Origin of the sequence: Citrobacter sp. XT1-2-2, assembly GCF_023516235.1 — a bacterium.
GTDB classification, from domain to species: Bacteria; Pseudomonadota; Gammaproteobacteria; order Enterobacterales; family Enterobacteriaceae; genus Citrobacter; species Citrobacter werkmanii.
The window spans coordinates 4,886,952-4,944,622 of sequence record NZ_CP097324.1 but is presented as its reverse complement, the minus strand read 5'-3'; the positions used below and the strand labels follow the sequence as shown (position 1 = coordinate 4,944,622).

The 57,671-nt window shown below is 52.8% G+C and carries 52 protein-coding genes, 2 tRNA genes, 3 rRNA genes and 1 pseudogene (2 of these 58 cut by a window edge); 45 read left to right on the top strand and 13 right to left on the bottom strand.

Translation table 11 applies throughout. The features are described from left to right. Positions 1–503 carry the final stretch of a class I adenylate cyclase gene (gene cyaA, locus M4I31_RS23555; RefSeq protein WP_038634518.1) on the top strand. It extends 2,044 nt beyond the left edge of the window, so the window shows 503 of its 2,547 coding nt (coding positions 2,045–2,547); the start codon falls outside the window, past its left edge; the stop codon is at positions 501–503. A gap of 76 nt (positions 504–579) precedes the next feature. Here cyaA and cyaY read toward each other — a convergent pair whose 3' ends face one another. Further along, positions 580–900: an iron donor protein CyaY gene (gene cyaY, locus M4I31_RS23550; protein WP_038634515.1), complete on the bottom strand. Its 321-nt coding sequence runs from the start codon at positions 898–900 to the stop codon at positions 580–582. Between the two features lie 138 nt (positions 901–1,038). Here cyaY and M4I31_RS23545 point away from each other — a divergent pair, with 138 nt between their 5' ends. From M4I31_RS23545 to corA, 8 genes are all read left to right on the top strand, one after another. After that, positions 1,039–1,242 carry a lipoprotein gene (locus tag M4I31_RS23545; RefSeq protein WP_032940199.1) on the top strand — a complete coding sequence of 68 codons (204 nt, stop codon included), beginning with the start codon at positions 1,039–1,041 and terminating at the stop codon, positions 1,240–1,242. A gap of 48 nt (positions 1,243–1,290) precedes the next feature. Then, complete coding sequence (dapF, locus tag M4I31_RS23540; protein WP_038634512.1) at positions 1,291–2,115, top strand: diaminopimelate epimerase; 825 nt, start codon at positions 1,291–1,293, stop codon at positions 2,113–2,115. Next, positions 2,112–2,819: a DUF484 domain-containing protein gene (locus M4I31_RS23535; RefSeq protein WP_085049775.1), complete on the top strand. Its 708-nt coding sequence runs from the start codon at positions 2,112–2,114 to the stop codon at positions 2,817–2,819. The genes dapF and M4I31_RS23535 overlap by 4 nt, the downstream gene beginning before the upstream one ends. Then, positions 2,816–3,718 (top strand): tyrosine recombinase XerC, encoded by a 903-nt coding sequence (gene xerC, locus M4I31_RS23530; RefSeq protein ID WP_085049776.1) that lies wholly within the window; start codon positions 2,816–2,818, stop codon positions 3,716–3,718. The genes M4I31_RS23535 and xerC overlap by 4 nt, the downstream gene beginning before the upstream one ends. Further along, positions 3,718–4,434 (top strand): 5-amino-6-(5-phospho-D-ribitylamino)uracil phosphatase YigB, encoded by a 717-nt coding sequence (yigB, locus tag M4I31_RS23525; protein ID WP_069325085.1) that lies wholly within the window; start codon positions 3,718–3,720, stop codon positions 4,432–4,434. Before xerC ends, yigB begins: the two co-directional genes overlap by 1 nt. Before the next feature lie 88 nt (positions 4,435–4,522). After that, positions 4,523–6,685 carry a DNA helicase II gene (uvrD, locus tag M4I31_RS23520; RefSeq protein ID WP_038634502.1) on the top strand — a complete coding sequence of 721 codons (2,163 nt, stop codon included), beginning with the start codon at positions 4,523–4,525 and terminating at the stop codon, positions 6,683–6,685. Between the two features lie 247 nt (positions 6,686–6,932). After that, positions 6,933–6,989: a YsgD/CorL family protein gene (gene ysgD, locus M4I31_RS23515; RefSeq protein WP_212723238.1), complete on the top strand. Its 57-nt coding sequence runs from the start codon at positions 6,933–6,935 to the stop codon at positions 6,987–6,989. A 154-nt stretch (positions 6,990–7,143) separates the two neighbouring features. Then, positions 7,144–8,094, top strand: coding sequence for a magnesium/cobalt transporter CorA (gene corA, locus M4I31_RS23510; protein ID WP_038634499.1), 951 nt, complete (start codon positions 7,144–7,146; stop codon positions 8,092–8,094). Positions 8,095–8,163: 69 nt separating this feature from the next. Here the strand turns inward: corA and rarD are convergent, their stop codons facing one another. Next, positions 8,164–9,060 carry an EamA family transporter RarD gene (gene rarD / locus M4I31_RS23505; protein ID WP_038634496.1) on the bottom strand — a complete coding sequence of 299 codons (897 nt, stop codon included), beginning with the start codon at positions 9,058–9,060 and terminating at the stop codon, positions 8,164–8,166. A gap of 51 nt (positions 9,061–9,111) precedes the next feature. Beyond that, positions 9,112–9,579, bottom strand: coding sequence for an acyl-CoA thioesterase YigI (yigI, locus tag M4I31_RS23500; RefSeq protein ID WP_003017917.1), 468 nt, complete (start codon positions 9,577–9,579; stop codon positions 9,112–9,114). Between the two features lie 165 nt (positions 9,580–9,744). On the opposite strand from yigI, the gene pldA reads away from it, so the two are divergent. From pldA to rhtC, 3 genes are all read left to right on the top strand, one after another. After that, a complete protein-coding gene (gene pldA / locus M4I31_RS23495; protein ID WP_038634493.1) occupies positions 9,745–10,614 on the top strand; it encodes a phospholipase A in 870 nt (289 codons plus the stop codon). A gap of 88 nt (positions 10,615–10,702) precedes the next feature. After that, positions 10,703–12,532, top strand: coding sequence for an ATP-dependent DNA helicase RecQ (gene recQ / locus M4I31_RS23490; protein ID WP_085049777.1), 1,830 nt, complete (start codon positions 10,703–10,705; stop codon positions 12,530–12,532). A 63-nt stretch (positions 12,533–12,595) separates the two neighbouring features. After that, positions 12,596–13,216 carry a threonine export protein RhtC gene (gene rhtC, locus M4I31_RS23485; protein ID WP_038634488.1) on the top strand — a complete coding sequence of 207 codons (621 nt, stop codon included), beginning with the start codon at positions 12,596–12,598 and terminating at the stop codon, positions 13,214–13,216. Between the two features lie 45 nt (positions 13,217–13,261). Here rhtC and rhtB read toward each other — a convergent pair whose 3' ends face one another. Continuing rightward, positions 13,262–13,882 (bottom strand): homoserine/homoserine lactone efflux protein, encoded by a 621-nt coding sequence (rhtB, locus tag M4I31_RS23480; RefSeq protein WP_061381045.1) that lies wholly within the window; start codon positions 13,880–13,882, stop codon positions 13,262–13,264. Between the two features lie 110 nt (positions 13,883–13,992). Between rhtB and pldB the strand changes: the two genes are divergently transcribed. The 3 genes from pldB (at position 13,993) to M4I31_RS23465 (ending at position 16,805) form a co-directional block, all read left to right on the top strand. Continuing rightward, positions 13,993–15,009, top strand: a complete 1,017-nt coding sequence (gene pldB, locus M4I31_RS23475) for a lysophospholipase L2 (RefSeq protein WP_038634482.1) — start codon at positions 13,993–13,995, stop codon at positions 15,007–15,009. 15 nt (positions 15,010–15,024) lie between these two features. Beyond that, positions 15,025–15,825, top strand: coding sequence for a sugar/pyridoxal phosphate phosphatase YigL (gene yigL / locus M4I31_RS23470; protein ID WP_038634479.1), 801 nt, complete (start codon positions 15,025–15,027; stop codon positions 15,823–15,825). 80 nt (positions 15,826–15,905) lie between these two features. Further along, complete coding sequence (locus M4I31_RS23465) at positions 15,906–16,805, top strand: carboxylate/amino acid/amine transporter (RefSeq protein WP_071888045.1); 900 nt, start codon at positions 15,906–15,908, stop codon at positions 16,803–16,805. On the opposite strand, the gene metR is transcribed toward M4I31_RS23465, so the two are convergent. Next, on the bottom strand, positions 16,693–17,646 hold the full coding sequence (metR, locus tag M4I31_RS23460; RefSeq protein WP_038634477.1) for an HTH-type transcriptional regulator MetR: 954 nt from the start codon (positions 17,644–17,646) through the stop codon (positions 16,693–16,695). The two genes, M4I31_RS23465 and metR, sit on opposite strands and share 113 nt — an antisense overlap. A gap of 235 nt (positions 17,647–17,881) precedes the next feature. On the opposite strand from metR, the gene metE reads away from it, so the two are divergent. Continuing rightward, on the top strand, positions 17,882–20,143 hold the full coding sequence (gene metE, locus M4I31_RS23455; protein WP_085049778.1) for a 5-methyltetrahydropteroyltriglutamate--homocysteine S-methyltransferase: 2,262 nt from the start codon (positions 17,882–17,884) through the stop codon (positions 20,141–20,143). Between the two features lie 54 nt (positions 20,144–20,197). Here the strand turns inward: metE and M4I31_RS23450 are convergent, their stop codons facing one another. Continuing rightward, positions 20,198–21,004 (bottom strand): dienelactone hydrolase family protein, encoded by an 807-nt coding sequence (locus tag M4I31_RS23450; protein WP_038634473.1) that lies wholly within the window; start codon positions 21,002–21,004, stop codon positions 20,198–20,200. Positions 21,005–21,269: 265 nt separating this feature from the next. Between M4I31_RS23450 and udp the strand changes: the two genes are divergently transcribed. From udp to tatD, 9 genes are all read left to right on the top strand, one after another. Further along, on the top strand, positions 21,270–22,031 hold the full coding sequence (gene udp, locus M4I31_RS23445; protein ID WP_006686084.1) for a uridine phosphorylase: 762 nt from the start codon (positions 21,270–21,272) through the stop codon (positions 22,029–22,031). A 140-nt stretch (positions 22,032–22,171) separates the two neighbouring features. Next, positions 22,172–23,602 (top strand): DNA recombination protein RmuC, encoded by a 1,431-nt coding sequence (gene rmuC, locus M4I31_RS23440; protein WP_087856731.1) that lies wholly within the window; start codon positions 22,172–22,174, stop codon positions 23,600–23,602. A gap of 94 nt (positions 23,603–23,696) precedes the next feature. Beyond that, positions 23,697–24,452: a bifunctional demethylmenaquinone methyltransferase/2-methoxy-6-polyprenyl-1,4-benzoquinol methylase UbiE gene (gene ubiE, locus M4I31_RS23435; protein WP_003017897.1), complete on the top strand. Its 756-nt coding sequence runs from the start codon at positions 23,697–23,699 to the stop codon at positions 24,450–24,452. 13 nt (positions 24,453–24,465) lie between these two features. Next, positions 24,466–25,071, top strand: a complete 606-nt coding sequence (ubiJ, locus tag M4I31_RS23430; RefSeq protein WP_038634468.1) for a ubiquinone biosynthesis protein UbiJ — start codon at positions 24,466–24,468, stop codon at positions 25,069–25,071. Then, complete coding sequence (gene ubiB / locus M4I31_RS23425; RefSeq protein WP_085049779.1) at positions 25,068–26,708, top strand: ubiquinone biosynthesis regulatory protein kinase UbiB; 1,641 nt, start codon at positions 25,068–25,070, stop codon at positions 26,706–26,708. The genes ubiJ and ubiB overlap by 4 nt, the downstream gene beginning before the upstream one ends. Positions 26,709–26,786: 78 nt before the next feature. After that, the gene (gene tatA, locus M4I31_RS23420) at positions 26,787–27,041 is read left to right on the top strand and encodes a Sec-independent protein translocase subunit TatA (RefSeq protein ID WP_003017888.1); all 255 of its coding nucleotides are present in this window, start codon (positions 26,787–26,789) and stop codon (positions 27,039–27,041) included. 3 nt (positions 27,042–27,044) lie between these two features. After that, positions 27,045–27,593 carry a Sec-independent protein translocase protein TatB gene (tatB, locus tag M4I31_RS23415; protein WP_085049780.1) on the top strand — a complete coding sequence of 183 codons (549 nt, stop codon included), beginning with the start codon at positions 27,045–27,047 and terminating at the stop codon, positions 27,591–27,593. Between the two features lie 2 nt (positions 27,594–27,595). Further along, positions 27,596–28,387: a Sec-independent protein translocase subunit TatC gene (gene tatC / locus M4I31_RS23410; protein WP_038634459.1), complete on the top strand. Its 792-nt coding sequence runs from the start codon at positions 27,596–27,598 to the stop codon at positions 28,385–28,387. Between the two features lie 41 nt (positions 28,388–28,428). Further along, the gene (gene tatD, locus M4I31_RS23405; protein ID WP_038634456.1) at positions 28,429–29,211 is read left to right on the top strand and encodes a 3'-5' ssDNA/RNA exonuclease TatD; all 783 of its coding nucleotides are present in this window, start codon (positions 28,429–28,431) and stop codon (positions 29,209–29,211) included. A gap of 6 nt (positions 29,212–29,217) precedes the next feature. On the opposite strand, the gene rfaH is transcribed toward tatD, so the two are convergent. Further along, positions 29,218–29,706 (bottom strand): transcription/translation regulatory transformer protein RfaH, encoded by a 489-nt coding sequence (gene rfaH / locus M4I31_RS23400; protein ID WP_038634455.1) that lies wholly within the window; start codon positions 29,704–29,706, stop codon positions 29,218–29,220. Between the two features lie 204 nt (positions 29,707–29,910). On the opposite strand from rfaH, the gene ubiD reads away from it, so the two are divergent. From ubiD to M4I31_RS23380, 4 genes are all read left to right on the top strand, one after another. After that, positions 29,911–31,404: a 4-hydroxy-3-polyprenylbenzoate decarboxylase gene (ubiD, locus tag M4I31_RS23395; protein WP_085049781.1), complete on the top strand. Its 1,494-nt coding sequence runs from the start codon at positions 29,911–29,913 to the stop codon at positions 31,402–31,404. 40 nt (positions 31,405–31,444) lie between these two features. Continuing rightward, positions 31,445–32,146, top strand: coding sequence for an NAD(P)H-flavin reductase (gene fre / locus M4I31_RS23390; RefSeq protein ID WP_038634448.1), 702 nt, complete (start codon positions 31,445–31,447; stop codon positions 32,144–32,146). Between the two features lie 229 nt (positions 32,147–32,375). After that, a complete protein-coding gene (locus tag M4I31_RS23385) occupies positions 32,376–33,284 on the top strand; it encodes an ROK family protein (RefSeq protein WP_085049782.1) in 909 nt (302 codons plus the stop codon). Positions 33,285–33,298: 14 nt separating this feature from the next. Further along, the gene (locus M4I31_RS23380) at positions 33,299–34,279 is read left to right on the top strand and encodes a LacI family DNA-binding transcriptional regulator (RefSeq protein WP_085049783.1); all 981 of its coding nucleotides are present in this window, start codon (positions 33,299–33,301) and stop codon (positions 34,277–34,279) included. A gap of 214 nt (positions 34,280–34,493) precedes the next feature. On the opposite strand, the gene fadA is transcribed toward M4I31_RS23380, so the two are convergent. Then, positions 34,494–35,657 (bottom strand): acetyl-CoA C-acyltransferase FadA, encoded by a 1,164-nt coding sequence (fadA, locus tag M4I31_RS23375; RefSeq protein WP_038634440.1) that lies wholly within the window; start codon positions 35,655–35,657, stop codon positions 34,494–34,496. Positions 35,658–35,666: 9 nt separating this feature from the next. Continuing rightward, on the bottom strand, positions 35,667–37,856 hold the full coding sequence (fadB, locus tag M4I31_RS23370; RefSeq protein ID WP_085049784.1) for a fatty acid oxidation complex subunit alpha FadB: 2,190 nt from the start codon (positions 37,854–37,856) through the stop codon (positions 35,667–35,669). Positions 37,857–38,043: 187 nt separating this feature from the next. Here fadB and pepQ point away from each other — a divergent pair, with 187 nt between their 5' ends. From pepQ to rrf, 9 genes are all read left to right on the top strand, one after another. Then, positions 38,044–39,375 carry a Xaa-Pro dipeptidase gene (gene pepQ, locus M4I31_RS23365; protein WP_038634435.1) on the top strand — a complete coding sequence of 444 codons (1,332 nt, stop codon included), beginning with the start codon at positions 38,044–38,046 and terminating at the stop codon, positions 39,373–39,375. Then, positions 39,375–39,989 (top strand): IMPACT family protein, encoded by a 615-nt coding sequence (locus M4I31_RS23360; protein ID WP_085049785.1) that lies wholly within the window; start codon positions 39,375–39,377, stop codon positions 39,987–39,989. The genes pepQ and M4I31_RS23360 overlap by 1 nt, the downstream gene beginning before the upstream one ends. 38 nt (positions 39,990–40,027) lie before the next feature. Next, complete coding sequence (gene trkH, locus M4I31_RS23355; protein WP_003017848.1) at positions 40,028–41,479, top strand: Trk system potassium transporter TrkH; 1,452 nt, start codon at positions 40,028–40,030, stop codon at positions 41,477–41,479. Positions 41,480–41,490: 11 nt separating this feature from the next. Next, on the top strand, positions 41,491–42,036 hold the full coding sequence (gene hemG, locus M4I31_RS23350; protein WP_038634428.1) for a menaquinone-dependent protoporphyrinogen IX dehydrogenase: 546 nt from the start codon (positions 41,491–41,493) through the stop codon (positions 42,034–42,036). 351 nt (positions 42,037–42,387) lie between these two features. Next, positions 42,388–43,927 (top strand): 16S ribosomal RNA (locus M4I31_RS23345). A 71-nt stretch (positions 43,928–43,998) separates the two neighbouring features. Then, positions 43,999–44,075: transfer RNA gene (locus M4I31_RS23340), tRNA-Ile, on the top strand. 39 nt (positions 44,076–44,114) lie between these two features. Beyond that, positions 44,115–44,190, top strand: a tRNA-Ala gene (locus M4I31_RS23335). A 199-nt stretch (positions 44,191–44,389) separates the two neighbouring features. Next, a 23S ribosomal RNA gene (locus M4I31_RS23330) occupies positions 44,390–47,294 on the top strand. A gap of 97 nt (positions 47,295–47,391) precedes the next feature. After that, a 5S ribosomal RNA gene (gene rrf / locus M4I31_RS23325) occupies positions 47,392–47,507 on the top strand. Together the 16S, 23S and 5S rRNA genes with 2 tRNA genes alongside form the textbook arrangement of a ribosomal RNA operon. A 334-nt stretch (positions 47,508–47,841) precedes the next feature. Here the strand turns inward: rrf and mobB are convergent. Both mobB and mobA read right to left on the bottom strand, forming a co-directional pair. Next, a complete protein-coding gene (gene mobB, locus M4I31_RS23320; RefSeq protein WP_085049694.1) occupies positions 47,842–48,345 on the bottom strand; it encodes a molybdopterin-guanine dinucleotide biosynthesis protein MobB in 504 nt (167 codons plus the stop codon). Next, positions 48,342–48,926 carry a molybdenum cofactor guanylyltransferase MobA gene (gene mobA, locus M4I31_RS23315; RefSeq protein ID WP_085049695.1) on the bottom strand — a complete coding sequence of 195 codons (585 nt, stop codon included), beginning with the start codon at positions 48,924–48,926 and terminating at the stop codon, positions 48,342–48,344. The genes mobB and mobA overlap by 4 nt, the downstream gene beginning before the upstream one ends. A 69-nt stretch (positions 48,927–48,995) precedes the next feature. On the opposite strand from mobA, the gene M4I31_RS23310 reads away from it, so the two are divergent. The 3 genes from M4I31_RS23310 to dsbA all read left to right on the top strand — a co-directional run bounded on the left by M4I31_RS23310 (position 48,996) and on the right by dsbA (position 50,968). After that, positions 48,996–49,265 (top strand): YihD family protein, encoded by a 270-nt coding sequence (locus M4I31_RS23310; RefSeq protein WP_003028616.1) that lies wholly within the window; start codon positions 48,996–48,998, stop codon positions 49,263–49,265. Positions 49,266–49,341: 76 nt separating this feature from the next. Then, a complete protein-coding gene (locus tag M4I31_RS23305) occupies positions 49,342–50,328 on the top strand; it encodes a serine/threonine protein kinase (RefSeq protein ID WP_085049696.1) in 987 nt (328 codons plus the stop codon). 16 nt (positions 50,329–50,344) lie between these two features. Next, entirely contained in the window at positions 50,345–50,968 is a 624-nt protein-coding gene (gene dsbA, locus M4I31_RS23300; protein WP_038635827.1) for a thiol:disulfide interchange protein DsbA, read from the top strand. 13 nt (positions 50,969–50,981) lie between these two features. Here dsbA and M4I31_RS23295 read toward each other — a convergent pair whose 3' ends face one another. After that, complete coding sequence (locus M4I31_RS23295; protein ID WP_085049697.1) at positions 50,982–51,917, bottom strand: acyltransferase; 936 nt, start codon at positions 51,915–51,917, stop codon at positions 50,982–50,984. A gap of 363 nt (positions 51,918–52,280) precedes the next feature. On the opposite strand from M4I31_RS23295, the gene polA reads away from it, so the two are divergent. Beyond that, on the top strand, positions 52,281–55,067 hold the full coding sequence (gene polA, locus M4I31_RS23290) for a DNA polymerase I (protein WP_085049698.1): 2,787 nt from the start codon (positions 52,281–52,283) through the stop codon (positions 55,065–55,067). A 333-nt stretch (positions 55,068–55,400) separates the two neighbouring features. Here polA and yihA read toward each other — a convergent pair whose 3' ends face one another. Then, positions 55,401–56,033 (bottom strand): ribosome biogenesis GTP-binding protein YihA/YsxC, encoded by a 633-nt coding sequence (gene yihA / locus M4I31_RS23285; protein ID WP_069324898.1) that lies wholly within the window; start codon positions 56,031–56,033, stop codon positions 55,401–55,403. A gap of 209 nt (positions 56,034–56,242) precedes the next feature. Here yihA and M4I31_RS23280 point away from each other — a divergent pair. The 3 genes and pseudogenes from M4I31_RS23280 to hemN form a co-directional block, all read left to right on the top strand. After that, a pseudogene (locus M4I31_RS23280) lies at positions 56,243–56,491 on the top strand (hypothetical protein). A gap of 103 nt (positions 56,492–56,594) precedes the next feature. After that, positions 56,595–57,107 carry a Der GTPase-activating protein YihI gene (yihI, locus tag M4I31_RS23275; protein WP_038635839.1) on the top strand — a complete coding sequence of 171 codons (513 nt, stop codon included), beginning with the start codon at positions 56,595–56,597 and terminating at the stop codon, positions 57,105–57,107. A gap of 188 nt (positions 57,108–57,295) precedes the next feature. Then, a protein-coding gene (gene hemN / locus M4I31_RS23270) for an oxygen-independent coproporphyrinogen III oxidase (protein ID WP_085049699.1) crosses the window boundary here: on the top strand, positions 57,296–57,671 show its beginning. The gene runs 998 nt beyond the window's last position; only the first 376 of its 1,374 coding nucleotides appear in the window; the start codon lies at positions 57,296–57,298; its stop codon lies beyond the right edge, outside the window.

Below are 57,671 nucleotides of genomic sequence, written 5' to 3'. Positions count from 1 at the left end.
CTGGTCAGACGTGGGGACTGTTCTTCGAGCGTCTGAACGTATCGGTACAGAAACTGGAAAACGCCATCGAATTCTATGGGGCGATTTCACACAACAAACTGCACGGCCTTTCCGTCCAGGTTGAAACGAACCACGTGAAACTCCCGTCGGTGGTGGACGGCTTTGCCAGTGAAGGGATCATTCAGTTCTTTTTCGAAGAAACGGGCGATGAGCAGGGCTTTAATATTTATATACTGGATGAGAGTAACCGTGCGGAGGTGTATCACCACTGCGAGGGAAGCAAAGAAGAGCTGGTACGTGATGTCAGCCGCTTCTATTCATCGTCGCACGATCGCTTTACCTACGGCTCCAGCTTCATCAACTTTAACCTGCCGCAGTTCTATCAGATTGTGAAAACCGACGGACGTGCGCAGGTGATTCCGTTCCGTACCCAGCCGCTCAACCCAGTCCCGCCAGCTAATCAGGATAACGACACGCCGATGTTGCAGCAGTATTTCTCCTGAGGCTTTTCGCCCGGTGGCGGCTACGCCTTACCGGGCCTACTGTAGGCCGGATAAGCAAAGCGTATCCGGCAAAAAATCAACGGAAGCTCACCTCTTCACCCGACTGCTGCGTTGCCGCCTGCTCCAGCAAATCCCAGAACGTTTCGCCGCTACGGTCGCAGATCCACTCGTCGCCTTTCAGGTCAAAGTGGTAGCCGCCTTGTTTGGTTGCCAGCCACACCTGGTGCAGCGGCTCCTGACGGTTAATAATGATTTTGCTGCCGTTTTCGAAGCTGATGGTCAGCACGCCGCCGTTGATCTCACAATCGATATCGCTGTCGCCGTCCCAGTCATCCAGACGCTCCTCAATGGTCATCCACAGAGTGTCGGCAAGGCGATGAAATTCACTGTCGTTCATTTTCTTATCCTGTTTTTCGTGATGACGGCAGTATAACCTGAAACAAAACGCGTTGCAGATTACAGGCTAACTCTTGCTTTTACGCCTTCTCCTGCGATGATAGAAAACAGAAAGCATGAACTTTACAGGCAATCCATAATGAAAAACGTGTTAAAGCCACTCGCTGTCATTTTAACTCTGTTCAGCCTGACGGGCTGTGGGCTAAAAGGCCCGCTCTATTTCCCGCCAGCAGATAAAACCGCGCCGCCCCCGACCAAGAGCGTTCAGCCGCAATCGCAATCCACCACGCCCGAGAAAAACGATCGTGGGATCAGCGACGGCCCTTCTCAGGTGAATTACTGACGGCAGGAATAGATTTACATTTCTGTACCCGCGTGAACGGAGTGAATGATGCAATTCTCTAAAATGCATGGCCTTGGCAACGATTTTATGGTCGTCGACGCGGTAACGCAGAATGTTTTTTTCTCACCAGAGCTGATCCGCCGCCTGTCCGACAGGCATCTCGGCGTTGGGTTTGATCAGTTGCTGGTGGTTGAACCTCCGTATGATCCGGAGCTGGATTTCCACTACCGTATTTTTAATGCCGACGGCAGTGAAGTGTCACAGTGTGGCAATGGCGCCCGTTGTTTTGCTCGCTTTGTTCGCCTGAAAGGGCTGACCAATAAACGTGATATTCGCGTCAGTACCGCGAATGGTCGTATGGTGTTAACCGTAACCGACGACGAACTGGTGCGGGTGAATATGGGGGAACCCAACTTTGAACCTTCGCAGGTTCCGTTTCGCGCCAACAAAGCAGAGAAGACCTATATTATGCGCGCGGCCGAACAGACAATATTGTGCGGCGTGGTTTCAATGGGGAACCCACACTGCGTGATTCAGGTTGATGATGTTGATACGGCCACGGTGGAAACGCTGGGGCCGGTGCTGGAAAGCCACGAACGCTTTCCTGAACGCGCCAACATCGGCTTTATGCAGGTGGTAAAGCGCGAGCATATCCGGCTGCGCGTCTACGAGCGCGGGGCGGGCGAAACGCAGGCCTGCGGCAGCGGTGCGTGCGCCGCTGTTGCGGTAGGTATTCAGCAGGGCCTGCTGGCAGAAGAGGTGAGGGTGGAGTTACCTGGCGGTCGACTTGATATCGCCTGGAAAGGTCCGGGTCATCCGCTGTATATGACTGGCCCGGCGGCACATGTCTACGACGGATTTATTCACTTATGAAGCAACCAGGGGAAGAACTACAGGAAACGCTCATGGAGCTCGACGATCGGGCGGTCGTCGATTACCTGCAACGTAATCCTGAGTTTTTTATCCGTAATGCCCGGGCAGTTGAAGCGATGCGCGTCCCACACCCTGTGCGGGGCACGATCTCTTTAGTTGAATGGCATATGGCGCGGGCACGTAATCATATTAATGTGCTTGAAGAGAACATGGCGTTATTGATGGAACAAGCCAACGCCAATGAAAGCCTGTTCTATCGTCTGCTAAATCTGCAAAGTCGCCTGGTGTCGGCCAGCAGTCTTGACGATATGCTGATGCGATTTCATCGCTGGGCGCGTGAGCTGGGGCTGGCCGGCGCGACGGTGCGTCTGTTTCCGGACCGGTGGCGACTTGGCGCGCCATCTAAATTTACGCATCTGGCATTAAGCCGTCAGGCCTTTGAACCGTTGCGTATTCAGCGTCTGGGGCAGTCGCAGCACTATCTTGGGCCACTCAATGGTCCGGAATTGCTGGTTATGATGCCGGAGGCGAAAGCGATAGGCTCGGTGGCGATGTCGATGCTGGGGCAAGATGGTTCCCTGGGCGTGATGCTATTCAGCAGCCGTGACGTTAACCATTACCAGCAGGGGCAAGGTACACAATTACTGCAAGAAATCTCGCTGATGTTGCCGGATCTGCTGGAGCGCTGGATTGAACGCGTATGACCGATTCACCCCTTTCTCAGGATGTGACGCGCTTTTTGCGCTATCTGGGCGTTGAGCGCCAGCTTAGCCCGATCACGCTACTCAATTATCAGCGTCAGCTTGATGCCATCATCGCGTTAGCCGGAGAAACCGGTCTGCAAAGCTGGCAACAATGTGACGCTGCAATGGTACGCAGCTTTGCTGTGCGCAGCCGTCGTAAAGGGCTGGGAGCGGCGAGTCTGGCATTGCGTCTCTCCGCATTACGCAGTTTCTTCGACTGGCTGGTTAATCAGGGCGAGCTGAAAGCCAACCCGGCAAAAAGCGTTTCCGCGCCGAAAGCGCCACGCCACTTACCTAAAAATATCGACGTCGATGATGTTAATCGTCTGCTGGATATCGATCTCAACGATCCCCTTGCTGTGCGCGACCGGGCGATGCTGGAAGTGATGTACGGCGCGGGACTGCGTTTATCTGAACTGGTTGGGCTGGATATTAAACATCTCGATCTCGACACCGGCGAAGTGTGGGTGATGGGCAAGGGCAGTAAAGAACGTCGTCTGCCGATCGGCCGCAATGCGGTGGCGTGGATTGAGCACTGGCTGGATCTGCGCGGTTTATTTGGCGGGGATGACGATGCGTTGTTCCTGTCTAAACTGGGCAAGCGCATCTCTGCGCGTAACGTGCAGAAACGCTTTGCGGAATGGGGTATCAAACAGGGGCTGAACAGCCACGTCCATCCCCACAAATTGCGCCACTCTTTTGCGACGCATATGCTGGAGTCGAGCGGCGATCTACGCGGAGTGCAGGAGTTATTGGGTCATGCCAATCTCTCCACTACTCAAATCTATACCCATCTTGATTTTCAACACCTGGCTTCAGTGTACGATGCGGCGCATCCGCGCGCCAAACGGGGGAAATAATGCGTTTTTACCGGCCTTTGGGGCGTATTTCTGCGCTCACCTTTGACCTTGATGACACCCTTTACGATAACCGTCCCGTTATCACACGCACAGAGCAGGAAGCGCTCGCGTTTGTACAGAATTATCATCCGGCGTTGAATTCGCTGCAAAATAGCGACCTGCAGCGCTTACGTCAGGCCGTTCGTGACGCCGAGCCGGAAATCTACCACGACGTTACCCAATGGCGTCACCGCGCCGTAGAGCGCGCTATGCTTGAGGCTGGTCTGTCAGCGGCAGAAGCCTTGATGGGGGCGAATGCGGCGATGATGAATTTCGCCAAATGGCGTAGCCGCATTGATGTTCCGCAGGCGACGCATGACACGCTGAAGGCGCTGGCCCGCAAATGGCCGCTGGTGGCGATCACCAATGGTAACGCGCAGCCGGAACTGTTTGGTCTGGGTGATTATTTTGAGTTTGTGCTGCGCGCCGGTCCCGACGGGCGCTCAAAACCGTTCAGCGACATGTACGCGCTGGCGGCGGAAAAACTGAAAATGCCGGTAGGTGAAATTCTGCATGTGGGTGATGACCTGACGACAGACGTTGCAGGCGCTATTCGTTGTGGTATGCAGGCTTGCTGGATCAAACCGGAAAATGCCGACCTGATGCAAACCGCAGACAGCCGTTTGCTGCCGCATATTGAAATTTCACAGTTGGCATCTCTGACCTCGCTGATATAATCACCAGCAGAACTCTGTATATATACCCAGCTTTTTGGCGGATGGCGCTACGCTTCTCCGCCTTACCTACTTTTACGCGGCGGTGCCAATGGACGTTTCTTACCTGCTCGACAGCCTTAATGATAAACAGCGTGAAGCGGTGGCCGCGCCACGCAGCAACATGCTGGTTCTGGCAGGCGCGGGGAGTGGTAAAACTCGCGTACTGGTGCACCGTATCGCCTGGTTACTGACGGTAGAGAACAACTCGCCGTACTCCATTATGGCGGTGACCTTTACCAACAAAGCGGCGGCGGAAATGCGCCACCGTATTGGTCAGATCATGGGAACCAGCCAGGGCGGAATGTGGGTGGGGACCTTTCACGGCCTGGCGCACCGTCTGTTGCGCGCGCACCATATGGATGCGAATCTGCCGCAGGATTTCCAGATCCTCGACAGCGAGGACCAACTGCGTCTGCTCAAGCGTCTGATCAAAGCGATGAACCTTGACGAAAAGCAGTGGCCGCCGCGTCAGGCAATGTGGTTTATCAACAGCCAGAAAGATGAAGGGCTGCGCCCGCACCATCTGCAAAGCTACGGCAACCCGGTCGAACAGACCTGGCAGAAGGTCTATCAGGCTTATCAGGAAGCCTGCGATCGCGCGGGGCTGGTGGATTTCGCCGAACTGCTGCTGCGCGCCCATGAACTGTGGCTCAACAAGCCGCACATTCTGCAGCACTACCGCGAACGCTTTACCAATATCCTGGTGGACGAATTCCAGGATACCAACAACATTCAGTACGCCTGGATCCGTCTGCTGGCGGGCGACACCGGCAAGGTGATGATCGTGGGCGATGATGACCAGTCGATCTACGGCTGGCGCGGCGCGCAGGTGGAGAACATTCAGCGCTTCCTCAACGATTTCCCGGGCGCAGAAACCATTCGTCTGGAGCAGAACTACCGTTCGACCAACAATATTCTTAGCGCAGCTAACGCCCTGATTGAAAATAACAACGGGCGCCTGGGTAAAAAACTGTGGACCGACGGCGTCGACGGCGAGCCGATCTCGCTGTATTGCGCCTTCAACGAACTTGATGAAGCGCGCTTCGTGGTCAATCGCATTAAAACCTGGCAGGACAACGGCGGCGCGCTGGAACAGTGCGCGATTCTGTATCGTAGCAACGCCCAGTCACGCGTGTTGGAAGAAGCCTTACTACAGGCCAGCATGCCGTATCGTATCTATGGCGGTATGCGCTTCTTTGAACGTCAGGAAATTAAAGACGCGCTCTCCTACCTGCGTCTGATCGCTAATCGCAATGACGATGCCGCGTTTGAGCGTGTGGTGAATACGCCAACGCGCGGGATTGGCGATCGTACTTTAGATGTCGTACGCCAGACTTCCCGTGACCGCCAGCTAACGTTGTGGCAGGCCTGTCGTGAACTGCTGCAGGAAAAAGCCCTGGCCGGTCGCGCCGCCAGCGCCTTACAGCGCTTTATGGAATTGATTGACGCGCTGGCGCAAGAGACTGCCGATATGCCGCTGCACGTGCAGACTGACCGGGTGATTAAAGATTCCGGTCTGCGCATGATGTACGAGCAGGAAAAAGGCGAGAAGGGTCAGACGCGTATCGAAAACTTAGACGAACTGGTGACGGCAACGCGCCAGTTCAGCTACAACGAAGAAGACGAAGACTTAATGCCGCTGCAGGCGTTCCTCTCCCACGCCGCGCTGGAAGCAGGCGAAGGGCAAGCGGATACCTGGCAGGACGCGGTACAGCTGATGACCCTGCACTCGGCGAAAGGGCTGGAGTTCCCGCAGGTATTTATCGTGGGTATGGAAGAAGGCATGTTCCCGAGCCAGATGTCGCTGGACGAAGGCGGCCGTCTCGAAGAAGAACGTCGCCTGGCCTATGTTGGCGTCACCCGCGCGATGCAGAAACTGACGCTCACCTACGCCGAAACGCGTCGTTTGTACGGTAAAGAGGTTTACCATCGTCCGTCGCGCTTTATCGGCGAACTGCCGGAAGCGTGCGTTGAAGAGGTGCGTCTGCGCGCCACGGTTAGCCGTCCGGTGAGCCATCAGCGGATGGGCACGCCAATGGCGGAAAACGATACCGGCTACAAACTTGGCCAGCGGGTACGCCACGCGAAGTTCGGCGAGGGCACCATCGTCAACCTCGAAGGTAGCGGTGAGCACAGTCGTTTGCAGGTCGCGTTCCAGGGGCAGGGCATTAAATGGCTGGTGGCGGCTTACGCCAGACTGGAAACGGTGTGATCGCCTGATGTCGTTGCGCGTATCAGATCTACTGACCGGGTAACATTTTGATTTGTAGGCCGGATAAGGCGAAGCCGCCATTCGGCTATCTGCCGGTTAATATTCTGAAATCATAGATAAATAATTCCCCTCTGCTAACCTTTCTGTATAAGGGGAAATTATTACTTTTTCGCCATCCGTTGCGTGTTGACGTCAAAATTTTGCTGGCGTAACATGCGCGCACGATTACGCTAAGAGGACATTCGCCTTGGACACACCCAGTAGATACTGGCTCATTATCCTGTCATCCAGGATCAACTCCTAAGGCTATCCCTTTTTGCTGATAGCCTTCGCGGTTGTCAGCGACCTTCTGTTTTTTCCCGTCGCGCTGAGTCAGGCTGTTTAATGGTCTGAAACCCAATTTGTTTCTGTGTGCCCTCCGAACTGTCCGATAATTTTTTGCATTGGGAGTCCCGGTCATGCTGAGCGCATTTCAACTGGAAAACAATCGTTTAACTCGCCTTGAGGCAGACGAGATCGAGCACCTGGCCAGTTCGGTTTGGGTCGATTTAGTCGAGCCGGATGACGAAGAACGAAACCGTGTGCAAAAGGACTTGGGCCAGAATCTGGCCACGCGCCCTGAACTGGAAGACATCGAAGCATCCGCACGTTTTTTTGAAGACGAGGATGGACTGCACATTCACTCCTTCTTCTTCTATGAAGACGCCGACGATCACGCGGGTAACTCAACCGTCGCATTTACCATTCGCGAAGGCCGCCTGTTTACCCTGCGCGAACGCGAACTGCCGGCGTTTCGTCTGTATCGCATGCGTGCGCGTAACCAGGCGATGGTGGATGGTAACGCCTACGAGCTGCTACTCGATCTGTTCGAAACCAAAATTGAACAGTTGGCGGATGAGATTGAAAACATCTATAGCGACCTGGAAAAACTCAGCCGTGTGATCATGGAAGGGCGTCAGGGCGATGAGTATGACGAAGCGCTTTCCACGCTGGCGGAACAGGAAGATATCGGCTGGAAGGTACGCCTGTGTCTGATGGATACCCAGCGCGCACTGAACTTTCTGGTGCGTAAAGCGCGTCTGCCTGGTGGTCAACTGGAGCAGGCGCGTGAGATCCTGCGCGATATCGAGTCTCTGCTGCCGCATAACGAATCGCTGTTCCAGAAGGTAAACTTCCTGATGCAGGCGGCGATGGGCTTTATCAATATTGAGCAGAACCGCATCATCAAGATCTTCTCGGTGGTCTCGGTGGTATTTCTGCCGCCGACGCTGGTGGCTTCCAGCTACGGCATGAACTTTGAATTCATGCCGGAACTGCACTGGAGCTTCGGTTATCCTGGCGCGATTGTCTTTATGATGCTCGCAGGTCTGGCGCCGTATCTGTACTTTAAACGTAAAAACTGGCTTTAATGGCGGTGTCTTATCAGGCCTACAGATCCCGTAGGCCTGATAAGCGTAGCGCCATCAGGCAAAAAGCCTTCACATCCCCATACGCGTTCTGCGTTGCGTATAAATCGCATCCATCACGAAAATCGCCAGCGCCACCCAGATAAAGGCGAACGTCACCATTTTATCCGCTCCCGGCACTTCACCGTAAAAGGTGATCGCCAGCAGGAACATCAACGTGGGTCCGATATACTGGAAGAAACCCAGTGTGGAAAGACGCAGACGTGTCGCTGCGCCGGTAAAGCACAGCAACGGAATGGTGGTCACGATACCGGCGGCAATCAGTAGCAGATTGAGTGACATCGGGTTTTGCCCCATATGGCTGGTTGGGCTATCCGCAATGCCAAACAGGTAGATAGCGGCAACGGGTAAGAGCCACAGGGTTTCAATCAACATACCGGTTTGCGCTTCAACGGCAATCTTCTTACGCACCAGACCATAAAAAGCAAAGCTGAACGCCAGTCCCAGCGCGATTATCGGCAATGAGCCGAAGGTCCACAGCTGTACCAGTACGCCGCAGGCGGCTAACAGTACCGCCAACCACTGCATGCGACGAAAGCGCTCGCCGAGGAAAAGCATCCCCAGCACGATATTCACCAGCGGGTTAATAAAATAGCCGAGACTGGCTTCCAGCATATGGTGATTATTGACCGCCCAAATGAACAGCAGCCAGTTTCCGCCGATGAGCACCGCAGAGAGCGCCAGCAGGAAGATCTTCTTTGGCGTTTGTAGCAGCGTTTTAACACCCGACCACTGGCGGCTGATGCTCATCAGCACCACCATAAAGAAAAATGACCAGATGACGCGGTGCGTCAGGATCTCATCCGCCGGGACATAGTAAATCAGCTTGAAGTAGGCGGGGGCGATACCCCAAATAAAATAGGCAGCCAGAGCGAGTAACACGCCCTGCCGCGTTTGTTTAGCATCCATCGGGAAAACTCATTGCAGAAATGTAACAGCAGTTTACCTTTTTTTAAGCGCTTACCCCACCATATAAGTGGCGGTTGCGCTGGCGATATAGAGCTGTTCTTCGTTATGCAGTTCCACGCGCGCAACGGCTACTTTATTACCCGCCCGCAGCAGGCTGCTGGTAGCGGTAAAGCGATTCCCTCTCCCCGGGCGCAGGTAATCAACGCGTAAATCGATGGTGCCCATACGTGACATGCGCTGACGCAGTTCGTCCTCACTGATCGTTTCGTGACGGGTCAACGTGCTGCCTACACACACCAGTCCGGCGGCGACGTCGAGTGCTGAGGCGATCACTCCGCCATGCAGAATGCTTTGCGCCCAGTTACCGACCATCATCGGTTGATTATTAAACGCTAATTGCGCAAATTCTTTTTCATAGCGTTCCAGTTCCAGCCCCAGCGCACGGTTAAACGGCATATGATAAACAAACATTTCACCCACTAACTTCAGGGCTTCTTCAGCGGTCAGTACAGCAGACATACGATCTTAATACCTCATTGGTTAATGAAATGTTGATATTATGCTTATTATTTGTTGTTTTCTACTTTAGGACGGGATAACTAACGAGGAACGAGCTAAGTATGTAGAATGCTTGTCAGAAAATTATACAATTCATCAATATTTTGGTTCAGGAGAACATTACCGATGCGGGCGATTCTGGGATGGTTACTACCAGCAGTCATGCTGCCGTTGACCGCGTATGCGCAGGAAGCGACAGTAAAAGAGATTCATGATGCACCAGCAGTTCGGGGCAGTATCATCGCTAATATGCTGCAAGAGCATGACAACCCTTTCACGCTTTACCCTTATGACACCAACTACCTTATCTACACCAATACCAGCGACATGAACAAAGAGGCGATCAGCAGCTATAGCTGGTCGGACAATGCGCGCAAAGATGAGGTGAAGTTTCAGCTAAGCCTGGCGTTTCCCCTTTGGCGAGGAATATTGGGTCCGAACTCGGTTCTTGGCGGTTCCTATACGCAGAAATCCTGGTGGCAGCTTTCGAACAGTGAAGAATCTTCACCGTTTCGCGAAACCAACTACGAGCCCCAGTTGTTCCTTGGTTTCGCCACCGACTATCGCTTTGCCGGGTGGACGCTACGTGATGTCGAAATGGGTTATAACCATGATTCCAACGGGCGCTCCGACCCCACTTCACGTAGCTGGAACCGCCTGTATACCCGCCTGATGGCAGAAAACGGCAACTGGCTGGTGGAAGTAAAGCCGTGGTACGTCATTGGCAGTACCGATGATAATCCCGACATCACCAAATACATGGGCTATTATCAGCTGAAAATGGGGTATCACCTGGGCGACGCCGTTATCAGCGTGAAAGGTCAGTACAACTGGAATACCGGCTACGGCGGCGCAGAGTTAGGGGCAAGCTATCCTATTACGAAGCATGTTCGTCTCTACACCCAGGTCTACAGTGGTTACGGAGAATCGCTGATTGACTACAACTTCAATCAGACCCGTGTTGGCGTGGGTGTAATGCTTAACGATATCTTCTGACAGATATTGAGAGTATTTTAATCATTGCAGTTTCTTTCTCAGGCGCTGAAAATAGCGCCTGTTTTTATTTAAGGTTAATGGGGTTAATGTGGCGCAGGCGGAAGTGTTGAATCTGGAAATGGGCGCTAAACAGGTTTTGCAGGAAACCTTTGGCTACCAACAGTTTCGCCTAGGCCAGGAAGAAATTATCGACACCGTGCTCTCTGGTCGCGACTGCCTGGTCGTTATGCCCACCGGTGGCGGCAAATCCCTGTGCTATCAAATTCCCGCATTATTACTCAACGGACTCACCGTTGTTGTTTCGCCGCTGATTTCCCTGATGAAAGACCAGGTCGATCAACTGCTGGCCAACGGCGTGGCGGCGGCGTGCCTGAACTCCACCCAAAGTCGTGAGCAGCAGCTTGAGGTGATGGCCGGCTGCCGCAGCGGGCAGGTTCGCTTGCTGTATATTGCCCCTGAACGCCTGATGCTGGATAACTTCCTTGAGCATCTTGGGCACTGGAATCCGGTGCTGCTGGCGGTGGATGAAGCGCACTGTATTTCGCAGTGGGGGCATGACTTCCGCCCTGAATACGCTGCGCTGGGCCAGCTGCGTCAGCGTTTCCCAACGCTGCCGTTTGTGGCGTTAACCGCGACCGCGGATGAAACCACCCGGCTGGATATCGTGCGCCTGCTGGGCCTCAACGATCCGTTAATTCAGATCAGCAGCTTTGATCGGCCGAATATTCGCTACATGCTGATGGAGAAGTTTAAGCCGCTCGATCAACTGATGCGCTACGTGCAAGAACAACGCGGTAAATCCGGCATTATTTACTGTAACAGCCGCGCCAAAGTCGAAGACACCGCTGCGCGCCTGCAAAGCCGCGGCATCAGCGCCGGGGCTTATCATGCCGGGCTGGAAAATAGCGTGCGCGCCGAGGTGCAGGAAAAATTCCAGCGCGATGACCTGCAAATTGTGGTGGCGACCGTAGCGTTCGGCATGGGGATCAACAAACCTAACGTGCGCTTCGTGGTGCATTTTGATATCCCGCGCAACATTGAGTCCTATTATCAGGAAACCGGTCGTGCCGGGCGTGATGGCCTGCCGGCGGAAGCGATGCTGTTTTACGATCCGGCTGATATGGCGTGGCTCCGCCGTTGCCTCGAAGAGAAACCTGCCGGACAACTGCTGGATATCGAACGCCATAAGCTCAATGCGATGGGGGCGTTTGCCGAGGCGCAAACCTGTCGTCGTCTGGTTCTGCTGAATTATTTTGGCGAGGGGCGTCAGGAGCCGTGTGGTAACTGCGATATCTGTCTCGATCCGCCAAAACAGTACGACGGCTTAAACGATGCGCAGATTGCGCTTTCCACGATTGGCCGGGTCAATCAGCGCTTTGGTATGGGATATGTGGTGGAGGTTCTGCGCGGAGCGAATAATCAGCGTATCCGCGAGTTGGGCCACGATAAACTCAAGGTTTATGGCATGGGGCGCGATAAAAGCCATGAACACTGGGTGAGCGTAATTCGCCAGCTTATCCATCTTGGGCTGGTGACGCAAAATATCGCGCAGCATTCCGCACTGCAGATGACCGATGCCGCGCGTCCGGTTCTGCGCGGTGAAGTCCCGTTGCAGCTTGCGGTACCGCGAATCGTGGCGCTGAAACCGCGCGCTATGCAGAAATCCTTCGGCGGCAATTACGATCGCAAACTGTTTGCCAAATTGCGTAAGCTGCGTAAAGCCATTGCCGATGAAGAGAATATCCCGCCGTATGTGGTGTTCAACGACGCCACGTTGATTGAAATGGCCGAGCAGATGCCGGTTTCGCCGAGCGAAATGCTGAGCGTCAACGGCGTGGGAATGCGTAAACTTGAACGTTTTGGCAAAGAGTTTATGGCACTTATTCGCGCCCACGTCGATGGTGACGACGAAGAGTAGTCAGCCAGGCAAAAAAGTGCCAGGATGGTGACTCACTGAACTATTTCCCCGCGAGTCATTTTTATGTTAACGCTATTTTTTACCGTTGCGTTGGTGCATATCGTTGCGCTGATGAGTCCCGGTCCCGATTTCTTCTTTGTTTCTCAAACGGCCGTTAGCCGTTCGCGCAAAGAAGCCATGATGGGCGTGCTGGGTATTACCTGTGGCGTCATGGTCTGGGCTGGCGTGGCGCTGCTTGGCCTGCATCTGATTATCGAAAAAATGGCCTGGCTGCACACCATTATCATGGTGGGCGGCGGCCTGTATCTGTGCTGGATGGGTTACCAGATGCTGCGCGGCGCGTTTAAAAAACAGGACGTAGCGGCCCCTGCCCCACAGGTTGAACTGGCGCAGAGCGGACGCAGCTTTTTAAAAGGTCTGTTGACCAACCTCGCCAACCCGAAAGCGATTATCTATTTTGGCTCCGTGTTCTCATTGTTTGTTGGCGATAGTGTAGGAACGGGCGCGCGTTGGGGCATTTTCGCGCTGATCATCGTGGAAACGCTGGCGTGGTTTACCGTGGTTGCCAGCCTGTTTGCATTACCGAAAATGCGTCGTGGCTATCAGCGTCTGGCGAAGTGGATCGATGGCTTTGCCGGCGCGCTGTTCGCGGGTTTCGGTATCCATCTGATCATTTCGCGCTAAGCTTCCTTCATGCCGGATAAGCGCTAACGCCATCCGGCACCGTTATCAGGCATGCCTTGCCGATGCCAGCAGGGCGCCTATCAGCATAAACAGTGAACCAAACACTTTGTTCAGCGCTTTCATTTGCTTTGGCCCCTTAATCCAGCCAGCAATGCGCGTTGCCAGCGTCGCGTAACCGATCATCACAATAATATCGACCACAATGGTCGTGATACCAAGCACCACATACTGCATCAACTGCGGTTCCTGCGGCAGGATAAACTGGGGGAACAGGGCGGCAAGAAAAACAATGCTTTTGGGGTTGGTCAGATTAACAAAGACCGCGCGTTTGAACAGGCGGCTGCGCGATTGCGTATTCGCCATGGTGTTCAGATCGATAGCGCCCGCCGCCCGCCATTGCTGAATTCCTAGCCAAATCAGGTAAGCCGCGCCCGCCCACTTCAGCACTTCAAACGCGATCGCTGAACGTGAAAATAGCGTTCCCAGCCCTACGCCAACCAAAACGATATGAATGCCCAGTCCGGTCTGTAGACCCGCAATCGATGCGCTGGCACCGCGATAACCGTGGCTGATGGCGGTGGTCATGGTGTTGATTGCGCCAGAGCCTGGAGACAGGCTCAAAATAATAGAGGTCAGCAGGTAGGCGAACCACCATTCAAAGGTCATGAGAAACTCCCGGATTGTCTATTTTTATGCCACAATACGCTACTGTCGGTACGTTGTATCAGACATGGCAAAAAAAACGATTTTACTTGGTCAACGAGGCTGGATACCCGATGTTTCAGCAGCAAAAAGACTGGGAAACAAGAGAAAACGCGTTTGCTGCTTTTTCCATGGGACCACTGACAGATTTCTGGCGTCAGCGGGAAGAAGCGGAGTTTACGGGCGTAGATAATGTCCCCGTACATTTTGTGCGCTTTCACGCAGAGAAAAACGATCGCGTCATCGTCGTCTGTCCTGGACGCATTGAAAGCTATGTAAAATACGCTGAACTGGCGTACGACCTGTTTCATTCTGGTTTTGACGTTCTCATTATCGATCACCGTGGCCAGGGGCGTTCCGGCCGTATGCTTTCGGATCCGCATCGCGGTCATGTGGATAACTTTAATGACTATGTCGACGATTTAACCGCTTTCTGGCAGCAGGAAGTGTCACCCGGTCCGTGGAGAAAACGCTATATACTGGCGCATTCTATGGGCGGGGCGATTGCCACGTTGTTTCTGCAGCGTCACCCGAATCAGTGTGATGCCATTGCGCTTTGCGCGCCGATGTTTGGTATTGTGATGCGCTTTCCCGACTGGATGGTGCGTCAAATTCTGGACTGGGCTGAAGGGCATCCACGGATCCGCGAGGGTTATGCCATGGGGACCGGGCGCTGGCGGGCGCTGCCATTCGGGATGAATGCGGTAACCCACAGTCGACAGCGCTATCGGCGCAATCTGCGTTTCTATGCCGATGAACCTCGGCTGCGCGTGGGCGGTCCCACTTACCACTGGGTACGTGAAGGCATTCTGGCGGGTGAACAGGTCCTGGCCGGGGCGGGAGATGACGCGACGCCAACATTGCTTATCCAGGCCGAAGAAGAGCGTTTGGTTGATAACCGTATGCACGATCGCTTTTGTGAACTCCGCGCTGCAGCGGGCCATCCAGTAGAGGGAGGCCAGCCGCTTGTCATCAAAGGCGCGTACCATGAGATCCTTTTTGAAAAGGACGCAATGCGCTCAGTCGCGCTTAACGCTATTGTCGAATTTTTCGACAAGCATAACTCATCCAGCGGAAACCGCTTTGCCTAGAGGTTTAATTTTCTTATGTATCAGGTTGTTGCGTCTGATTTAGACGGTACGCTGCTTTCCCCCGACCATACGTTGTCCCCTTATGCTAAAGAGACACTGAAATTATTGACCGCACGTGGCGTTAACTTCGTGTTTGCGACTGGCCGTCATCATGTTGATGTGGGGCAAATTCGCGATAACCTTGGCATTAAAACCTACATGATCACATCCAACGGCGCGCGCGTGCACGATTCTGCCGGGAATCTGGTGTTTACCCATAACCTGGATCGCGACATTGCCAGCGACCTGTTCGGCGTGGTAAATGCAAATCCGGACATCGTAACCAACGTTTATCGTGATGATGAATGGTTTATGAATCGCCATCGCCCGGACGAAATGCGCTTCTTTAAAGAAGCGGTATTTAACTATTCTCTGTTTGAACCTGCGCTACTGGAGCCTGAAGGCGTCAGCAAAGTGTTTTTTACCACCGATTCTCATGAAAGGCTGCTGCCGCTGGAGCAGGCGATTAACGCCCGCTGGGGCGATCGCGTCAACGTCAGCTTCTCTACGCTTACCTGTCTGGAAGTTATGGCTGGCGGCGTGTCGAAAGGTCATGCGCTGGAAGCAGTGGCGAAAGCGATGGGCTACAGCCTGCAGGACTGCATCGCTTTCGGCGATGGCATGAACGATGCGGAAATGCTCTCCATGGCTGGTAAAGGCTGCATCATGGGCAACGCGCACCAACGCCTGAAAGATCTTCATCCGGAACTGGACGTGATTGGACTCAACGCCGATGATGCCGTGCCGCACTATCTGCGTAAGCTCTTTTTACAGTAACGTCATCGTTCGTTAGTTGACCAGTTGTCAACTAAAAACTTCGCTACAATGGGTGTACCTTTTGTTAAGAGACATCCATTGTGGCGTTACTCATCATTACCACAATTCTGTGGGCCTTTTCCTTTAGCCTGTTTGGCGAGTACCTTGCCGGTCATGTCGATAGCTATTTTGCGGTGCTGGTGCGTGTTGGGCTGGCGGCGCTGGTGTTCCTGCCATTTTTACGCACCCGTGGGCACAGCGTAAAAACGATCGCGCTGTATATGCTGGTAGGGGCCATGCAGCTTGGCATTATGTATATGCTGAGTTTTCACGCCTACCTGTACCTGACGGTTTCAGAACTGCTGCTCTTTACCGTACTGACGCCGCTCTACATTACGCTGATTTATGATCTCATGAGCGGACGTCGTCTGCGCTGGAGCTACGCCTTCAGTGCGTTGCTGGCGGTGATCGGTGCGGGGATCATTCGTTACGACCAGGTGACCAGCCACTTCTGGACCGGCCTGCTGCTGGTACAGTTGTCCAATATCAGCTTTGCCATTGGCATGGTGGGCTACAAGCGTCTGATGGAAACACGGCCAATGCCGCAGCACAACGCCTTCGCCTGGTTTTACATGGGGGCATTTATGGTGGCGATAGTGGCCTGGTCCATGCTGGGTAACGCGCAGAAAATGCCTGCAACTACGCTACAGTGGGGCATCCTGGTGTTTCTTGGCGTGGCGGCGTCCGGCATCGGTTACTTTATGTGGAACTATGGCGCGACGCAGGTGGATGCGGGTACGCTGGGCATCATGAACAATATGCATGTGCCGGCCGGGCTGCTGGTTAACCTGGCTATCTGGCATCAACAGCCTCACTGGCCGAGCTTCATCATTGGTGCGGCTGTGATAGTGGCCTCACTGTGGGTACATCGAAAGTGGGTCGTTCCGCACTCCGCACAAACGGCAGGTGATCGCAGGCGTGATTCCGCGCTGAGCGAATAAACGCTTCCGTGACCGGCTGTCGCTGTTCGCCATCGCGCACGGCGGCGTACAGTCGGCTCCACAATCCATCACCCAGGGTTTTGGTTACCACCAGACCCTGGCGCTCAAAACTCTCCACCACCCAGTGTGGTAAAGCCGCGATACCCATTTTGGCTGCAACCATCTGAATCAGCAGCAGGGTGTTATCCACGCTCTTCAGCGACGGGCTAACGCCCGCAGGCTGCAGGAAATGCCGCCAGACATCCAGCCGACTCCGTTGTACCGGATAAATAAGCAGCGTCTCGCTGGCTAAATCCTCCGGGGTGATTTGCGTTTTGCTGGCCAGCGGATGGTCCGGCGCCAGGACCAGGCGTACTTCAAAATCAAACATCGGCGAGTAGTGCAATCCGCTGCGCGGCAGAATGTCGGAGGTCAACACCAGATCCAATTCATCCTGCTGTAGCGCAGGTTGCGGATCGAACGTCACGCCGGATTTAAAGTCCATTTCCACCTGCGGCCAGTTGGCACGAAAATTCTCCAGCGCGGGCGTCAGCCATTGGATACAGCTGTGGCATTCAATCGCGATGCGTAGCCGGGTTTGCTGCGGTTCGTTGCAGGCCTGCAGCGCGCGACCGATTTGCGGCAACACCTGGTTTGCCAACTGCAGCAAAATTTCGCCCTGCGGCGTAAAGCGCAGAGGCTGACTTTTACGGATAAAAAGACGAAAGCCGAGGCGTTGCTCCAGATCGCTGAACTGGTGAGAAAGGGCGGATTGGGTCTGATGCAACGTCGCCGCTGCGGCTGCCAGCGAACCACTATTCCGCAACGCCTGGAGCGTTTTCAGGTGTTTAATCTCGATCATGAAAGTCCTTCACTTCGGCATGAACAAATTGCGCTTGAGGAATATACAGTAACCGCCAATTATGGATGTGTAAACATCTGGACGGCTAAAATCCTTCGTCTTTTAAATTTATGGTGCGTTGGCTTCGTTTCCTCACCCCAGTCACTTACTTCAGTAAGCTCCTGGGGATGAGCAAACTTGCCGCCTTCCCTAAATTCAAAATCCATAGGATTTACATATAATTAGAGGAAGAAAAATGACAATATTGAATCACACCCTCGGTTTCCCTCGCGTTGGCCTGCGTCGCGAGCTGAAAAAAGCGCAAGAAAGCTACTGGGCGGGAAATTCTTCCCGTGAGGAATTGCTGGCCGTTGGCCGCGAGCTGCGCGCCGGCCACTGGGATCAGCAGAAGCAGGCGGGCATTGACCTGCTGCCGGTGGGCGATTTTGCCTGGTACGATCACGTGCTAACCACCAGTCTGCTGCTCGGTAACGTTCCGGCGCGTCATCAAAATAAAGACGGCTCGGTTGATATCGATACCTTATTCCGCATTGGTCGTGGTCGCGCCCCGACGGGTGAGCCAGCAGCGGCGGCAGAAATGACCAAATGGTTTAATACCAACTATCACTACATGGTGCCGGAGTTCATCAAAGGTCAGCAGTTCAAACTGACCTGGACCCAACTGCTGGATGAAGTGGACGAAGCGCTGGCGCTCGGCCACAAGGTGAAGCCTGTACTGCTTGGGCCGGTAACTTACCTGTGGCTGGGGAAAGTGAAGGGCGAACAGTTTGACCGCCTGACTCTGCTCAACGACATTCTGCCGGTTTACCAGCAGGTGCTGGCCGAGCTGGCGAAACGCGGTATTGAGTGGGTACAGATTGATGAACCCGCGCTGGTACTGGAGCTGCCGCAGGTTTGGCTGAACGCCTTCAAACCTGCGTATGACGCGCTGGCAGGGCAGGTAAAATTACTGCTGACCACTTATTTTGAAGGCGTAACGCCGAACCTGGATACCATTACCGCGCTGCCGGTGCAGGGTCTGCACGTTGATTTCGTTCATGGCAAAGATGACGTTGCCGGGCTGCACCAACGCCTGCCTGCCGACTGGCTGCTGTCAGCCGGTTTGGTAAACGGTCGTAACGTCTGGCGCGCCGATCTCAGCGAAAAATATGCACAAATTAAAGACATCGTCGGGAAACGTGCTCTGTGGGTGGCTTCTTCCTGCTCTCTGCTGCACAGCCCAATCGATCTCAGTGTGGAAACCCGCCTTGATGCCGAAGTGAAGAGCTGGTTTGCCTTCGCGCTGCAAAAGTGCGGCGAGCTGGCGCTGCTGCGCGATGCCCTGAACAGCGGCGATACGGCGGCAATTGTGGAATGGAGCGCACCGATCCAGGCGCGTCGTCACTCTACCCGCGTACACAACGCCGCAGTGGAAAAACGTCTGGCGGCGATCACCGCACAAGACAGCCAGCGCGCCAACGCTTACCCGGTTCGCGCCGAGGCGCAGCGTGCCCGCTTTAATCTACCGGCATGGCCGACCACTACGATCGGTTCATTCCCGCAAACCACCGAAATTCGCGGTCTGCGGCTGGATTTCAAAAAGGGCAACCTGGATGCTGGTCACTACCGTACCGGTATCGCCGAACATATAAAACAGGCGATCGTTGAACAGGAACGTCTGGGCCTCGATGTGCTGGTGCACGGTGAAGCCGAGCGTAATGACATGGTGGAATACTTTGGCGAGCATCTGGATGGTTTTGTCTTTACCCAGAACGGTTGGGTGCAGAGCTACGGTTCCCGCTGCGTGAAGCCGCCGGTGGTAATTGGCGACGTCAGCCGCCCGGAAGCGATCACCGTGGAGTGGGCGAAGTACGCGCAGTCGCTTACCGACAAGCCGGTAAAAGGTATGTTGACCGGTCCGGTGACCATTCTTTGCTGGTCATTCCCGCGTGAAGACGTGACGCGTGAAACCATCGCCAAGCAGATTGCGCTGGCGCTGCGTGATGAAGTGGCGGATCTGGAAGCGGCGGGTATCGGTATTATTCAGATTGATGAACCGGCGCTGCGCGAAGGTCTGCCGCTACGTCGCAGCGACTGGGCCGCGTATCTGGCGTGGGGGGTAGAAGCCTTCCGCATTAACGCGGCGGTGGCGAAGGATGAAACTCAGATCCACACCCACATGTGTTACTGCGAGTTCAACGACATCATGGATTCCATTGCGGCGCTGGACGCGGATGTGATCACCATTGAGACCTCACGCTCCGACATGGAGTTGCTGGAATCGTTTGAAGAGTTCGACTATCCGAATGAAATTGGGCCGGGTGTCTACGATATTCACTCGCCGAACGTCCCGAGCGTGGAGTGGATTGAGGCCCTGCTGAAGAAGGCGGAGCAGCGTATTCCGGCGGAGCGGCTGTGGGTGAACCCGGACTGCGGCCTGAAAACCCGAGGCTGGCCGGAAACCCGTGCCGCACTGGCGAATATGGTGAAGGCCGCGCAGAACTTGCGTCAGGCTTAAAAACAAAACGGAGGCTAACGCCTCCGTTTTGATGATCGGTTTACCTGGCGATACTTATTTCTTCTCGCCGTATTGCGCGAACCACTCCAGCATTCTCTGCCAGCCATCTTTGGCGGACTCTTCGTGGTAGCTCGGGCGGTAATCGGCATTAAATGCATGCCCGGCATCGGGATAAACCACAATTTCCGCTTTTGCATTAGCGGCGCGTAGCGCCTGACGCATCGTTTCGACGGTAACCTGAGGAATACTGGTGTCCTGACCACCATAAAGCCCCAGAACAGGAGCGTTAAGATCGGTGGCGATATCAACGGGATGTTTCGGCGAGTTGAGGGTCTTATCGCCTACCAGTTTGCCATACCACGCTACCGCTGCTTTTAACTGCGGATTGTGCGCTGCATACAGCCAGGTGATGCGTCCACCCCAGCAAAAACCTGTGATCATTAATCGATGCGCGTCACCGCCGTTGCGGGAGGCCCAACTGGCGACGTGGTCCAGATCGGCCAGTACCTGAGCGTCAGGCACTTTGGCGACAAGGCCGCTGAGCAGCGTGGGGATATCGGCAAAGTCATTGGGATCGCCTTCGCGGAAATAGAGCTCTGGCGCGATAGCCAGATACCCTTCCAGGGCCAGACGGCGGCAAACGTCACGAATGTGTTCATGAATGCCAAAAATCTCCTGCACGACAATGACCACGGGCAGGGGGCCATCGGTCTGTTTTGGTCGTGCGTGATACGCTGGCATATCATCGCCTTGTGAAGGTATGGACGTTACACCGGCGATAATTGCGTTATCCGGTGTGTGAACCGTAGTAGACGTCGGTGGAGATACAGCAGGTGCAAAGCCAGATTGTCGTGTGGTCATGGTATTCTCCGTACCCTTAAATATTCAGCCAAAAAGCGCATTATTAACTATAGACATATGCAACGAACCACATTGCCTTAAACGGTCTATCTTTTGTGCAAGGCGTCCTTACATCACGTCATTTATGTGATGCGTATCACTATTTCATGGTAATCGAATGCAATTGATTTACATCATGGTGATGTCTGTCACGAAAATTTGTTTATGCCTTCGGTAAAGTGTGTTTTTGCTTCTTCTGACAAAACCGATTCACAGAGGAGTTTTTATGTCTAAGTCTGATGTTTTTCATCTCGGCCTCACTAAGAACGATTTACAAGGGGCCCAGCTCGCTATCGTCCCTGGCGACCCGGAGCGTGTGGAAAAGATCGCCGCGCTGATGGATAAGCCGGTTAAGCTGGCATCCCATCGCGAGTTCACGACCTGGCGTGCTGAGCTGGATGGTAAAGCCGTGATCGTTTGCTCTACCGGTATCGGCGGCCCGTCCACCTCTATTGCCGTAGAAGAACTGGCGCAACTGGGCATTCGTACCTTCCTGCGTATCGGTACGACTGGCGCAATTCAGCCGCACATCAATGTTGGCGACGTGCTGGTCACCACTGCGTCTGTCCGTCTGGATGGTGCAAGCCTGCACTTCGCGCCAATGGAATTCCCGGCCGTTGCCGACTTCGAGTGCACCACTGCGCTGGTGGAAGCGGCGAAATCTATCGGTGCGACTACCCACGTGGGCGTCACCGCGTCATCTGACACCTTCTACCCGGGCCAGGAGCGTTATGACACCTTCTCTGGTCGCGTAGTGAGTCGTTTCAAAGGCTCGATGGAAGAGTGGCAGTCCATGGGGGTCATGAACTACGAAATGGAATCCGCAACGTTGCTGACCATGTGTGCCAGCCAGGGCCTGCGTGCCGGTATGGTTGCTGGTGTTATCGTGAACCGTACTCAGCAAGAGATCCCCAATGCGGAAACGATGAAACAAACGGAAAGCCACGCGGTGAAAATCGTGGTGGAAGCTGCCCGCCGTTTACTGTAATTCTCACTTCTGTTCAAAAAGGCCGACGTGTTCGGCCTTTTTATTTTGCGTAGTGCCTCGCAGGAAATTCCTTTTAAACTGGACGTTTATACAGCACAATTCTATTTTGTGCGGGTAAGCCGTTGCTGTAAGGGGGCGTTGTGGATATTTCAATTATGATGAGTGCTGTGTTGGCGTTAGCCGCAGGGCTGCTGGTGGGGTGGCTGGCGACAAAAGCGCGGGCCGATCAGATCCGTGCCGACCTCATCGAAGAGCGACGTGAACTGGATATTGCGTTAAGCGCTGCCCGCCAACAACTCGCACAGGAAGCCCACTGGCGCGACGAGTGCGAGCTACTCAATAACGAATTACGCAGCCTGCACAGCATCAACACCTCTCTGGAAGCCGATCTCCGTGAAGTCACTACCCGGCTGGAAGCGACGCAGCAGCATGCGGAAGATAAAATCCGCCAGATGATCAACAGCGAACAGCGCCTGAGTGAACAGTTTGAAAACCTGGCGAACCGCATTTTTGAGCACAGCAACCGCCGCGTCGATGAGCAAAACCGCCAAAGCCTGAACAGCCTGCTGGCGCCGCTTCGTGAACAGCTGGACGGTTTTCGTCGTCAGGTTCAGGATAGCTTCGGCAAAGAAGCGCAGGAACGTCATACTCTGGCGCATGAAATTCGTAATCTTCAGCAACTGAACGCGCAGATGGCGCAGGAAGCGGTAAACCTGACGCGGGCCTTAAAAGGCGATAACAAAACGCAGGGCAACTGGGGGGAGGTGGTACTCACGCGGGTGCTTGAAGCCTCTGGTCTGCGTGAAGGTTATGAATACGAAACTCAGGTTAGCATTGAAAACGATGCCCGTTCGCGTATGCAGCCCGATGTCATTGTCCGGCTACCCCAGGGAAAAGATGTGGTGATCGACGCAAAAATGACGTTGGTCGCCTATGAGCGCTATTTTAACGCGGAAGATGAATATACCCGCGAGAGCGCGTTGCAGGAGCACATCGCCTCAGTGCGAAACCATATTCGTCTGCTGGGCCGAAAAGATTATCAACAGCTTCCCGGGCTGCGTTCGCTTGACTACGTGCTGATGTTTATTCCCGTCGAGCCTGCTTTTTTGCTGGCGCTGGACAGGCAACCTGAACTGATAACCGAGGCGCTTAAAAATAACATTATGCTGGTCAGCCCCACCACGTTGTTAGTGGCATTGCGCACGATCGCCAACCTGTGGCGCTACGAGCATCAGAGCCGTAATGCGCAACAAATTGCCGATCGGGCCAGTAAACTTTATGACAAGATGCGCTTGTTTGTGGATGATATGTCGGCGATTGGCCAAAGTCTGGATAAAGCCCAGGACAACTACCGACAAGCGATGAAAAAACTCTCTTCAGGCCGTGGAAACGTCCTGTCACAGGCAGAGGCGTTTCGCAGTTTAGGTGTGGAAATTAAGCGCGAGATAAATCCTGAGCTGGCTGAACAAGCCACTACGCAGGATGAAGAGTACCGCTTGCGCTCGGTCCCTGAGACGCAACAGGATGCGCCTTACCCTGATGACGAAGCGGTAAATCAGCAATCAAACTAGTCCGTTTGGGGTAGTTGAACGGGGCAGAAGGGTAGGGCAAATTGGCCCAATCTGTTACACTTCTTGAACATTTTTTGAATGAGCAGGCACTGAGATGGTGGATAATTCACAAGAAACGACGCACTTTGGCTTTCAGACCGTCGCTAAAGAGCAGAAAGCTGACATGGTGGCCCACGTTTTTCATTCTGTGGCCTCGAAATATGACGTTATGAATGACTTAATGTCATTTGGCATTCATCGTTTGTGGAAGCGCTTCACCATTGATTGCAGTGGCGTGCGTCGCGGTCAAACCGTTCTGGATTTGGCGGGCGGTACGGGCGACCTGACGGCGAAATTCTCTCGCATGGTGGGTGAAACCGGTAAAGTCGTACTGGCGGATATCAATGACTCAATGCTCAAAATGGGTCGCGAAAAGCTGCGTAATATCGGCGTAGTGGGTAACGTTGAGTACGTTCAGGCGAACGCGGAAGCACTGCCTTTCCCTGATAACACGTTTGACTGCATTACCATTTCTTTCGGTCTGCGCAACGTAACGGATAAAGACAAAGCTTTACGATCCATGTATCGCGTGTTGAAGCCGGGCGGACGTTTACTGGTGCTGGAGTTCTCCAAGCCGATTATCGAACCGCTGAGCAAGGCCTACGATGCTTATTCTTTCCATGTTCTGCCGCGCATCGGTTCCATGGTCGCAAGCGATGCGGACAGTTACCGCTATTTGGCGGAGTCTATTCGCATGCATCCCGATCAGGACACGCTAAAAGCAATGATGCAAGATGCCGGGTTCGAAAGCGTTGATTACTACAACCTGACGGCTGGTGTCGTTGCGCTGCATCGTGGTTACAAGTTCTGACAGGAGATTGGGGATGCCTTTAAAACCCTTAGTGACCGCAGGCGTTGAAAATCTGCTCAATACCTTTCTGTATCGTTCTCCTGCGCTGAAATCAGCCCGAACGCGTTTACAGAGCAAGGTGCTGCGTGTTGATCTTAAAGGATTTTCAACACCCTTAGTCCTGGTGTTTAGTGAGCGCCAGGTCGATGTGCTGGGGGCATGGGAAGGCGAAGCCGATTGCACAGTAATCACACATGCCAGCGTGTTGCCGAAATTACGCGACCGCCAGCAACTTACCACGCTTATTCGCAGCGGTGAGCTGGAAGTTCAGGGTGATATCCAGGTGGTGCAGAACTTTGTGGCGCTGGCCGATCTGGCTGAGTTTGATCCCGCAGAGCTGTTAGCGCCCTATACCGGCGATATCGTCGCGGAGGGGGTCAGCAAAGTCTTGCGTGGCGGCGCGAAGTTCTTGCGCCATAACATTCAGCGCCAGCAGCGCTATGTAGCCGAAGCGATCACCGAAGAGTGGCGTATGGCTCCCGGCTCGCTCGAGGTTGCATGGTTTGCAGAAGAAACGGCAGCCGTTGAACGTGCGGTCGAATCTCTGGCCAAACGGCTGGAAAAACTGGAGGCCAAATGACGCCAGGTGAAGTACGGCGCCTTTATTTCATCATTCGCACTTTCTTAAGCTACGGTCTTGATGAACTCATCCCTAAAATGCGTATCACGCTGCCGCTTCGGTTGTGGCGTTACTCGCTGTTCTGGATGCCCAACCAACATAAAGACAAACCGCTGGGAGAAAGGCTGAGACTGGCTTTACAGGAGCTCGGCCCGGTGTGGATCAAATTTGGGCAAATGCTCTCTACCCGTCGTGACCTTTTCCCACCGCACATCGCCGATCAGCTTGCGCTATTGCAGGATCGCGTTGCCCCATTTGATGGGCAGCGAGCGAAAGAACAAATCGAAGAAGCCATGGGCGGGCTGCCCGTCGAGGAGTGGTTTGATGATTTTGAGATCACGCCGCTGGCATCCGCGTCTATTGCTCAGGTCCATACCGCACGACTGAAGTCCAATGGTAAAGAGGTGGTGATCAAAGTTATCCGCCCGGACATACTGCCGGTCATTAAAGCGGATTTAAAACTGATTTACCGCCTTGCGCGCTGGGTTCCTCGTCTGCTACCGGATGGCCGTCGTCTACGGCCAACAGAAGTGGTCCGCGAGTATGAAAAAACGTTGATTGATGAGCTGAACCTGCTGCGCGAATCGGCGAACGCAATTCAGCTGCGACGTAATTTTGAAGATAGCCCGATGCTGTACATCCCGGAAGTGTATTCCGACTATTGCAGTCAGAACATGATGGTGATGGAGCGCATATATGGTATCCCCGTATCTGATGTCGCAACGCTTGAGAAGAATGGCACCAACATGAAGTTGTTGGCTGAACGCGGCGTGCAGGTCTTCTTTACTCAGGTATTTCGCGACAGTTTTTTCCATGCGGACATGCATCCTGGGAATATTTTCGTGAGTTATGAGCACCCTGAAAACCCGAAATACATTGGTATTGATTGCGGGATTGTGGGTTCTTTAAATAAAGAAGATAAGCGCTATCTTGCTGAAAACTTTATTGCGTTCTTTAACCGAGACTACCGCAAAGTTGCCGAACTGCACGTGGATTCAGGTTGGGTTCCGCCTGATACCAACGTTGAAGAGTTTGAATTTGCAATCCGTACCGTGTGCGAGCCGATATTCGAAAAACCGCTGGCGGAGATTTCCTTTGGCCACGTGCTGTTGAATCTGTTTAACACCGCGCGTCGATTCAATATGGAAGTCCAGCCTCAGTTGGTTTTGCTCCAGAAGACGCTGCTGTACGTTGAAGGTGTCGGACGACAACTCTATCCGCAGTTAGATTTGTGGAAAACGGCCAAGCCGTTTCTCGAATCATGGATTAAAGATCAGGTCGGTATTCCTGCGCTCGTCAGGGCATTTAAAGAAAAAGCTCCGTTCTGGGTCGAAAAAATGCCAGAAATACCTGAACTGGTGTATGACAGTTTGCGCCAGGGCAAATATTTACAGCACAGTGTTGATAAGATTGCCCGCGAGCTTCACGCGAATCATGCGCGTCAGGGACAATCCCGTTATTTATTGGGCATTGGCGCAACATTGTTGCTAAGTGGAACATTCCTGCTGGTAAGCCGCCCTGAGTGGGGGCTTATGCCGGGCTGGTTAATGGCGGGAGGCGTCATAGCCTGGATAATCGGCTGGCGCAAAATGCGCTGAATTTTTCATCGCCCAAGGCAGGCCGTGTAACGTATACTACGGCCTTATTAATTCATCATCTATGACAGAGGAACATGTATGGGTGGTATCAGTATTTGGCAGTTGTTGATCATTGCCGTCATCGTTGTACTGCTATTTGGCACCAAGAAACTCGGCTCCATCGGTTCCGATCTTGGCGCGTCTATTAAAGGCTTCAAAAAAGCGATGGGTGATGATGAACCTAAGCAAGATAAAACCAGCCAGGACGCTGATTTTACTGCTAAATCCATTACCGATAAGCAGGGCGAAGTGAAAAAGGAAGACGCCAAAAGCCAAGATAAAGAGCAGGTATAATCCGTGTTTGATATCGGTTTTAGCGAACTGTTATTGGTATTCGTGATCGGCCTCATTGTCCTGGGGCCGCAACGATTACCCGTGGCGGTAAAAACGGTTGCTGGCTGGGTTCGCGCTTTGCGTTCCCTTGCAACTACTGTTCAGAACGAACTGACCCAGGAGCTTAAGCTTCAGGAATTCCAGGACAGCCTGAAGAAAGTAGAGAAAGCGAGCCTGACAAATCTGACCCCGGAGCTGAAAGCATCAATGGATGAGCTGCGTGAAGCGGCGGAGTCGATGAAGCGTTCTTATAGCGTGCACGATCCTGAGAAAGCCAGCGATGAAGCGCACACTATCCATAATCCGGTGGTGAAAGACGGTGAAGCGCAGCGAGAAGGGGTCACCCCAGCTGCCGCTGAAAACCAGGCCAGTTCGCCGGAGCAAAAACCGGAATCCACGGGTGCTAAAACGCCAGAGCCGACGGAAAACACTTCCGCCACGTTGATGGATGCAGAAAAGAAAGCTGCCGCACCTGTTGTCGAATCCTCCCCCTCGTCGAGTGATAAACCGTAAACATGGCTGTAGAAGATACCCAACCGCTCATCACGCATCTTATTGAGCTGCGTAAGCGACTCCTGAACTGCATTATTGCTGTGTTCGTGATCTTTCTGGCATTGGTGTACTTTGCCAACGACATTTACCATATGGTTGCGGCGCCGTTGATCAAACAGATGCCGCAGGGCGCAACAATGATCGCCACCGATGTGGCCTCGCCGTTCTTTACCCCGATAAAGTTAACCTTCATGGTGTCGCTGATTCTGTCAGCGCCAGTGATCCTCTATCAGGTCTGGGCATTCATTGCGCCTGCTTTGTACAAACATGAACGTCGCCTGGTTGTGCCGTTGTTGGTCTCCAGTTCGTTATTGTTCTACATCGGTATGGCATTCGCCTATTTTGTCGTCTTCCCGTTGGCGTTTGGTTTCCTTGCCAATACGGCTCCGCAAGGCGTACAGGTATCGACAGACATTGCCAGCTATCTCAGTTTCGTAATGGCGCTGTTTATGGCTTTCGGTGTCTCTTTTGAGGTCCCTGTCGCCATTGTGCTGCTATGCTGGATGGGCATTACGACGCCTGAAGACTTACGCAAGAAACGCCCTTACGTTGTAGTGGGCGCATTTGTCGTCGGGATGCTATTGACCCCGCCTGATGTCTTCTCGCAAACGCTGTTGGCGATACCGATGTACTGCCTGTTCGAGGTGGGTGTGTTCTTCTCTCGATTCTATGTCGGTAAGCGACGTACGCGAGATGAGGATAACGAGGCTGAAGAAGCAAAAGAAGCTGAAGCCACCGAGAAAACTGAAGAATAAACGCAACCGCCCGTCAGGGCGGTTGTCATATGGGAGGAAGCATGTTTGATATTGGCGTTAATTTAACCAGTTCACAATTTGCGAAAGACCGGGATGAGGTCGTGGCGCGCGCCTTTGCTGCGGGCGTAAACGGAATGCTTCTGACCGGAACAAACCTGCACGAAAGCCAGCAGGCTTTAACGTTGGCGCAGCATTATCCGCATTGCTGGTCCACGGCTGGCGTGCACCCACATGACAGCAGCCAATGGCAGTCCTCAACAGAAGCAGAAATTATTGCGCTGGCAAACCATTCGCAGGTGGTCGCTATTGGTGAGTGCGGCCTGGATTTCAATCGCAATTTCTCCACGCCGCAGGAGCAGGAGCGTGCTTTTGTGGCACAACTGCGCATTGCTGCTGAACTGCAGATGCCGGTTTTCATGCATTGTCGGGACGCCCATGAGCGTTTTCTGACGTTACTGGAGCCATGGCTGGACAGCTTGCCCGGTGCGGTGCTGCACTGCTTTACAGGCTCGCGCCAGGAGATGCAGGACTGTGTAGACCGCGGTCTTTACATTGGTATCACCGGGTGGGTGTGTGATGAGCGCCGGGGCATGGAACTGCGTGAGCTGCTGCCCTTTATCCCGGTTGAGAGATTGCTGATCGAAACCGATGCGCCCTACTTACTTCCCCGGGATTTAACGCCTAAACCAGCGTCACGGCGCAATGAACCTGCGCACCTACCCCATATTCTTGAGCGTATTGCCCACTGGCGCGGCGAGGATCCTCAATGGTTGTCAGCAACCATTGATGCGAACGTCAGAACGCTGTTTGAAGTGACTTTCTAAGGCGACTTAAATTTTTCGAAAGCCGGTGTTTTTCACGCTCTGCTTAACCTCTTTATTCAATAGGTTAAGCAGCAGCATGGAACGCGCTTCGCCATCGGGTTCGGTAAAGATCGCTTTCAAACCCTCAAACGCACCTTCGGTAATAATCACACTGTCCCCCGGATGAGGGGTTTCAGGGTCAACAATACCTTCAGGTTTATAGATGGAAAGTTGATGAATGACGGGAGAAGGAACGGTCGCCGGCGTCGCACCGAAACGGACGAAATGGCTGACACCACGCGTGGCATTGATGGTGGTGGTGTGGATCACTTCCGGGTCGAACTCGACAAACATATAATTAGGGAATAGGGGTTCACTGACTGTGGTCCGTTTACCGCGCACCATTTTTTCCAGGGTGATCATAGGCGTCAGGCAGTTCACCGCCTGTCTTTCCAGATGTTCCTGGGCTCGCTGAAGTTGCCCACGTTTGCAGTACAGTAAATACCAGGATTGCATAATAACTCTTATCCGCTTGTTCTGAGCGCCAGCATAGCAAAAGCCATGAGTTAAGTTAATTATACCCGCCGCAAAGCAGGCTGAAACCCAATGGGTATATACTCCCAGGCCTGATATGTATCGCCAGAGTTCACGCTAATTTAACAAAAATACAGCATCACAATGATGAACGCCGTATAATGAAGCGCTTACGAAGAGGCCACAATGGACGCCATGAAATATCACGATTTACGCGACTTCCTGACGCTGCTTGAACAGCAGGGCGAGCTCAAACGCATTTCGCTTGAGGTGGATCCCCATCTGGAGATCACTGAAATTGCCGATCGCACCTTGCGTGCCGGTGGGCCTGCGTTACTGTTTGAAAATCCTAAAGGCTATACAATGCCGGTGCTGTGTAACCTGTTTGGCACACCTAAGCGTGTGGCGATGGGGATGGGGCAAGAAGATGTCTCGGCGCTACGGGAAGTTGGTAAGCTGTTGGCGTTTTTGAAAGAGCCTGAGCCACCGAAAGGATTTCGCGATCTGTTCGATAAGCTGCCGCAGTTTAAGCAGGTGTTGAACATGCCGACTAAGCGGTTACGCGGCGCGCCTTGCCAGCAAAAAATCTATTCAGGCGATGAAGTCGACTTAAACCGTATTCCGATTATGACCTGCTGGCCAGAGGATGCTGCGCCGCTGATTACCTGGGGGTTGACCGTTACGCGCGGCCCGCATAAAGAGCGGCAGAATCTCGGTATCTATCGTCAGCAGCTGATTGGCAAAAACAAGCTCATTATGCGCTGGCTTTCCCATCGCGGCGGCGCGCTTGATTATCAGGAGTGGTGCGCGGCGCATCCTGGTGAACGGTTCCCGGTTTCTGTGGCCTTGGGAGCAGACCCGGCAACAATTCTGGGCGCTGTTACCCCTGTCCCGGATACATTATCTGAGTACGCATTTGCCGGGCTGTTGCGTGGCACCAAAACTGAAGTGGTCAAATGTATTTCCAACGATCTGGAAGTGCCTGCCAGTGCTGAAATTGTGCTGGAAGGCTATATCGAACCGGGTGAAATGGCCCCGGAAGGACCATATGGCGATCATACTGGTTACTACAATGAAGTAGATAGCTTCCCGGTCTTTACCGTCACGCACATTACTCAGCGTGAAGATGCAATTTATCACTCTACCTACACCGGACGCCCGCCGGATGAGCCCGCAGTGCTTGGCGTGGCGCTGAATGAAGTCTTCGTGCCTATTCTGCAAAAGCAGTTTCCGGAAATCGTCGACTTTTACCTGCCTCCGGAAGGCTGTTCATATCGTCTGGCCGTAGTGACGATAAAAAAACAGTACGCCGGTCATGCCAAACGCGTCATGATGGGTGTCTGGTCGTTTTTGCGTCAGTTTATGTACACCAAATTTGTTATTGTCTGCGATGATGACGTCAACGCACGCGACTGGAATGATGTGATTTGGGCGATTACGACGCGTATGGACCCCGCCCGGGATACTGTACTGGTAGAGAATACACCCATTGATTACCTGGATTTTGCCTCGCCGGTTTCCGGCCTTGGTTCAAAAATGGGGCTGGATGCCACCAATAAATGGCCGGGCGAAACCCAACGCGAATGGGGACGTCCGATAAAAAAAGATCCTGAAGTCACTGCACGTATTGACGCAATTTGGGATGAACTGGCCATCTTTAATGACGGCAAAAGCGCCTGAGGCGCGATCGTTTTGCCTATTGATCCGACAGAGAGAGCGCATGACAACCTTAAGCTGTAAAGTGACCTCGGTAGAAGCTATCACTGACACCGTATATCGCGTTCGTTTAGTGCCAGACGCGGCGTTTTCCTTTCGTGCCGGCCAGTATTTAATGGTCGTGATGGACGAACGAGATAAGCGCCCGTTCTCCATGGCATCTACGCCGGACGAGCAGGGGTTCATTGAACTGCACGTTGGCGCTTCTGAGCTAAATCTGTACGCCATGGCCGTGATGGACCGCATTCTGAAAGACCGGGAAATTAAGGTCGACATTCCGCATGGCGAAGCCTGGCTACGTGATGAGGACGAACGACCGTTGCTCCTGATTGCCGGCGGGACGGGATTCTCTTACGCGCGTTCCATTCTGCTTACCGCGCTGGCGCGCAATCCAAATCGCGATATCACTATTTACTGGGGCGGGCGCGAAGAGAAGCATCTCTACGATCTCTCTGAGCTGGAAGCGCTGTCAGTAAATCATCCGAATCTGCGCGTTGAGCCAGTGGTAGAACAGCCTGAAGAAGGCTGGCGTGGTCGTACGGGCACCGTATTAACGGCAGTATTACAGGATTACGGTACCCTGGCGGAACACGATATCTACATTGCCGGACGTTTTGAAATGGCTAAAATCGCGCGCGATCTGTTCTGCAATGAACGCAGTGCGCGTGAAGACCGCCTGTTTGGCGACGCGTTCGCGTTTATTTAAGCGCTGTGCGCCGGAGCCCTTCCGGCGCATTCATTACTCACCTTACTTCTACTAACAGGGTGCAAGCCCGGTCTCGTTGCCTTTCTTTCCTCACCAGTTTTTAGTAAACATTTTTTTGCTATCTATTAATCATAAAAATAAGCTTTTGTGACGGAACTCTTTTTGTTTAGTAAACAAAGTTGGCAAGCTATGCAGCATCACATTACAAGGCGCAAACGAGGGAAAAACCATGAGGCTTGGCCTGGATATTGGCGGGACTAAAATCGAAGCGGTAGTGATTGATAATACGGGGGAAATTGTTTATCGCGAGCGATGCGCAACCCCAAAGCAGAGCTATGGCGATTTTTTCCACGCCGTAACGGAGATGATTGCTAAGGCCAGGCAGGCCGTTAATCAGCCTTTCTCGGTTGGCGTTGGGGTGCCCGGTGCAGTGGATAGCGAAGGGTTAATCAAAAACTCCAACATTCTGGTGCTGAATCAGCAGAGCTTTGCGCAAGATCTTGAGCAAGCGTTAGGGATGGCTGTGCCCGTCACCAACGATGCTAACTGCTTTACGCTGTCAGAGGCGATGGACGGCAGCGGATATGGACACAGCGTCGTTTTTGGCGTCATCCTCGGTACCGGTTGCGGCGGCGGTGTGTGTATCGATAACCGCCTGATTTCCGGTCCTAACGCCTGCGCAGGCGAGTGGGGGCATAATGCCTTGCCGCGTTATCATGAATCCCTGGATGGGGCCGCAGTGACATGCTATTGCGGACAGTTGAACTGTATCGAAAGCTTTATTTCCGGCAGCGGCCTGGAACGCCAGTATTTGAACCACACCGCGCAACATGCGGGTGTGCCACAAATTATGCGCCAGGTAGAATCGGGTGATGCAGATGCCTGTTTGTTATGGGAACGCTATTGCGATCAACTGGCGCGGGCGTTGGCAAGCGTGGTGAATACGCTCGATCCCGATGTGATTGTGTTGGGGGGCGGGGTATCTAATATCGATTTACTGTATTCTGGCTTGCAGGCGCGAGTAGCACAGTACGTATTTGGTAAACAGTGCCGTACACCGATCGTTCCGGCCAGACACGGCGACAGCAGCGGCGTGCGTGGTGCCGCCTGGCTGGGGGCGCAACGAGCCTGCGTATAATCAATGAGAGTGAAATGACGAAACCTGTACGTATCAGAGACATTGCCGAAGCATGTGGGGTCTCAGTTGGCGCTGTTTCCCGCGCCCTAAAAGGGCAGCCGGGGCTGCGTGAAGATACCCGGTTGCGCATTATTTCTGTGGCGCAGCAGCAGGGTTATGATTTTTCCCGCTTGCGCAGCGACAAGATCAAACGCGTCCTGTTTTTGCTGCATCGTCAGCACAATATCAGCCGCGCATTACCGTTTTACTCCCAACTGCTGTTAGGTATAGAAGATCTTTGTCGCGAGAATGGTATTGCGCTGAGCTTTCTGTCTATCGGTCCGGGTGATACGGTGAGTGAGCAGGTGATGCTGCACCAGCCGGATGCGCTGATCTGCGCCGGATTTTTTGAGCCTGAATTGCTTGGGCTGCTGCAACAGATGAAACTGCCGCTGGTACTGGTGGATCTCTGGGCGCCTGGCCTGCCTTGTGTCAATCCGGACAATACCCAGGGCGGCTATCTGGCCACGCAACACCTGATTGCACAAGGTCGCAACCGCATCGCGTTTCTTGCCAGTACACTTTCTCACTACAGTATTCGTCAGCGTGGGAAGGGCTATCGTCAGGCATTGTATGAAGCCCGGTTGCTGATGCCGCCAGAGTACGAAGCCATCGCGCCGCCGTTGCTCGATACCGAGCAATCTTTGGTAGAGGCGGTTAATGAGCTGCTCAGGTTGCCGGAACCACCCGATGCCATTTTTGCCTATAACGATGCGGCAGCGATGGTTGTTCAAAGAGTGTGCGCGCAGCAGGGCATACGTATCCCGGAAGACCTTGCGCTGGTAGGGTTTGATGATATTGATGCCGCAGCCTGGTCACATCCGCCGCTGAGTACTATCGCGGTTGATAAGCAACAGCTGGGTCGGGAAGCGCTGCGTTTACTACTCGAAGAGAAGCAGGAAGAGAATCTGCTGCTGCCGGTGCAGTTAGTGGTACGTGGTAGTTCAGGGAAATAAAAAAACCCGCCCCTGACAGGCGGGAAGAACGGCAACTAAATTTTCTCTCTTCGCCATTGGCACCATAACTGTGTTGGCTGCGCTCATTCACCCGAATCACTTACTATACGTAAGCTCATCGGGATTCATTCACTTGCCGCCTTGTTCTGGCACCAATGGCTTTGAGATAACATTTCGTAGGCCGGGCAAGCGAAGCGCCCCCGGCGTGCTTTGATTAAACTCGCTCAAATACCGTCGCGATACCCTGACCTAACCCGATACACATCGTCGCCAGACCAAACTGTACGTCTTTGCGTTCCATCAGGTTGAGCAGGGTAGTGCTGATACGCGCACCGGAACAACCCAGCGGGTGACCCAATGCGATCGCCCCGCCGTTGAGGTTGATCTTCTCGTCGATCTGCTCCATCAGCCCCAGATCTTTAATACACGGCAGGATCTGGGCGGCAAAAGCTTCATTCATCTCAAACAAGCCGATGTCGCTGGTGGAGAGTCCCGCTTTTTTCAGCGCCAGCTTTGAAGCCGGAACCGGACCGTAACCCATGATGGAAGGGTCGCAGCCGACAACGGCCATTGAACGAATTCGGGCACGTGGCGTCAGACCCAGCTCACGGGCACGGCTTTCGCTCATGACCAGCATCGCGGCAGCACCATCGGAAAGCGCGGAAGAGGTACCGGCCGTCACCGTGCCGCTAACTGGATCGAATGCCGGGCGCAGGGTAGAAAGCGCTTCAACCGTGGTCTCCGGGCGGATAACTTCATCGTAGTTAAACTGCTTCAGCACGCCGTCTGCATCATGACCGCCAGTCGGGATGATTTCATTTTTAAATGCGCCAGACTGTGTAGCAGCCCAGGCGCGAGCGTGTGAACGCGCGGCGAAGGCATCCTGCATTTCACGGCTAATACCGTGCATGCGGGAGAGCATTTCCGCCGTCAGGCCCATCATCCCCGCGGCTTTCGCCACGTTGCGGCTCATACCCGGGTGGAAATCAACGCCGTGACTCATCGGCACATGGCCCATATGTTCCACGCCGCCAATCAGGCACGCCTGAGCATCGCCGGTCATGATCATGCGTGCTGCATCATGCAGCGCCTGCATGGATGAACCACACAGACGGTTAACGGTCACTGCCGGTACTGAATGTGGGATTTCCGCCAGTAGTGACGCGTTACGAGCGATATTGAAACCCTGCTCCAGCGTTTGCTGCACGCAGCCCCAGTAAATATCATCAAGCGCGGATGGCTCCAGCGCCGGATTACGCGCCAGCAGGCTACGCATTAAATGTGCGGAGAGGTCTTCTGCCCGCACGTTACGAAACGCTCCCCCTTTTGAACGGCCCATCGGGGTACGGATCGCATCAACAATTACAACCTGTTCCATTGTGACTCCTTAAGCCGTTTTCAGGCTGCCAACCGGGCGGGCAGGCTCAACCTGGGGATAATACGGTTCGTTATGGCGCGCTTTATCACGCAGACCGGCCGGAACTTCATACAGTGGGCCTAGGTGCTGATACTGTTGGGCCATATCGAGATACTTCGCGCTGCCGAGCGTATCCAGCCAGCGGAACGCGCCGCCGTGGAACGGAGGGAAGCCCAGGCCATAAACCAGCGCCATATCGGCTTCTGCCGGGCTGGCGATAATGCCTTCTTCCAGACAACGCACCACTTCGTTGACCATTGGGATCATCATGCGGGCGATAATCTCGTCATCGCTGAAGTCGCGTTTCGGTTGGCTGACCTCTGCCAGCAGACCATCAACGGCGGCATCTTCTTCTTTCTTCGGCTTGCCCTTGTTGTCTTCTTTATAACGCCAGAACCCGAGACCGTTTTTCTGTCCGAAACGGTTAGCATCAAACAGGGCATCGATCGCATCGCGATAATCTTTCTGCATACGCTGTGGGAAGCCCGCAGACATCACCGCCTGTGCGTGATGCGCGGTATCGATCCCCACCACGTCCAGCAGATAAGCCGGGCCCATCGGCCAGCCAAACTGTTTTTCCATCACTTTGTCGACTTTGCGGAAATCCGCTCCGTCGCGCAGCAACTGGCTGAAACCGGCAAAATAGGGGAACAGCACGCGGTTGACGAAGAAACCAGGGCAGTCGTTGACCACAATTGGCGTTTTGCCCATCTGGCTTGCCCAGGCGACAACCTTAGCGATGGTTTCATCTGAGCTTTTTTCGCCGCGAATGATCTCAACCAACGGCATGCGGTGCACCGGGTTAAAGAAGTGCATGCCACAGAAGTTTTCCGGGCGTTTGAGCACGCTGGCCAGTTCGTTGATTGGAATGGTTGAGGTGTTCGAAGCCAGTACGGTGTCCGGGCGTACCTTATCTTCGGTTTCCGCCAGTACCGCTTTTTTCACTTTCGGGTTTTCCACAACCGCTTCGACTACCACGTCCACACGCTCGAAGCCGCTATAGTCGAGGGTTGGATGGATAGTGGAAATCACGCCCGCCATTTTCAGGCCGTCAATTTTACCGCGCTCGAGCTGTTTGTTCAGCAGCTTGGCCGCTTCGGTCATGCCCAGCGTTAATGATTTGTCGTTGATATCTTTCATCACAACCGGCACGCCTTTCCAGGCCGACTGGTAAGCGATACCGCCGCCCATAATGCCCGCGCCCAGCACCGCCGCTTGCTTTGGCGCCTCAATATTTTTGGTGAGCTTTTTGGCTTTGGCTTTCACGAACTGATCGTTAAGGAAGATCCCAACCAATGCGCGAGCTTCACTGGTGTGCGCCAGTGGAACAAAACTTTTATTTTCCAGGTTCAGCGCTTCTTCACGGCCAAAACGGGCTGCCGCCTCAATCGTTTTCACGGCAGTGATTGGTGCGGGATAATGCTTCCCGGCCGTCTGCGCCACCATACCTTTGGCGATAGTAAAGCTCATCGCCGCTTCAATTTTGCTGAGTTTCAACGGTTCCAGTTTCGGCTGGCGTTTGGCTCTCCAGTCGAGATCGCCGTTAATCGCTTGACGTAATATGGCGATCGCGCCATCAAGCAGTTTCTCGTGTTTCACGACGCCATCGACCAGGCCGATTTTCAGCGCCTGCTCAGCACCAACATCTTTACCTGCAGCAATGATTTCCAGCGCGCTGTCCGCGCCCAGCATACGTGGCATACGTACGGATCCGCCAAAGCCTGGCATGATGCCCAGCTTGGTTTCCGGCAGGCCGATGCGCAGGTCCGGCGTTGCCAGACGGTAATCGGTCGCCAGCACACACTCGCAGCCGCCGCCCAGCGCATAGCCATTTACCGCTGAGAGGGTCGGAACAGGCAGATCTTCCAGACGATTAAAGACGCTGTTGGCAAAATGCAGCCACTGGCTCAACTGTTCTTCAGGCACGAGGAACAATGAAAGGAATTCGGTGATATCGGCACCGACAATAAAGGCTGCTTTGTTAGAGCGCAGCAGCAGCCCTTTTAAATTCGGTTGTTTTTCCAGCACGTCAAGCGCATGGCCCAGGCTGGCAACGGTGGCCGTGTCGAGTTTATTGACCGAACCAGGGGCATCGAACACCAGTTCGGCGATGCCATCTTCCAGCCAGTCGAGGTACAGGGTGTCGCCTTTGTAAAGCATGTCAGTCTCCTGAATCCGCAAGGTGATCTGGTCATACCAGATGAATCGAAGTGTGTGTTTTATGTTAAAAAAATGCAAATGAATGATTAAAGAAATGACGATTCGATCACGCTCGGCAGAAATCACGCACTCACAAAGCGATGTGCTAAGATGCGGAGTCTTGAGGTCAAAAACAGAAGGATAGAAAATGGAATCACTGGCCGCACTCTATAAAAATCATATTGTTACCTTACAAGAGCGGGCGCGCGACGCGCTGGAACGCTTCAAGCTGGATGCGTTACTTATTCACTCTGGCGAACTTGTTAACGTCTTTCTTGACGACCATCCGTACCCGTTTAAGGTCAATCCGCAATTCAAAGCTTGGGTACCCGTAACGCAGGTCCCTAACTGCTGGTTGCTGGTGGATGGTGTGAATAAGCCAAAATTGTGGTTCTATCTGCCGGTCGACTACTGGCATAACGTTGAGCCGCTGCCGACCTCCTTCTGGACAGAAGAAATCGAGATCATCGCGCTGCCAAAAGCGGACGGTATCGGTAGCCAACTGCCAGCTGCTCGCGGCAATATCGGTTATATCGGTCCGGTTCCGGAACGTGCGTTGCAACTGGACATCGCGGCCAGCAACATCAACCCGAAAGGGGTGATCGACTACCTGCATTATTACCGCGCCTTTAAAACGGATTACGAACTGGCCTGTATGCGCGAAGCGCAGAAAATGGCGGTGAATGGACACCGTGCCGCGGAAGAAGCGTTCCGTTCCGGGATGAGCGAATTTGACATCAACCTGGCTTATCTGACCGCGACCGGTCACCGCGACACCGACGTGCCATACAGCAACATCGTTGCGCTTAATGAGCATGCGTCGGTTCTTCATTACACCAAACTGGATCATCAGGCGCCGTCTGAAATTCGCAGCTTCCTGCTGGACGCTGGTGCGGAATATAACGGCTATGCGGCAGACCTGACGCGTACCTGGTCGGCGAAAAGCGACAACGACTATGCGCATCTGGTGAAAGATGTTAACGACGAAGAGCTGGCGCTTATTGCTACCATGAAAGCGGGTACCAGCTACGTGGATTACCACATTCAGTTCCATCAGCGCATCGCGAAGCTGCTGCGTAAGCATCAAATCATCACCGATATGAGTGAAGAGGCGATGGTGGAAAACGATCTTACTGGACCGTTTATGCCGCACGGTATTGGTCACCCGTTGGGTCTGCAGGTGCATGATGTCGCTGGCTTTATGCAGGATGACAGCGGTACCCACCTTGCTGCCCCGTCGAAGTATCCTTACCTGCGCTGCACCCGTGTTCTGCAGCCGGGCATGGTACTGACCATCGAACCGGGCATCTACTTTATTGAATCGCTGCTGGCGCCGTGGCGTGAAGGGCAGTTCAGCAAACACTTCAACTGGCAGAAAATTGAAGCTCTGAAACCGTTCGGCGGTATTCGTATTGAAGACAACGTGGTGGTCCACGAGAACAATATCGAGAACATGACGCGGGATTTAAAACTGGCGTAATGGACAGTTGGTTAATCCCTGCGGCGCCGGTTAGCGTCGTTGAAGAGATCAAAAAAAGCCGCTTCATTACGCTGCTCGCCCATACGGACGGCGTAGAAGCGGCGAAAGCATTCGTTGAGTCCGTCAAAACGGAACACCCGGACGCCCGCCACCATTGTGTGGCATGGGTGGCGGGGGCGCCGAATGACTCGCAGCAGTTGGGCTTTTCAGACGATGGCGAACCGGCGGGAACGGCAGGCAAGCCGATGCTCGCGCAGCTGATGGGCAGCGGTGTCGGTGAGATTACCGCAGTGGTGGTGCGCTACTACGGCGGTATCCTTCTCGGTACGGGTGGGCTGGTAAAAGCCTACGGTGGCGGTGTGAATCAGGCGTTGCGTCAGTTAACGACACAGCGCAAGACGCCATTAACCGAATATACTTTGCAGTGTGAGTACGGTCAGCTGGCAGGCATAGAAGCTTTGCTGGGTCAGTTTGACGGTAAAGTCGTTGCCAGTGATTACCAGGCTTTTGTTCGGCTCAGGGTGGCGCTTCCTTATGCCAAAGTGGATGAATTTTCGGCAAAACTGGCGGATTTTAGTCGTGGTTCATTGCAATTGTTAGCGATTGAAGAATAATCCCCACCTCATTTTAAAGAACTAAGGAAGCGGTAGAGATGCATTTTCGCGCCATTACCCGAATCGTTGGACTACTGGTCATCTTATTCTCGGGGACGATGATTATCCCCGGACTGGTGGCTCTCATCTATCGCGATGGGGCAGGGCGTGCATTTACCCAAACTTTCTTCGTTGCTCTGGCGATCGGCTCCATGCTGTGGTGGCCGAACCGCAAAGAGAAAGGCGAGCTGAAATCTCGCGAAGGTTTTCTGATTGTCGTCTTGTTCTGGACCGTGCTGGGTAGCGTGGGTGCGCTGCCGTTCATCTTTGCGGAAAGCCCTAACCTGACGATTACCGATGCATTTTTTGAATCCTTTTCCGGATTGACCACCACCGGGGCAACAACGCTGGTGGGGCTGGATTCATTGCCACACGCTATCCTCTTTTATCGACAGATGCTGCAATGGTTCGGCGGGATGGGGATCATCGTGCTGGCGGTGGCTATTCTGCCTATTCTTGGCGTCGGGGGGATGCAGCTCTACCGGGCAGAAATGCCGGGGCCGCTGAAAGATAATAAAATGCGCCCGCGTATTGCCGAAACGGCGAAAACCCTGTGGCTTATCTATGTATTGCTGACGGTGGCATGTGCACTGGCGCTATGGTTTGCCGGGATGCCCGCGTTTGACGCCATTGGGCACAGCTTTGCCACGATTGCGATTGGCGGCTTTTCCACGCACGATGCCAGCGTGGGATATTTCGACAGTCCCACGATCAATACCATCATTGCTATCTTCTTGCTGATCTCCGGCTGTAACTATGGCCTGCACTTCTCTTTATTAAGCGGCCGTAGTCTGAAGGTCTACTGGCGCGATCCGGAATTTCGCATGTTCATCGGCGTGCAGTTGACGCTAGTGGCTGTCTGTACGCTGGTACTGTGGATACACAATACCTACGGTTCAGCGCTCACGACCATCAACCAGGCCTTTTTCCAGGTGGTATCAATGGCGACGACCGCCGGATTTACCACCGACAGCATTGCCCGCTGGCCGCTGTTCCTGCCGGTGTTGTTGTTGTGTTCTGCCTTTATCGGCGGCTGTGCCGGGTCTACGGGCGGAGGCTTGAAGGTGATTCGTATCCTGTTGCTGTTTAAGCAAGGTAACCGCGAGTTGAAACGTCTGGTTCACCCGAATGCTGTTTACAGTATCAAACTGGGTAACCGTGCGCTGCCGGAGCGAATTCTTGAAGCCGTATGGGGATTCTTTTCTGCCTATGCGCTGGTCTTTATTATCAGTATGCTGGCGATTATTGCGACCGGTGTTGATGACTTCTCCGCGTTTGCCTCTGTGGTGGCGACGCTGAATAACCTCGGGCCAGGGCTGGGCGTTGTCGCCGACAACTTTGCCAGTATGAATCCCGTGGCGAAGTGGATCCTGATTGCCAATATGCTGTTTGGTCGTCTGGAGGTCTTTACTCTGCTGGTACTCTTTACCCCTACTTTCTGGCGTGAATAATGGAGTAACACGTGAAAACACTGATTCTTTTTTCTTCCCGGGACGGGCAAACGCGTGAAATCGCCGAGTATCTGGCTTCTGAACTCAAAGAGCTGGGCGTTTGGACGGATGTTGTTAATTTGCATCGCACCGCGGAGCCTGACTGGCAAAATTATGACAGCGTGGTGATTGGCGCCTCGATTCGATATGGTCATTACCATGCCGCATTTCAGGAGTTTGTGAAAAAGCATGCCACGCGGCTGAATGCGATGCCGAGTGCGTTCTACTCCGTTAACCTGGTTGCCCGTAAACCGGAGAAGCGTACGCCGCAAACCAACAGCTATGCGCGTAAGTTCCTGATGAGTTCGCCGTGGCGGCCGGATCGCAGTGCGGTTATTGCCGGCGCTTTGCTGTATCCCCGCTATCGCTGGTATGACCGTGTGATGATCCAACTGATAATGAAGATGTCAGGCGGTGAAACGGATACGCATAAAGAAGTGGTGTATACCGATTGGGAACAGGTCGCGGGTTTTGCACGGGAAATTGCCCAATTAACCCACAAAACGTTGCCAAAATAAGCGTAAAGAATAAAAAATAATCACTCGGAAAATTATTTTGAATTTCCCCTTGTCAGCCTGAAATAACTCCCTATAATGCGCCTCCACTGACACGGAACAACGGATTACACGCCGCCGGGTCAGCGGAGAAAAGCGTAAATAAACGCTTGACTCTGAAGCGGGATAGCGTAATATGCACACCCCGCGCCGCTGAGAAAAAGCGAAGCGGCACTGCTCTTTAACAATTTATCAGACAATCTGTGTGGGCACTCGAGGATACGGATTCTTAACGTCGCAAGACGAAAAATGAATACCAAGTCTCTGAGTGAACACGTAATTCATTACGAAGTTTAATTCACGAGCATCAAACTTAAATTGAAGAGTTTGATCATGGCTCAGATTGAACGCTGGCGGCAGGCCTAACACATGCAAGTCGAACGGTAGCACAGAGAGCTTGCTCTCGGGTGACGAGTGGCGGACGGGTGAGTAATGTCTGGGAAACTGCCCGATGGAGGGGGATAACTACTGGAAACGGTAGCTAATACCGCATAATGTCGCAAGACCAAAGAGGGGGACCTTCGGGCCTCTTGCCATCGGATGTGCCCAGATGGGATTAGCTAGTAGGTGGGGTAACGGCTCACCTAGGCGACGATCCCTAGCTGGTCTGAGAGGATGACCAGCCACACTGGAACTGAGACACGGTCCAGACTCCTACGGGAGGCAGCAGTGGGGAATATTGCACAATGGGCGCAAGCCTGATGCAGCCATGCCGCGTGTATGAAGAAGGCCTTCGGGTTGTAAAGTACTTTCAGCGAGGAGGAAGGCGTTGTGGTTAATAACCACAGCGATTGACGTTACTCGCAGAAGAAGCACCGGCTAACTCCGTGCCAGCAGCCGCGGTAATACGGAGGGTGCAAGCGTTAATCGGAATTACTGGGCGTAAAGCGCACGCAGGCGGTCTGTCAAGTCGGATGTGAAATCCCCGGGCTCAACCTGGGAACTGCATCCGAAACTGGCAGGCTAGAGTCTTGTAGAGGGGGGTAGAATTCCAGGTGTAGCGGTGAAATGCGTAGAGATCTGGAGGAATACCGGTGGCGAAGGCGGCCCCCTGGACAAAGACTGACGCTCAGGTGCGAAAGCGTGGGGAGCAAACAGGATTAGATACCCTGGTAGTCCACGCCGTAAACGATGTCGACTTGGAGGTTGTGCCCTTGAGGCGTGGCTTCCGGAGCTAACGCGTTAAGTCGACCGCCTGGGGAGTACGGCCGCAAGGTTAAAACTCAAATGAATTGACGGGGGCCCGCACAAGCGGTGGAGCATGTGGTTTAATTCGATGCAACGCGAAGAACCTTACCTACTCTTGACATCCAGAGAACTTAGCAGAGATGCTTTGGTGCCTTCGGGAACTCTGAGACAGGTGCTGCATGGCTGTCGTCAGCTCGTGTTGTGAAATGTTGGGTTAAGTCCCGCAACGAGCGCAACCCTTATCCTTTGTTGCCAGCGGTCCGGCCGGGAACTCAAAGGAGACTGCCAGTGATAAACTGGAGGAAGGTGGGGATGACGTCAAGTCATCATGGCCCTTACGAGTAGGGCTACACACGTGCTACAATGGCATATACAAAGAGAAGCGACCTCGCGAGAGCAAGCGGACCTCATAAAGTATGTCGTAGTCCGGATTGGAGTCTGCAACTCGACTCCATGAAGTCGGAATCGCTAGTAATCGTGGATCAGAATGCCACGGTGAATACGTTCCCGGGCCTTGTACACACCGCCCGTCACACCATGGGAGTGGGTTGCAAAAGAAGTAGGTAGCTTAACCTTCGGGAGGGCGCTTACCACTTTGTGATTCATGACTGGGGTGAAGTCGTAACAAGGTAACCGTAGGGGAACCTGCGGTTGGATCACCTCCTTACCTTAAAGAACCGACCTTTGCAGTGCTCACACAGATTGTCTGATGAAAATTAGCAGTAAGAAAATCTCTGCAGGCTTGTAGCTCAGGTGGTTAGAGCGCACCCCTGATAAGGGTGAGGTCGGTGGTTCAAGTCCACTCAGGCCTACCAAATTCATCCTGGTGAATTTGAAGAGGTTTTAACTACGATGGGGCTATAGCTCAGCTGGGAGAGCGCCTGCTTTGCACGCAGGAGGTCTGCGGTTCGATCCCGCATAGCTCCACCATCTTTACTGCAACAACCCAAGAAAACTTCAGAGTGTACCTGAAAAGGTTCACTGCGAAGTTTTGCTCTTTAAAAATCTGGATCAAGCTGAAAATTGAAACGACACACTGTTTCATTTCTCCGTAAACAAGAAATGAAAAGCGGTGTGTTCGAGTCTCTCAAATTTTCGCAATCAGAAGTGAAACATCTTCGGGTTGTGAGGTTAAGCGACTAAGCGTACACGGTGGATGCCCTGGCAGTCAGAGGCGATGAAGGACGTGCTAATCTGCGATAAGCGCCGGTAAGGTGATATGAACCGTTATAACCGGCGATTTCCGAATGGGGAAACCCAGTGTGATTCGTCACACTATCGTTAACTGAATACATAGGTTAACGAAGCGAACCGGGGGAACTGAAACATCTAAGTACCCCGAGGAAAAGAAATCAACCGAGATTCCCCCAGTAGCGGCGAGCGAACGGGGAGCAGCCCAGAGTCTGAATCAGCATGTGTGTTAGTGGAACGGTCTGGAAAGTCCGACGGTACAGGGTGATAGTCCCGTACACAAAAATGCACATGTTGTGAACTCGAAGAGTAGGGCGGGACACGTGGTATCCTGTCTGAATATGGGGGGACCATCCTCCAAGGCTAAATACTCCTGACTGACCGATAGTGAACCAGTACCGTGAGGGAAAGGCGAAAAGAACCCCGGCGAGGGGAGTGAAAAAGAACCTGAAACCGTGTACGTACAAGCAGTGGGAGCACCTTCGGGTGTGACTGCGTACCTTTTGTATAATGGGTCAGCGACTTATATTCTGTAGCAAGGTTAACCGTATAGGGGAGCCGAAGGGAAACCGAGTCTTAACTGGGCGTTAAGTTGCAGGGTATAGACCCGAAACCCGGTGATCTAGCCATGGGCAGGTTGAAGGTTGGGTAACACTAACTGGAGGACCGAACCGACTAATGTTGAAAAATTAGCGGATGACTTGTGGCTGGGGGTGAAAGGCCAATCAAACCGGGAGATAGCTGGTTCTCCCCGAAAGCTATTTAGGTAGCGCCTCGTGAACTCATCTTCGGGGGTAGAGCACTGTTTCGGCTAGGGGGTCATCCCGACTTACCAACCCGATGCAAACTGCGAATACCGAAGAATGTTATCACGGGAGACACACGGCGGGTGCTAACGTCCGTCGTGAAGAGGGAAACAACCCAGACCGCCAGCTAAGGTCCCAAAGTCATGGTTAAGTGGGAAACGATGTGGGAAGGCACAGACAGCCAGGATGTTGGCTTAGAAGCAGCCATCATTTAAAGAAAGCGTAATAGCTCACTGGTCGAGTCGGCCTGCGCGGAAGATGTAACGGGGCTAAACCATGCACCGAAGCTGCGGCAGCGACACTATGTGTTGTTGGGTAGGGGAGCGTTCTGTAAGCCGTTGAAGGTGGCCTGTGAGGGCTGCTGGAGGTATCAGAAGTGCGAATGCTGACATAAGTAACGATAATGCGGGTGAAAAACCCGCACGCCGGAAGACCAAGGGTTCCTGTCCAACGTTAATCGGGGCAGGGTGAGTCGACCCCTAAGGCGAGGCCGAAAGGCGTAGTCGATGGGAAACAGGTTAATATTCCTGTACTTGGTGTTACTGCGAAGGGGGGACGGAGAAGGCTATGTCGGCCGGGCGACGGTTGTCCCGGTTTAAGCATGTAGGCGGAGGTTCCAGGTAAATCCGGTACCTTTTAACGCTGAGGTGTGATGACGAGGCACTACGGTGCTGAAGTGACAAATGCCCTGCTTCCAGGAAAAGCCTCTAAGCATCAGGTAACACGAAATCGTACCCCAAACCGACACAGGTGGTCAGGTAGAGAATACCAAGGCGCTTGAGAGAACTCGGGTGAAGGAACTAGGCAAAATGGTGCCGTAACTTCGGGAGAAGGCACGCTGATATGTAGGTGAAGTGATTTACTCATGGAGCTGAAATCAGTCGAAGATACCAGCTGGCTGCAACTGTTTATTAAAAACACAGCACTGTGCAAACACGAAAGTGGACGTATACGGTGTGACGCCTGCCCGGTGCCGGAAGGTTAATTGATGGGGTTATCCGTAAGGAGAAGCTCTTGATCGAAGCCCCGGTAAACGGCGGCCGTAACTATAACGGTCCTAAGGTAGCGAAATTCCTTGTCGGGTAAGTTCCGACCTGCACGAATGGCGTAATGATGGCCAGGCTGTCTCCACCCGAGACTCAGTGAAATTGAACTCGCTGTGAAGATGCAGTGTACCCGCGGCAAGACGGAAAGACCCCGTGAACCTTTACTATAGCTTGACACTGAACACTGGTCCTTGATGTGTAGGATAGGTGGGAGGCTTTGAAGTGTGGACGCCAGTCTGCATGGAGCCGTCCTTGAAATACCACCCTTTAATGGCTGGTGTTCTAACGTGGGCCCGTAATCCGGGTTGCGGACAGTGTCTGGTGGGTAGTTTGACTGGGGCGGTCTCCTCCCAAAGAGTAACGGAGGAGCACGAAGGTTAGCTAATCCTGGTCGGACATCAGGAGGTTAGTGCAAAGGCATAAGCTAGCTTGACTGCGAGAGTGACGGCTCGAGCAGGTGCGAAAGCAGGTCTTAGTGATCCGGTGGTTCTGAATGGAAGGGCCATCGCTCAACGGATAAAAGGTACTCCGGGGATAACAGGCTGATACCGCCCAAGAGTTCATATCGACGGCGGTGTTTGGCACCTCGATGTCGGCTCATCACATCCTGGGGCTGAAGTAGGTCCCAAGGGTATGGCTGTTCGCCATTTAAAGTGGTACGCGAGCTGGGTTTAGAACGTCGTGAGACAGTTCGGTCCCTATCTGCCGTGGGCGCTGGAGAATTGAGGGGGGCTGCTCCTAGTACGAGAGGACCGGAGTGGACGCATCACTGGTGTTCGGGTTGTCATGCCAATGGCACTGCCCGGTAGCTAAATGCGGAAGAGATAAGTGCTGAAAGCATCTAAGCACGAAACTTGCCCCGAGATGAGTTCTCCCTGAGACTTAAAGTCTCCTGAAGGAACGTTGAAGACGACGACGTTGATAGGTCGGGTGTGTAAGTGTAGCGATACATTGAGCTAACCGATACTAATGAACCGTGAGGCTTAACCTTACAACGCCGAAGGTGTTTTGGCGGATTTGAGAAGACAGATTTTCAGCCTGATACAGATAACATCAGAACGCACAAAGCGGTCTGATAACAGAATTTGCCTGGCGGCTGTAGCGCGGTGGTCCCACCTGACCCCATGCCGAACTCAGAAGTGAAACGCCGTAGCGCCGATGGTAGTGTGGGGTCTCCCCATGCGAGAGTAGGGAACTGCCAGGCATCAAATAAAAGCGGAAGGCCCGGTCGAAAGACCGGGCCTTTTGTTTTATCTGTGGTCTGTCGGTGAGTGCTCTCCTGAGGAGGACAAATCCGCCGGGAGCGGATTTGAACGTTGCGCAGCAACGGCCCGGAGGGTGGCGGGCAGGACGCCCGCCATAAACTGCCAGGCATCAAATAAAGTAAAGAAGCCCGTCCTGACGGATGGGCTTTTTTGCGTCTGTGTGAAATGAAACCTGCCGGATGCGGGGCACCGCCTTATCCGGCCTACGTTATACTGAACGTATTTTGTAGGCGCTGATAAGCGCAGCGCATCAGGCACATTGCGGCACCGTGGTTATCTTCTTACCCATTGCATAACAAAATCAGCAATTTGCTGTATATCATTAATATCTAATGATGGAACATCCACAGGTAACGGAACATCACTGGCAACCGCGATAACAAACTCATCCATCGCCAACTCTTTAGAACTATGCCCGCAGCCCTCGCGAAAAAGCAGGATCTTCGCAACAGGTTCATGCTTAAATCCCTCAACCAGTACCATATCCAACGTCGAAGCATCCATCCTGCTTACCAGATACGCTAAATCCAGTTCGGGTTCTTCCGGTGTTTCTACCATTAACGCCCAACGTTGCTGACTGGCGACCAGTGTTTGTGCCGCCCCTGCCTTGCGCAGCTCATAGCTATCTTTGCCGGGCTTGTCGATATCCATATTATGGTGAGTATGCTTAATCAATCCGGGTCTAATACCTCTGGCGCGCAGCTCAGGGATCAGTTTCTTTAGCAGCGTGGTTTTTCCCGTACCGCTCCATGCCGCAATGGCAAGTAATGGGATCATGATTTTTCCTGCCATTTTGCGAGTTCTTCAGGTGTGTTCACGTTTACGAATGCATCTTTATGATCGCTGAAATCGACGGCATGACCGCCAGCCTGACGCATAAAAATCATGACGCGTCGTTCACCTGACTGAAGATAATCCTGTAGCAAGGGCTGCAAGGAACGGTGCATCAGGGCAATGGTCGGGTGATCTCTTTCCCCATCATGCACCCAGACGATTGGTGCAGCTTTGCGCTGCTCTTTTAAACGAGAGACCAGATCGTGAGGAATATAGGGCATATCGCACGGGCAGAACAAAAACCAGTCTCCCGCTTGCTGCAGGAATACCGACAGCATCCCGGCCAGTGGGCCAGGGAAATCGGCCAGGGCATCGGGAATAACTTTCAGGCCGCTTTGTTGGTAGATATCCCGGTGGCGATTGGCATTAACGACAACGGTTTCGACCTGCAAAGCGAGGGTATCGGCTACATGCCGCCAAAGCGGTTTACCGTCCAGCTCAAGCAGACCTTTATCCGTTCCGCCCATCCGTCTGGCCTTACCGCCCGCCAGCACAACCCCTGTTATTGCACTATCCAGAATCACTGATATCGCCTCTTTTAATGTGGGATTGACCCTGCTAACGTATCCGTATTGAGCCTAAGGAGCACAACCATGAAATGTAAACGCCTGAATGAAGTTATTGAACTCCTCCAGCCAGCCTGGCAGAAAGAACCCGATCTTAACCTGATGCAATTTTTACAGAAACTGGCGCAAGAGTCAGGTTTTGACGGTGAACTGGCGGATTTAACTGATGACATTCTGATCTATCACCTGAAAATGCGTGACTCGGCGAAAGACGCCGTCATCCCAGGTATTCAGAAAGATTATGAAGAAGATTTTAAAACAGCCCTTCTCCGCGCACGTGGCGTAATTAAAGAGTAAAAGCTTGTAATCGCCGCCACCGAAAGCGCTGCGAAATGATATCCTGAATCATTCGTAGTATTTTCCGGATGATGGGATGAACGACAACGCTTTTACTTTCCAGACGCTACACCCGGATACCATCATGGATGCGCTGTTTGAGCAGGGGATCCGGGTGGACTCCGGGCTTACCCCGCTTAACAGCTATGAAAACCGTGTCTATCAGTTTCAGGACGAAGACCGCAGACGCTTTGTCGTTAAGTTTTATCGCCCTGAGCGTTGGTCCGTCGATCAGATCCAGGAGGAGCACCAGTTTGCTCTGGAGCTGGTGAGCGATGAAGTGCCGGTTGCTGCGCCGCTGGTACTGAACGACCAAACACTGTTAAGCCATCAGGGTTTTCATTATGCGATCTTCCCAAGCGTCGGCGGACGCCAGTTTGAGGCAGATAACATCGATCAGATGGAGGCGGTTGGGCGCTATCTGGGGCGTATGCACCAGACTGGCGGCAAGCGTAATTTCGCTTTCCGTCCCACGATTGGCCTTGAAGAGTATCTGACCGAACCGCGTAAACTGTTTGAACAGGCCCAACTTATTCCATCAGGGCAAAAAGCAGCCTTCCTGAAAGCAACGGATGCACTTATTACAGTAGTTTCCGAATGCTGGCATACGCGTTTTGCCACGTTACGCCTGCACGGTGATTGTCATGCCGGCAATATTCTGTGGCGTGACGGCCCAATGTTTGTCGATTTAGATGATGCCCGCAATGGTCCGGCTGTTCAGGATTTATGGATGCTCCTCAATGGTGATAAAGCTGAACAACGCATGCAGCTTGAAACCATTATCGAGGCTTATGAAGAGTTTAGTGAGTTCGACACGACAGAAATCGGACTGATCGAACCTTTACGTGCTATGCGTTTAGTTTATTATCTTGCATGGCTGATTCGACGTTGGGGTGACCCTGCGTTTCCAAAAAACTTCCCGTGGTTAACCGGGGAAGATTACTGGCATCGTCAGACCGCAACTTTTATTGAGCAGGCAAAAATTCTGCAAGAGCCCCCCTTACAATTAACGCCAATGTATTAATCGGAGAAACTTGAACATGAAAAAAATATGGCTGGCGCTGGCTGGTATGGTTTTAGCTTTTAGCGCATCTGCGGCGCAGTTCCAGGATGGCAAACAATACATCACTCTGGAAAAGCCTGTTGCGGGTGAACCGCAAGTGTTGGAGTTCTTCTCCTTCTACTGCCCGCATTGCTACCAGTTTGAAGAAGTGCTTCATGTGTCTGATAACGTGAAGAAAAAACTGCCGGAAGGTACCAAGATGACCAAATACCACGTCGAGTTTCTTGGGCCTTTGGGTAAAGATCTGACGCAGGCCTGGGCTGTTGCTATGGCACTTGGCGTTGAAGATAAGGTCACTGTTCCGCTGTTTGAAGGGGTTCAGAAAACCCAGACCGTTCAGTCTGTTGCAGATATCCGTAAAGTGTTTGTCGACGCGGGTATTAAAGGTGAAGACTACGATGCGGCATGGAACAGCTTTGTGGTGAAATCACTCGTGGCGCAGCAGGAAAAAGCGGCGGCTGATTTACAGCTGCAGGGCGTTCCGGCGATGTTCGTGAATGGTAAATACCAGGTAAACCCGCAGGGCATGGATACCAGCAGCATGGATATCTTTGTACAGCAGTATGCGGATACCGTGAAATTCCTGGTTAGTCAGAAGTAAAAGCGAAAGCCGGTCATTGACCGGCTTTTTTGTTTGTGGCTTTAATCGCATCTATTTGCGCGTCTTTCTCGCTCCAGAGCGTATTCAACCATAGCTGAAACCGACGCTTGAAACCTTTATCGTTCACGTAATCACCGTGCAACTCTTCTTGAATTTGCTCCAGGTTCACCCGCACGACAATACGCGTTAATTTGCCGCTCAGCATATCGTAGAAAGGGCGGCGGCTATTTTCCGGGTAGCACAACGTGACGTTCAGCAACTTATCAAACTGCGACCCCAGTACATTCAATGCCATAGCGATACCGGCCGCCTTAGGTGGGAGCAGGTTTTGATAGGGGGAGCGGGTTTGCTCACGTTTCTCGTTAGTAAAGCGTGAACCTTCGACAAAATTCACGATAGTTGTCGGGTGTACGCGAAACTTCTCGCAGGAACGACGCGTTGTTTCCACATCTTTACCGCGCCGTTCCGGGTGACGGAGCAGATAGCCGCGTGAATAACGTTTCATAAACGGCATATCCAGCGCCCAGCAGGCCAGGCCAATAAACGGCACCCAGGCCAGCTGTTGTTTGAGAAAATATTTATTCATCGGGATGTGCTTACGGAACAGAACGCAAAGCACAACGATATCGGCCCAGCTGTAATGATTACAAATGAGCAGATACCAGTTTTTTTTGCTAAGACCTTCCAGCCCTTCGACGTCCCACTTCAATCGTGGATTGAGGTGTAGAAGTAGCGCCAGACCTTCACACCAGCAATACATCATGAAATTACAGAAGATGGAAACCTTGCGCCAGACGACAGGAACAGGCAAAAGGAGTTTTACAACCCCGGCAAGGATGATCGGCACAGAACAAAAAATCGTGACCAATATGGTCAATACGATACTCAGCAACAGCGTTATCGCAGCGAGTATTCTTGTCATAATTAAATTATTCAAAAGGTTAGCCATAGACAGTGCGCTAAAGAGGCGCAAGGGGCTAATTTTATCAGAAAACGAACCAAATGATGGATCTTCCCTGAATAGAAAAAAAAGGAATATCTATCCACATCAGGAGACAAGCGATAAAAATGGGATAAAATGCTGTAAGTTTCTTTAATTAACTGAAATATATGAAAAAATGTAATTGTTCAATAATTAACTTGCTATATTTAAAGCGCTGAAAATTATTTATTCACAAAGTTATCCACAGTTTGATTTGCGATCAAAGCAGAAGAACTGCAAAAGTTTTTCGACAAAAACGGCGAAAAACTCATGTTTTCATCCCGTCTGTGGCATCCTTTACCCATAATCTGATAAACAGGCACGGACATTATGGTTCAGATCCCAGAAAACCCACTTATCCTTGTAGATGGCTCATCTTACCTTTATCGCGCATATCACGCGTTTCCGCCGCTGACTAACAGCGCAGGAGAACCTACTGGTGCGATGTACGGTGTTCTCAACATGTTGCGTAGCTTGATTCTACAATATCAGCCGACCCATGCTGCTGTGGTATTCGACGCTAAGGGTAAAACCTTCCGTGATGAATTATTCGAGCATTACAAGTCACATCGCCCGCCAATGCCTGACGATCTGCGCGCGCAGATTGAACCTCTGCATGCGATGGTAAAAGCGATGGGGCTGCCATTACTGGCTGTTTCAGGCGTGGAAGCCGATGATGTTATCGGTACGCTGGCGCGTGAAGCGGAAAAGGTTGGTCGTCCGGTATTGATCAGTACCGGTGATAAAGACATGGCTCAGTTGGTGACTCCAAACATCACCCTGATCAACACCATGACTAATACGATCCTCGGCCCGGATGAAGTGGTGAATAAGTATGGTGTGCCGCCTGAGCTGATCATTGATTTCCTGGCGCTGATGGGCGACTCCTCCGATAACATTCCAGGCGTTCCTGGCGTGGGTGAGAAAACGGCTCAGGCTCTGCTTCAGGGGCTGGGTGGGCTGGATACCCTCTATGCAGAATCAGACAAGATCGCGGGGCTGACTTTCCGTGGCGCAAAAACCATGGCGGGCAAACTTGAGCAGAATAAAGAGGTGGCGTACCTCTCTTATCAATTAGCGACCATTAAAACGGATGTGGAACTGGAGTTAACCTGCGAGCAACTGGAAGTGAAGCAGCCCGCAACAGATGAACTGCTTGGTCTGTTTAAACAGTACGAATTTAAGCGTTGGGTTGCAGACGTAGAATCCGGTAAATGGCTACAGGCGAAAGGAACGAAGCCAGCGGCTAAACCGCAGGAAACAATCGTCGTCGAGGCTACGCCGGAAGAACCTGCGACGGCTCTTTCCTACGATAACTACGTGACGATTCTGGATGAAGCGACGCTGGAAGAGTGGATCGCAAAGCTGAAAAAAGCGCCCGTCTTCGCCTTTGATACAGAAACTGACAGCCTGGACAATATCTCCGCGAATCTGGTTGGACTGTCTTTTGCCATTGAACCGGGCGTGGCGGCGTATGTTCCTGTTGCCCATGACTACCTGGACGCCCCCGATCAGATCGCGCGCGACCGCGCGCTGGCGCTGCTGAAGCCGCTATTGGAAGATGAGAACGCGCACAAAGTTGGGCAAAACCTGAAGTACGATCGCGGTATCCTGGCGAATTATGGCATCGAGCTGCGCGGCATCACCTTTGACACCATGCTCGAATCCTACATTCTTAACAGCGTTGCCGGTAGACACGATATGGACAGCCTGTCGGACCGCTGGCTGAAACATAAAACTATCACCTTTGAAGAGATCGCCGGAAAAGGCAAAAACCAGCTGACCTTTAACCAGATAGCGCTGGAAGAGGCCGGTCGTTACGCTGCGGAAGACGCCGACGTTACGCTACAGCTGCATCTGAAGATGTGGCCAGAATTGCAGCAGCATAAAGGGCCGCTGAACGTCTTTGAAAATATTGATATGCCGCTGGTGCCGGTTTTGTCTCGCGTTGAGCGCAACGGTGTGAAAATCGATCCGGCTGTTCTGCACAAGCATTCAGAAGAGCTGACGCTGCGTTTGAACGAGCTGGAGCAAAAAGCGCACGAGATTGCCGGCGAAGCGTTTAACCTCTCTTCCACCAAGCAACTGCAAACCATCCTGTTTGAAAAGCAGGGCATTAAGCCGCTGAAGAAAACGCCTGGCGGCGCACCATCAACGTCGGAAGAGGTACTGGAAGAGCTTGCGTTGGATTACCCATTGCCGAAAGTGATCCTGGAATATCGCGGGTTAGCAAAACTGAAGTCGACCTATACGGACAAGCTTCCGTTGATGATTAACAAGAAAACCGGGCGCGTACATACCTCCTATCATCAGGCGGTTACCGCGACCGGACGCTTGTCTTCAACGGATCCGAACCTGCAAAACATCCCGGTACGTAATGACGAAGGTCGTCGTATTCGCCAGGCGTTTATTGCCCCGGAAGACTACGTGATTGTTTCCGCGGACTACTCGCAGATTGAACTACGTATCATGGCGCACCTCTCGCGTGATAAAGGCTTGCTTACCGCATTTGCCGAAGGGAAAGATATTCACCGCGCAACGGCCGCTGAAGTCTTTGGCTTACCGCTGGATTCAGTAACTAACGAACAACGCCGCAGCGCGAAAGCTATCAACTTCGGTCTGATCTACGGGATGAGCGCCTTTGGTCTTGCTCGCCAGTTAAATATTCCGCGCAAGGAAGCACAGAAGTACATGGATCTCTACTTCGAACGCTATCCTGGCGTGCTGGAATATATGGAACGCACGCGTGCACAGGCAAAAGAGCAGGGTTACGTTGAAACGCTGGAAGGTCGTCGCCTCTATTTGCCGGATATTAAATCCAGTAATGGCGCTCGTCGCGCGGGTGCTGAACGTGCCGCAATCAACGCCCCGATGCAAGGTACTGCCGCAGACATTATTAAGCGAGCCATGATAGCCGTAGACGGATGGCTGCAAACCGAGCAACCGCGCGTGCGCATGATCATGCAAGTTCACGATGAACTGGTGTTTGAAGTGCACAAAGATGACCTGGAAAGTGTGTCGAAAAAGATCCATCAACTGATGGAAAACGAGACCCAGATTGACGTGCCGTTATTAGTGGAAGTCGGTAGTGGTGAAAACTGGGATCAGGCGCACTAAGGGGTGACTGAATAACGGCCATTTTTCGTAACTAAGCAACATAAGATAGAACTTTTTGTGATGTCCATTAGAATTCCCTATGTAAGGAATGAAAAAAAATTACAAAAAGTGCTTTCTGAGCTGCTCAAAAAAGAGTAAAGTTATTCTCGTAGGGTACAGAGGTAAGATGTTCTATCTTTCAGACCTTTTACTTCACGTAATCGGATTTGGCTGAATATTTTAGCCGCCCCAGTCAGTAATGACTGGGGCGTTTTTTATTGTGCGCAAGAAAAGTTTCGCTCACGCCGTAGGCCGGATAAGACGCGCAGCGACGCCATCCGGCATAGCGGGAGATTATTCCCCGTCCTGAATCTCTTCAACCGGTGCCAGTTCACTAAACCAGCTATCCAGCTTCTGACGCAGTTTGTCTACGCCCATTTTTTTCAGTGATGAAAAGGCTTCTACCTGCACATCGCCATTAAATGCCAGCACGGCTTCACGCACCATATTCAGTTGAGCTTTGCGCGCGCCGCTGGCCAGCTTGTCTGCTTTGGTCAGCAGCACCAGAACCTGAACGTTGCTCTCTACCGCCCATAGGATCATCTGCTGGTCCAGATCTTTAAGCGGGTGACGAATATCCATTAACACGACCAGGCCTTGCAAGCTCTGACGCTTTTCCAGATATTCCGCCAGTGCGCGCTGCCATTTGCGTTTCATCTCTTCCGGCACTTCGGCGTAACCGTACCCCGGCAGGTCAACCAGACGTTTGCCGTCAACGACTTCAAACAGGTTGATGAGCTGAGTACGGCCCGGTGTTTTAGATGTACGCGCCAGACTCTTTTGATTAGTCAGGGTATTTAGCGCACTGGATTTGCCTGCGTTGGAACGGCCAGCAAAAGCCACTTCGATTCCGGTATCGGAAGGTAAGTGGCGAATATCAGGCGCACTCATCACAAAATGCGTCTGTTGATAATTCAAGTTAGTCAAAGCGGTCCTCTCCATCAATCAAGGCTTTGCAGCGATTATACCTGAACACCAGCAAAAGGCTGGTTTTTCGACGCGTAGCCAGTGTAAGTAAAAACCACTCACTTTGTGAGACATTGCCGATAGTATCTATACGAGATGACAGGGTAAAAAATGACATAGCCTAAATAAATCATAGTGTTACGGTTAGGCGGTATTCTTAAAATCCGAAATTGTTACCTTGGTTACTTGTACGTTTAAGCCAAAACGGTAAAGTAGTGTCCATAGCGAGGAAGCTGACAGGATAGACGACTCAGGATGAGGGTCAGGAGCGCCAGGAGGCGAAGACACAGGATTGTCAGGAAGACAAACGTCCGGAGACGTTAGTAAAAGGAAATGGAAACAACACGGAATGTTTCAGGCTAAGGGAAAAACAGGGTGTGTTGATAGCCAACAGGGATAGTAGAGCCCGTAAGGGTTGAGAGTCAGGAAAAAAGGCGACAGATTACTCTGTCGCCTTTTTTCTTTATTTCTGCTAGATTCCGGCGCAAATATATACTGAATAAAAACAGCCAAAGACGAATCATGATGAAACCAACTTCTACACCACGCGGTAAAGGTCCTGCAAAAGCGCGTCGTAAAACACGCGAAGAAATTAACCAGGAAGCTCGCGACCGTAAGCGCCAGAAAAAACACCGTGGCCATGCGGCGGGTAGCCGTGCGTCCGGAAGCGATGGCGCATCTGGTGGCGGAAAGCAAAATAAGCAACAAGATCCTCGTATTGGCAGTAAAACCCCCATTCCATTGGGCGTGACCGAAAAAGTCACCAAACAGCACAAACCGAAGAGTGAGAAACCTATGCTTTCACCACAGGCTGAGTTGGATTTACTGGAAACGGATGAGCGCCTGGATGCGCTGTTGGAACGTCTTGAAGCAGGAGAAACCCTGAGTGCGGAAGATCAGACCTGGGTTGATGCCAAGCTGGATCGCATTGATGAGCTGATGCAAAAGCTGGGTCTCTCTTACGATGATGAGGAAGACGAGGAAGAAGAAGAAAAACAGGAAGACATGATGCGTCTGCTGAAAGGCGGCAACTAACGGTTTTACACCGTGGGTCTTCCCGTCCTGCTTATAACCCTTCCGGTTATATGTTATCTGGTGTGGTTATTCGTTAAACTACAGCGGTTGTCGCGGCGACAGAAGTGGCTGCGCAACCGGCTTATTACTCGCACAGGGGTTAAGCCGGTACGCCGTACCCGCCAGAGACGCCATCGGAAGGAGTGAGCATGTCAGAGCAGCTAATAGACTGGGACCTGGCCCTGATCCAGAAATATAACTATTCCGGGCCACGATATACCTCGTACCCAACCGCGCTGGAGTTTTCTGAAGACTACGGCGCCGAGGCGTTTTTAAACGCTGTGGCGCGTTACCCTGAGCGTCCGCTCTCGTTGTACGTTCACATCCCGTTCTGCCATAAACTGTGTTACTTCTGCGGCTGCAACAAGGTTGTGACGCGTCAGCAGCATAAAGCCGATCAATACCTCGATGTGTTAGAACAAGAGATCATTCATCGCGCACCGCTGTTTGCCGGACGCCATGTCAGCCAACTGCACTGGGGCGGCGGCACGCCAACGTACCTGAATAAAGCGCAAATCAGCCGTT

Excerpts from the sequence above, each read along its gene's own strand:
- cyaY (WP_038634515.1), bottom strand. The coding sequence starts at position 900 with ATGAACGACAGTGAATTTCATCGCCTTGCCGACACTCTGTGGATGACC.
- M4I31_RS23545 (WP_032940199.1), top strand. The coding sequence starts at position 1,039 with ATGAAAAACGTGTTAAAGCCACTCGCTGTCATTTTAACTCTGTTCAGC.
- dapF (WP_038634512.1), top strand. The coding sequence starts at position 1,291 with ATGCAATTCTCTAAAATGCATGGCCTTGGCAACGATTTTATGGTCGTC.
- M4I31_RS23535 (WP_085049775.1), top strand. The coding sequence starts at position 2,112 with ATGAAGCAACCAGGGGAAGAACTACAGGAAACGCTCATGGAGCTCGAC.
- xerC (WP_085049776.1), top strand. The coding sequence starts at position 2,816 with ATGACCGATTCACCCCTTTCTCAGGATGTGACGCGCTTTTTGCGCTAT.
- yigB (WP_069325085.1), top strand. The coding sequence starts at position 3,718 with ATGCGTTTTTACCGGCCTTTGGGGCGTATTTCTGCGCTCACCTTTGAC.
- uvrD (WP_038634502.1), top strand. The coding sequence starts at position 4,523 with ATGGACGTTTCTTACCTGCTCGACAGCCTTAATGATAAACAGCGTGAA.
- corA (WP_038634499.1), top strand. The coding sequence starts at position 7,144 with ATGCTGAGCGCATTTCAACTGGAAAACAATCGTTTAACTCGCCTTGAG.
- rarD (WP_038634496.1), bottom strand. The coding sequence starts at position 9,060 with ATGGATGCTAAACAAACGCGGCAGGGCGTGTTACTCGCTCTGGCTGCC.
- yigI (WP_003017917.1), bottom strand. The coding sequence starts at position 9,579 with ATGTCTGCTGTACTGACCGCTGAAGAAGCCCTGAAGTTAGTGGGTGAA.
- pldA (WP_038634493.1), top strand. The coding sequence starts at position 9,745 with ATGCGGGCGATTCTGGGATGGTTACTACCAGCAGTCATGCTGCCGTTG.
- rhtC (WP_038634488.1), top strand. The coding sequence starts at position 12,596 with ATGTTAACGCTATTTTTTACCGTTGCGTTGGTGCATATCGTTGCGCTG.
- rhtB (WP_061381045.1), bottom strand. The coding sequence starts at position 13,882 with ATGACCTTTGAATGGTGGTTCGCCTACCTGCTGACCTCTATTATTTTG.
- pldB (WP_038634482.1), top strand. The coding sequence starts at position 13,993 with ATGTTTCAGCAGCAAAAAGACTGGGAAACAAGAGAAAACGCGTTTGCT.
- yigL (WP_038634479.1), top strand. The coding sequence starts at position 15,025 with ATGTATCAGGTTGTTGCGTCTGATTTAGACGGTACGCTGCTTTCCCCC.
- metR (WP_038634477.1), bottom strand. The coding sequence starts at position 17,646 with ATGATCGAGATTAAACACCTGAAAACGCTCCAGGCGTTGCGGAATAGT.
- metE (WP_085049778.1), top strand. The coding sequence starts at position 17,882 with ATGACAATATTGAATCACACCCTCGGTTTCCCTCGCGTTGGCCTGCGT.
- M4I31_RS23450 (WP_038634473.1), bottom strand. The coding sequence starts at position 21,004 with ATGACCACACGACAATCTGGCTTTGCACCTGCTGTATCTCCACCGACG.
- udp (WP_006686084.1), top strand. The coding sequence starts at position 21,270 with ATGTCTAAGTCTGATGTTTTTCATCTCGGCCTCACTAAGAACGATTTA.
- ubiE (WP_003017897.1), top strand. The coding sequence starts at position 23,697 with ATGGTGGATAATTCACAAGAAACGACGCACTTTGGCTTTCAGACCGTC.
- ubiJ (WP_038634468.1), top strand. The coding sequence starts at position 24,466 with ATGCCTTTAAAACCCTTAGTGACCGCAGGCGTTGAAAATCTGCTCAAT.
- ubiB (WP_085049779.1), top strand. The coding sequence starts at position 25,068 with ATGACGCCAGGTGAAGTACGGCGCCTTTATTTCATCATTCGCACTTTC.
- tatA (WP_003017888.1), top strand. The coding sequence starts at position 26,787 with ATGGGTGGTATCAGTATTTGGCAGTTGTTGATCATTGCCGTCATCGTT.
- tatC (WP_038634459.1), top strand. The coding sequence starts at position 27,596 with ATGGCTGTAGAAGATACCCAACCGCTCATCACGCATCTTATTGAGCTG.
- tatD (WP_038634456.1), top strand. The coding sequence starts at position 28,429 with ATGTTTGATATTGGCGTTAATTTAACCAGTTCACAATTTGCGAAAGAC.
- rfaH (WP_038634455.1), bottom strand. The coding sequence starts at position 29,706 with ATGCAATCCTGGTATTTACTGTACTGCAAACGTGGGCAACTTCAGCGA.
- ubiD (WP_085049781.1), top strand. The coding sequence starts at position 29,911 with ATGGACGCCATGAAATATCACGATTTACGCGACTTCCTGACGCTGCTT.
- fre (WP_038634448.1), top strand. The coding sequence starts at position 31,445 with ATGACAACCTTAAGCTGTAAAGTGACCTCGGTAGAAGCTATCACTGAC.
- M4I31_RS23385 (WP_085049782.1), top strand. The coding sequence starts at position 32,376 with ATGAGGCTTGGCCTGGATATTGGCGGGACTAAAATCGAAGCGGTAGTG.
- M4I31_RS23380 (WP_085049783.1), top strand. The coding sequence starts at position 33,299 with ATGACGAAACCTGTACGTATCAGAGACATTGCCGAAGCATGTGGGGTC.
- fadA (WP_038634440.1), bottom strand. The coding sequence starts at position 35,657 with ATGGAACAGGTTGTAATTGTTGATGCGATCCGTACCCCGATGGGCCGT.
- fadB (WP_085049784.1), bottom strand. The coding sequence starts at position 37,856 with ATGCTTTACAAAGGCGACACCCTGTACCTCGACTGGCTGGAAGATGGC.
- pepQ (WP_038634435.1), top strand. The coding sequence starts at position 38,044 with ATGGAATCACTGGCCGCACTCTATAAAAATCATATTGTTACCTTACAA.
- M4I31_RS23360 (WP_085049785.1), top strand. The coding sequence starts at position 39,375 with ATGGACAGTTGGTTAATCCCTGCGGCGCCGGTTAGCGTCGTTGAAGAG.
- trkH (WP_003017848.1), top strand. The coding sequence starts at position 40,028 with ATGCATTTTCGCGCCATTACCCGAATCGTTGGACTACTGGTCATCTTA.
- mobB (WP_085049694.1), bottom strand. The coding sequence starts at position 48,345 with ATGATCCCATTACTTGCCATTGCGGCATGGAGCGGTACGGGAAAAACC.
- M4I31_RS23310 (WP_003028616.1), top strand. The coding sequence starts at position 48,996 with ATGAAATGTAAACGCCTGAATGAAGTTATTGAACTCCTCCAGCCAGCC.
- M4I31_RS23305 (WP_085049696.1), top strand. The coding sequence starts at position 49,342 with ATGAACGACAACGCTTTTACTTTCCAGACGCTACACCCGGATACCATC.
- dsbA (WP_038635827.1), top strand. The coding sequence starts at position 50,345 with ATGAAAAAAATATGGCTGGCGCTGGCTGGTATGGTTTTAGCTTTTAGC.
- M4I31_RS23295 (WP_085049697.1), bottom strand. The coding sequence starts at position 51,917 with ATGGCTAACCTTTTGAATAATTTAATTATGACAAGAATACTCGCTGCG.
- polA (WP_085049698.1), top strand. The coding sequence starts at position 52,281 with ATGGTTCAGATCCCAGAAAACCCACTTATCCTTGTAGATGGCTCATCT.
- yihI (WP_038635839.1), top strand. The coding sequence starts at position 56,595 with ATGATGAAACCAACTTCTACACCACGCGGTAAAGGTCCTGCAAAAGCG.